The sequence below is a fragment of the Cellulomonas humilata genome (genome assembly GCF_013359775.1).
GTDB lineage: Bacteria > Actinomycetota > Actinomycetes > Actinomycetales > Cellulomonadaceae > Cellulomonas > Cellulomonas humilata.
The window spans coordinates 1-40872 of record NZ_JABMCI010000057.1 but is presented as its reverse complement, the minus strand read 5'-3'; the positions used below and the strand labels follow the sequence as shown (position 1 = coordinate 40872).

General features: G+C 69.0%; 38 protein-coding genes and 2 pseudogenes. 15 read left to right on the top strand and 25 right to left on the bottom strand.

All coding sequences use genetic code 11. From position 1 onward, the window contains the following. Both HP550_RS07160 and merA read right to left on the bottom strand, forming a co-directional pair. A partial coding sequence (locus tag HP550_RS07160; protein ID WP_175346900.1) for a heavy metal translocating P-type ATPase occupies positions 1 to 1770 on the bottom strand: 1770 nt, incomplete at its 3' end. A gap of 368 nt (positions 1771 to 2138) precedes the next feature. Next, positions 2139 to 3512: a mercury(II) reductase gene (merA, locus tag HP550_RS07155; protein WP_425484425.1), complete on the bottom strand. Its 1374-nt coding sequence runs from the start codon at positions 3510 to 3512 to the stop codon at positions 2139 to 2141. 59 nt (positions 3513 to 3571) lie between these two features. On the opposite strand from merA, the gene HP550_RS07150 reads away from it, so the two are divergent. After that, positions 3572 to 3970, top strand: coding sequence for a heavy metal-responsive transcriptional regulator (locus tag HP550_RS07150; RefSeq protein ID WP_056091086.1), 399 nt, complete (start codon positions 3572 to 3574; stop codon positions 3968 to 3970). A 578-nt stretch (positions 3971 to 4548) separates the two neighbouring features. Here the strand turns inward: HP550_RS07150 and HP550_RS07145 are convergent. Genes HP550_RS07145 through HP550_RS07135 form a run of 3 tightly spaced genes read right to left on the bottom strand, consistent with a single transcriptional unit; the run spans position 4549 to position 6492 of the window. Continuing rightward, positions 4549 to 5175 carry a peroxiredoxin family protein gene (locus HP550_RS07145; protein WP_175346898.1) on the bottom strand — a complete coding sequence of 209 codons (627 nt, stop codon included), beginning with the start codon at positions 5173 to 5175 and terminating at the stop codon, positions 4549 to 4551. Continuing rightward, positions 5172 to 6188 carry a cytochrome c biogenesis protein CcdA gene (locus tag HP550_RS07140; protein ID WP_175346897.1) on the bottom strand — a complete coding sequence of 339 codons (1017 nt, stop codon included), beginning with the start codon at positions 6186 to 6188 and terminating at the stop codon, positions 5172 to 5174. Before HP550_RS07140 ends, HP550_RS07145 begins: the two co-directional genes overlap by 4 nt. Before the next feature lies 1 nt (position 6189). Then, entirely contained in the window at positions 6190 to 6492 is a 303-nt protein-coding gene (locus HP550_RS07135; protein WP_175346896.1) for a glutaredoxin, read from the bottom strand. A gap of 145 nt (positions 6493 to 6637) precedes the next feature. Between HP550_RS07135 and HP550_RS07130 the strand changes: the two genes are divergently transcribed. Both HP550_RS07130 and HP550_RS07125 read left to right on the top strand, forming a co-directional pair. Beyond that, positions 6638 to 7363 carry a response regulator transcription factor gene (locus HP550_RS07130; protein ID WP_175346895.1) on the top strand — a complete coding sequence of 242 codons (726 nt, stop codon included), beginning with the start codon at positions 6638 to 6640 and terminating at the stop codon, positions 7361 to 7363. A gap of 41 nt (positions 7364 to 7404) precedes the next feature. Further along, positions 7405 to 8469 (top strand): sensor histidine kinase, encoded by a 1065-nt coding sequence (locus HP550_RS07125; RefSeq protein WP_246280659.1) that lies wholly within the window; start codon positions 7405 to 7407, stop codon positions 8467 to 8469. Positions 8470 to 8526: 57 nt separating this feature from the next. On the opposite strand, the gene HP550_RS07120 is transcribed toward HP550_RS07125, so the two are convergent. Both HP550_RS07120 and HP550_RS22205 read right to left on the bottom strand, forming a co-directional pair. Next, positions 8527 to 8769: a hypothetical protein gene (locus HP550_RS07120; protein WP_175346893.1), complete on the bottom strand. Its 243-nt coding sequence runs from the start codon at positions 8767 to 8769 to the stop codon at positions 8527 to 8529. A gap of 20 nt (positions 8770 to 8789) precedes the next feature. Beyond that, positions 8790 to 9170, bottom strand: coding sequence for a hypothetical protein (locus HP550_RS22205; RefSeq protein WP_246280658.1), 381 nt, complete (start codon positions 9168 to 9170; stop codon positions 8790 to 8792). Positions 9171 to 9192: 22 nt separating this feature from the next. Between HP550_RS22205 and HP550_RS07110 the strand changes: the two are divergent. After that, positions 9193 to 9586: pseudogene (locus HP550_RS07110) on the top strand (ArsR/SmtB family transcription factor). Beyond that, the gene (locus tag HP550_RS07105) at positions 9583 to 10395 is read left to right on the top strand and encodes a cytochrome c biogenesis CcdA family protein (RefSeq protein WP_175346892.1); all 813 of its coding nucleotides are present in this window, start codon (positions 9583 to 9585) and stop codon (positions 10393 to 10395) included. Before HP550_RS07110 ends, HP550_RS07105 begins: the two are co-directional and overlap by 4 nt. A gap of 71 nt (positions 10396 to 10466) precedes the next feature. On the opposite strand, the gene HP550_RS07100 is transcribed toward HP550_RS07105, so the two are convergent. Continuing rightward, a complete protein-coding gene (locus HP550_RS07100) occupies positions 10467 to 11138 on the bottom strand; it encodes a cytochrome c oxidase assembly protein (RefSeq protein WP_175346891.1) in 672 nt (223 codons plus the stop codon). 11 nt (positions 11139 to 11149) lie between these two features. Between HP550_RS07100 and HP550_RS07095 the strand changes: the two genes are divergently transcribed. Beyond that, the gene (locus HP550_RS07095; protein WP_175346890.1) at positions 11150 to 11626 is read left to right on the top strand and encodes a copper resistance CopC family protein; all 477 of its coding nucleotides are present in this window, start codon (positions 11150 to 11152) and stop codon (positions 11624 to 11626) included. 60 nt (positions 11627 to 11686) lie between these two features. Here HP550_RS07095 and HP550_RS07090 read toward each other — a convergent pair whose 3' ends face one another. From HP550_RS07090 to HP550_RS07050, 9 genes are all read right to left on the bottom strand, one after another. Beyond that, complete coding sequence (locus HP550_RS07090) at positions 11687 to 12364, bottom strand: DUF305 domain-containing protein (RefSeq protein WP_246280663.1); 678 nt, start codon at positions 12362 to 12364, stop codon at positions 11687 to 11689. A gap of 5 nt (positions 12365 to 12369) precedes the next feature. Then, complete coding sequence (locus HP550_RS07085; RefSeq protein WP_175346888.1) at positions 12370 to 13011, bottom strand: DUF3105 domain-containing protein; 642 nt, start codon at positions 13009 to 13011, stop codon at positions 12370 to 12372. Between the two features lie 62 nt (positions 13012 to 13073). Beyond that, on the bottom strand, positions 13074 to 13733 hold the full coding sequence (locus HP550_RS07080; RefSeq protein WP_175346887.1) for a TlpA family protein disulfide reductase: 660 nt from the start codon (positions 13731 to 13733) through the stop codon (positions 13074 to 13076). Between the two features lie 30 nt (positions 13734 to 13763). Continuing rightward, positions 13764 to 15314 carry a murein hydrolase activator EnvC family protein gene (locus HP550_RS07075; RefSeq protein ID WP_175346886.1) on the bottom strand — a complete coding sequence of 517 codons (1551 nt, stop codon included), beginning with the start codon at positions 15312 to 15314 and terminating at the stop codon, positions 13764 to 13766. Beyond that, complete coding sequence (locus tag HP550_RS07070) at positions 15307 to 16227, bottom strand: cation diffusion facilitator family transporter (protein ID WP_175346885.1); 921 nt, start codon at positions 16225 to 16227, stop codon at positions 15307 to 15309. Before HP550_RS07070 ends, HP550_RS07075 begins: the two co-directional genes overlap by 8 nt. Beyond that, positions 16227 to 16898, bottom strand: coding sequence for a methyltransferase family protein (locus HP550_RS07065; RefSeq protein ID WP_175346884.1), 672 nt, complete (start codon positions 16896 to 16898; stop codon positions 16227 to 16229). The genes HP550_RS07070 and HP550_RS07065 overlap by 1 nt, the downstream gene beginning before the upstream one ends. Further along, positions 16888 to 17481, bottom strand: coding sequence for a cation efflux transmembrane domain-containing protein (locus HP550_RS07060; protein WP_246280657.1), 594 nt, complete (start codon positions 17479 to 17481; stop codon positions 16888 to 16890). The genes HP550_RS07065 and HP550_RS07060 overlap by 11 nt, the downstream gene beginning before the upstream one ends. A gap of 53 nt (positions 17482 to 17534) precedes the next feature. Then, positions 17535 to 17939 carry an ArsR/SmtB family transcription factor gene (locus tag HP550_RS07055; protein WP_425484424.1) on the bottom strand — a complete coding sequence of 135 codons (405 nt, stop codon included), beginning with the start codon at positions 17937 to 17939 and terminating at the stop codon, positions 17535 to 17537. A gap of 469 nt (positions 17940 to 18408) precedes the next feature. Then, positions 18409 to 18708, bottom strand: a complete 300-nt coding sequence (locus tag HP550_RS07050; protein ID WP_175346882.1) for a thioredoxin family protein — start codon at positions 18706 to 18708, stop codon at positions 18409 to 18411. Positions 18709 to 18890: 182 nt separating this feature from the next. On the opposite strand from HP550_RS07050, the gene HP550_RS22200 reads away from it, so the two are divergent. From HP550_RS22200 to HP550_RS07035, 3 genes are all read left to right on the top strand, one after another. Then, positions 18891 to 19073 carry a TlpA disulfide reductase family protein gene (locus tag HP550_RS22200; protein WP_246280656.1) on the top strand — a complete coding sequence of 61 codons (183 nt, stop codon included), beginning with the start codon at positions 18891 to 18893 and terminating at the stop codon, positions 19071 to 19073. 256 nt (positions 19074 to 19329) lie between these two features. Then, positions 19330 to 19971 (top strand): DUF3105 domain-containing protein, encoded by a 642-nt coding sequence (locus tag HP550_RS07040; protein ID WP_175346881.1) that lies wholly within the window; start codon positions 19330 to 19332, stop codon positions 19969 to 19971. 240 nt (positions 19972 to 20211) lie between these two features. After that, complete coding sequence (locus HP550_RS07035) at positions 20212 to 20661, top strand: DUF305 domain-containing protein (RefSeq protein WP_175346880.1); 450 nt, start codon at positions 20212 to 20214, stop codon at positions 20659 to 20661. On the opposite strand, the gene lnt is transcribed toward HP550_RS07035, so the two are convergent. Together lnt and HP550_RS23200 are read right to left on the bottom strand one after the other, a co-directional pair. Beyond that, positions 20655 to 22232, bottom strand: coding sequence for an apolipoprotein N-acyltransferase (gene lnt, locus HP550_RS07030; protein ID WP_175346879.1), 1578 nt, complete (start codon positions 22230 to 22232; stop codon positions 20655 to 20657). The two genes, HP550_RS07035 and lnt, sit on opposite strands and share 7 nt — an antisense overlap. A 225-nt stretch (positions 22233 to 22457) precedes the next feature. Next, the gene (locus HP550_RS23200) at positions 22458 to 22934 is read right to left on the bottom strand and encodes a multicopper oxidase domain-containing protein (protein ID WP_425484423.1); all 477 of its coding nucleotides are present in this window, start codon (positions 22932 to 22934) and stop codon (positions 22458 to 22460) included. Positions 22935 to 23903: 969 nt separating this feature from the next. Between HP550_RS23200 and HP550_RS07020 the strand changes: the two genes are divergently transcribed. Then, positions 23904 to 24692, top strand: coding sequence for a prolipoprotein diacylglyceryl transferase (locus HP550_RS07020; protein ID WP_343048030.1), 789 nt, complete (start codon positions 23904 to 23906; stop codon positions 24690 to 24692). 86 nt (positions 24693 to 24778) lie between these two features. Here the strand turns inward: HP550_RS07020 and HP550_RS07015 are convergent, their stop codons facing one another. From HP550_RS07015 to HP550_RS07005, 3 genes are all read right to left on the bottom strand, one after another. Continuing rightward, on the bottom strand, positions 24779 to 27985 hold the full coding sequence (locus HP550_RS07015; protein WP_175346902.1) for a beta-phosphoglucomutase family hydrolase: 3207 nt from the start codon (positions 27983 to 27985) through the stop codon (positions 24779 to 24781). Positions 27986 to 28002: 17 nt separating this feature from the next. Then, positions 28003 to 28896 carry a DMT family transporter gene (locus HP550_RS07010; RefSeq protein ID WP_210767776.1) on the bottom strand — a complete coding sequence of 298 codons (894 nt, stop codon included), beginning with the start codon at positions 28894 to 28896 and terminating at the stop codon, positions 28003 to 28005. Positions 28897 to 29367: 471 nt separating this feature from the next. Then, positions 29368 to 32415 carry a heavy metal translocating P-type ATPase gene (locus tag HP550_RS07005; protein ID WP_246280654.1) on the bottom strand — a complete coding sequence of 1016 codons (3048 nt, stop codon included), beginning with the start codon at positions 32413 to 32415 and terminating at the stop codon, positions 29368 to 29370. 357 nt (positions 32416 to 32772) lie between these two features. On the opposite strand from HP550_RS07005, the gene HP550_RS07000 reads away from it, so the two are divergent. From HP550_RS07000 to HP550_RS06990, 3 genes are all read left to right on the top strand, one after another. Next, positions 32773 to 33039 (top strand): DUF2933 domain-containing protein, encoded by a 267-nt coding sequence (locus HP550_RS07000; RefSeq protein WP_210767775.1) that lies wholly within the window; start codon positions 32773 to 32775, stop codon positions 33037 to 33039. 129 nt (positions 33040 to 33168) lie between these two features. Next, entirely contained in the window at positions 33169 to 33393 is a 225-nt protein-coding gene (locus HP550_RS06995; protein WP_175346875.1) for a heavy-metal-associated domain-containing protein, read from the top strand. Between the two features lie 126 nt (positions 33394 to 33519). Further along, positions 33520 to 35862 (top strand): heavy metal translocating P-type ATPase, encoded by a 2343-nt coding sequence (locus HP550_RS06990; protein ID WP_175346874.1) that lies wholly within the window; start codon positions 33520 to 33522, stop codon positions 35860 to 35862. Positions 35863 to 35961: 99 nt separating this feature from the next. On the opposite strand, the gene HP550_RS06985 is transcribed toward HP550_RS06990, so the two are convergent. After that, positions 35962 to 36378 (bottom strand): hypothetical protein, encoded by a 417-nt coding sequence (locus tag HP550_RS06985; protein ID WP_175346873.1) that lies wholly within the window; start codon positions 36376 to 36378, stop codon positions 35962 to 35964. 275 nt (positions 36379 to 36653) lie between these two features. Here HP550_RS06985 and HP550_RS06980 point away from each other — a divergent pair, with 275 nt between their 5' ends. Together HP550_RS06980 and HP550_RS06975 are read left to right on the top strand one after the other, a co-directional pair. Continuing rightward, complete coding sequence (locus HP550_RS06980) at positions 36654 to 37319, top strand: ATP-binding cassette domain-containing protein (protein ID WP_175346872.1); 666 nt, start codon at positions 36654 to 36656, stop codon at positions 37317 to 37319. Beyond that, on the top strand, positions 37316 to 38863 hold the full coding sequence (locus tag HP550_RS06975) for an ABC transporter permease (protein ID WP_175346871.1): 1548 nt from the start codon (positions 37316 to 37318) through the stop codon (positions 38861 to 38863). Before HP550_RS06980 ends, HP550_RS06975 begins: the two co-directional genes overlap by 4 nt. Here the strand turns inward: HP550_RS06975 and HP550_RS06970 are convergent. Then, positions 38854 to 40260 carry an FAD-dependent oxidoreductase gene (locus tag HP550_RS06970; protein ID WP_175346870.1) on the bottom strand — a complete coding sequence of 469 codons (1407 nt, stop codon included), beginning with the start codon at positions 40258 to 40260 and terminating at the stop codon, positions 38854 to 38856. The genes HP550_RS06975 and HP550_RS06970 overlap by 10 nt on opposite strands. 59 nt (positions 40261 to 40319) lie before the next feature. Next, positions 40320 to 40872 (bottom strand): annotated as a pseudogene (locus HP550_RS06965) (4Fe-4S binding protein); the annotation flags it as partial.

Below are 40872 nucleotides of genomic sequence, written 5' to 3'. Positions count from 1 at the left end.
GACGAGCACGGCGGTCCTGCCCGACTGCGCGAGCGCGTCACGCGTGGCGGACAGATCGCCGAGCGGGACACCCTCGGCGGACATCAGGCGCTGGTTGCCGACGAGCACCCGGTGACCGTTCACCGTGGCGCCGGCGCCGTGACCGGGGACGTTCCGGAAGTCGTCGGCGGTGAGCACCGCGGCACCGAGGTGTACGGCATGCTCGACGACGGCGCGTGCCAGTGGGTGCTCCGACTCGCGTTCTACGGCGGCCGCCAGCGCGAGGACCTCCAGCTCGGGAAGGTGGTCGACGATCAGGTCCGTGACCTCGGGCTCGCCCTTGGTCAGGGTGCCGGTCTTGTCCATCACGACGGTGTCGATGCGTGCCGAGGTCTCCAGTGCGGTCGCGTTCTTGAACAGGACGCCGCGGCGGGCGCCCAGGCCGGTGCCGACCATGATGGCGGTCGGGGTGGCAAGGCCGAGGGCGTCGGGGCAGGTGATCACGACCACGGTGATGGCGAACAGCATCGCGGTGGGCACGCTGGCCCCGGCGAGGGTCCAGGCGAGGAAGGTAACGGTCCCGCCGACGAGGGCGACGAGCACGAGCCAGAACGCTGCGCGGTCGGCGAGCCGTTGGCCGGGCGCCTTGGAGTTCTGCGCCTCCTGGACCATGGCGACGATCTGGGCCAGGGCGGTGTCCGAGCCGACCTTGGCGGCCCGCACGCGGAGGGCCCCGGTGGTGTTGATCGACGCACCGATCACCTGCGACCCGGGAGCCTTCGGCACCGGCAGGCTCTCTCCGGTAACCATCGACTCGTCGACCTCGGACTCCCCCACCTCGACGACCGCGTCCACGGGGACCTTCGCTCCGGGCCGCACGAGGACCAGGTCTCCGACGACCACGTCAGCCGTGGGGACCTCGACCTCGGATCCGTCGCGCAGCACGACGGCTGTGTCGGGAGCGAGCTCGAGCAGTGTCCGGACGGCGTCGTTCGCGCCGCCCCGGGCTCGCATCTCGACCCAGTGGCCCAGCAGGACGAAGGTCGTCAGGACCGTGGCGGCCTCGTAGAAGACCTCACCGCCGCCGGTCAGGGTGATCCACAGGCTGTACAGCCACCCGGTGCCCACACCGACGGCGACCAGCACCATCATGTCCAGCGTCCGCGCCCGCAGCGCCCGGTAGGCGCCGTCGAAGAAGATCCACGCGGAGTAGAAGATCACCGGCAGCGAGAGCAGCAGGCTGAACACGTCGTCGCGCAGGCCGAACGGGGTGCCGGCCGAGAACCCGATGAGCTCGCGACCGATCGGCGACCACAGCAGGATCGGGATCGACAGCAGCAGCGCGACCAGGAAGCGGTTGCGCATGTCGCGGACCATGTCCGCCATCGAGCCGCCACCGTGGTGACCGCCGTGGCCCATCGCGTCCTGAGCCGACATCGGCGCGGGCGCACCGTGGCCTCCGTGGTGCTCGTGCGCGGGCCCGTCGTCGTGGGACGGCGCCGCGTGATCAGCGCTGGACGCGGGCGTCCTACTGGCCGGGTCGTCCATCGGCTCGCAGATGTGCTGCGGGACGGAGCGCCCCTCGCAGTGGTAGCCGCACTCGGTGACCCAGCCGACGAGCTGGGCCAGGGAGGTCTGGTCGGCGTCGTAGGTAACGTTCGCGGTCTGGGCCAGCGCGTTGGCCTCCACATTCAGGACGCCGGGGCGCCGGGCTAACGCGCGTTCCACGATCGGCTCGGAGGTCGCCCAGTGCAGGCCCCCCACTTCCAGGACTGTCGTCTCGACCTTCATGACCGCTCCCGCATCTCTCGTCGGCTCGCCTGCTTTTGCATACCCCTATGGGGTATCTGCTACCAGTCATAACGCGGGCGCCTGCAGTAATCGTCCCAGCGGACCGTAAAGATCTGATGAAGTCGGCGTCCGTCAGGCGACAGGTTCGTGCTCACCGCCAACCTGTTCCGCAGACGGCGGCTCCGGTCACCCTGCCAACTCGTACCGGCCCCACCCTGACGGCTTGATCTGGCCACATCTGCCCGCGTCCAGCCACGGGCTCGCGAATGCCGTGAAGATCTAGGAGACGGCGCAGCACAGATTGGGACTGCGGCGAATCGCTCGGCGGGCGCCGTCACTCCGTGCTGGTCGGTACTTGCTACTCACGTTCACGCGCAGCAGCTCGTCGGCATGTCACTGCGGAACAGCCCGGCGCAGATCCGCACCGCCTCGCTCATCGTCAGGTACGGGGCCCAGGTATCGGCGAGGTCGTCGACGGTCAGGCCGTACTTGATCGCGTAGGTCGCGGCGAGCATGACATCGCCAGCGCCGTCGAGCGCGGCGTGGACCCCGAGGACTTTGCGGGTGGTGGCGTCGATGACGAGCTTCAGGGCGCCGCGGGTGTCGCGGTTGGCCAGTGCCCTGGGGATGTCCTTGGCGTCGAGGACGCGCACGTCGCAGACGTGCCCGGCGGTCAGTGCCTGCTGCTCTGTGAGTCCCGCGGACGCGAGTTGCGGGGTTGTGAACGTGACCGCGGGCAGGCCGAGGTAGTTCACGACGGTGGGCTGGCCGAGGGCTCCGGCGGCGGCCGCGTGCCCGGTCTGGGCAGCGACGTAGACGTACTGGGGGGCACCGGTGACGTCGCCGGCGGCGAAGATTCGCGGGTTGCTCGTGCGCTGGTGCTCGTCGACGGTGACGAAACCGCGGTCGTCGGTCTGGACCCCGGCCGCGTCAAGCCCGAGGCTGGCGGTGTTCGGGCACCGGCCGGTCGCCACGAGCAGCCGCTGACCGGTCACCTCCGCGCCTCGCTCGGTCCGGACCACCACGGCGCCGCTGGCGGTCGATTCGACCTCGACCGCGCGTTCCTCCACGACGGTGATGCCGTCGTCCGCGAAGACGGCCCGCAGCACATCGGCGACCTCGGGCTCTGCATATGGGGCGAGCCGGCCGACCAGGGTGACAGCGACACCGAGGTGCGACCAGAGCTGGGCCTGCTCCAGCCCGACGTACCCGCCGCCGAGGATCACCATCGAGGATGGCAAGTCCTGCAGCTCCATCGCGGTAGTGCTCGTCAGCGGGTCGACCGCGCCCATGCCCGGCAGGTCCGGGATGCGCGCCGCCGAGCCCGTCGCCACGACGTACGCCCAGGCGAAAACCCGCTCACCGTCGACCTCCAGGGTCTGCGTGTCGACGAATTGAGCGTGTCCGTAGCAGACCGGGAAGCCGTGCGCGTCGGCCACGTCGGCGTACTTCGCCTGACGGAGCCGGTCGATCAACTCCTGCTTCTGGGTCATCAATGCTGCGAGGTCCACACCCCCGGCGTCGGTCGGGACGCTCGGGAAAGGGTTCGCCAGCGCCCGGTGCCGGTGTCCGGCGGCCGCGAGCAGGTTTTTGCTCGGGACACATCCCACGTTCAGGCACGTACCGCCCAGCGCTGTGTGCTCGACCAGCAGGACCGACTTCCCACGCGACCTGGCCTCGATCCCAGCTGCCATCGCCGCGCCCCCGCTGCCGATGACGACCAGGTCCCACGTCTCGTCGATGCTCATCGACGGACCGTAGACGTTCCACCGCACGGCAATGTCAAGCCGTAGCCTTAAGCATGCGGATCGGGGAGCTGGCGGGGCAGGCAGGTATGACGACGAAGACCCTGAGGTTCTACGAGCAAGCGCAGGTACTGCCGCGGCCGGCCCGGACGGCATCGGGATACCGCGACTACGACGAGACCGCGCTCGTCCGGCTTCGCTTCGTCCGCGCCGCGCAGGCAGCCGGGCTGAGCCTGGCCGAGATCCGGACCGTCATCACTGTCCGCGAAAGTCAAGGACCGCCGTGCGGGCACGTCACCGCACTGCTCGACCGGCACGCTGCCGCACTCGACGAGCGCATCACGGAACTCCAGGCCACCCGCGCCGAGGTCCGCCGGCTCCGCGACCGAGCCGCCACGCTGAATCCCGCGACCTGCCGCGAAGACGGCGTCTGCGACGTCATCACGACCGACTGACTGTCAGCGGAGGGACGCCCGCCGCCAGGCCCACACCGCACACCGCCGGCAGATGAACACCCCCGGCACCGACCCCAGCTCGGCCAGACGGCGCCTCTGCTGCCCGCAGCATCCACAGATCGGATGAGGTCGGGATTCGTCCCGGGCAGTCGTCACGCGCACGTCGTCGCGCCTCCTCGCTTGCCCGTGTCCACAACAGCCTGCAGTCCGTCAGGTTGCCACGGTTCATCGTCGCGGACATCACCGTGCTGGCGGCGTGAGCTGCCGGCTATGGCTGGCCGGGCCTTGATTGGCAACGATGCCCTGGAGTCTTGGCTGGTGAAGCAAGATCAATCCGTCACCGTGGGGCCCGATCCCCTGGCCTAGCCACACCGTGCACTCTCACAGTTGCTCGGCCACCTCCAGCTGGTGATCGCCGGCGCACGTGTGGGCCTCCGGTGCGGGTGCCGTGGCGTGGTCGCGCTCCGCGGACTCAGTGCGACAGCACTGGTCGGCCGTGCCGTTCTCCTTGCAGCAACCGGTCATCGTCACTTCTCCGTTGTCTCATGGGTGGGGTCTGGCCTGGGCTGGTGGGCTGCCTAGAGCCGGCTGGTGGCCTCGTCGAGCAGCTCCTTGGGCTCGAGCCACATGGAGGGGTAGTTCCCGTACCACTGCTGGACGCCGTCGGCGTCGATGAGGACGAACCCGTGGCCTGGAAGGCCCTCGTGCATGCCGGTGCCGAGGGTTCCGTAGGCCTTCGAGATCTTGCCGTCGTCCAGCAGGAACGGGGTGGCCACGCCGAGCCGGTCGCGATCGGCGTTGATCTGCTCGGCGGTGTTCATGACGATCGGCAGCACGGTGATGCCGGCCGCCGCGAAGCCGGGCTCCTTCTCGATCTCAGCCATCTGCTGCAGGCACGCATCGCACCCAGCACCCTCGTTGAAGTACAGGATCACGGGTTCACCGAGGAATGATGAGAGGGAGACCGTCTGCCCGTCCGAGGTCGGGAGGGTGAACCCAGGAGCTTGGCGCGTCTCCGCCGAGACGACCGGGCGGGAGCTGAGCAACGCCACAGTGACCAGCGTCGCGACGACCAGGAAGCCTGCGGCCCACGCGGCCAGGCCGAAGCGTCGACGGCGGCGCTTGGTTCGGGCCTCGATCTGCCTGAGCTCCTCGAGCCTCTGCTGGTGCTCGGCCTGGCGACGGCTGGCGGTTCCGGAGGTCATCGCGCTGTTCCTTGCTGTGTAGGCGTGGTGGTGGGCGTGGAGTGACAGGACGGGACTCCGGCGTCGTTCGCCGCATCGCCCAACGACGGGTGCCCGTCGACGGGCTCAGGTGGCACCTGGGACGTGGCGCCGTCGGGCGCTCGGCCGGCTCGGCGACGACGTTCGGAGAGCATCGCCACGACGAACAGGCCGGCGAGGGCCAACAGCCCGGCCCCCAGGATGGGTTCCGGGACCGGGCTGACGAACCGCTGCACCGCCAGGAAGACCTCGGTGAGCGTGCTCGCGGCCGTGTCCTGGGCCTGCGTGCCGCCGGTCATGTTCGCGTCGCCGGCCAGGGCGATGATGAACACGCCCATCACGACGAAGCCGACGGCCACCGCGATGTTCAGCGTGTTGGTCACGATGACGCGGCCGGCGATGCGGATGCGCACCAGCCTGGCGCGCAGGAGCTTGCGCTCCCCCAGCCTCGCCTTGTCCCAGATCAGCGCCATCACGAAGAGCGGGAAGACCATGCCGAACACATAGGCCAGTCCCAGCGTCAGCCCGCCGATGGCGGAGCCGGACAGCGCGGACAGGGTCATGACACCGGCGAGGACGGGAGCGCAGCAGCTGGAGGCCACGCCGGAGAAGACACCGAGCGCGAAGAAGCTGGCCGAGTCGCCGCGGCTGGTGTCCGGGGCCCGCAGGAAGCTGGGCAGCGACCACATCTTCCCCGACAGCGCGAGCACAGCCAGGGCGATCATGAGCAGCCCGCCCGCCCAGTACAGCGGGCCGTGGTATCTCGCGATCGCACCGGAGAGCAGGCTCATCCCGAGCGTGATCGGCACCAGCACCAGTGCGAGGCCCGCGGCGAAGATGAAGGTCAGCGGCAGCAGGCGCCACCGGCGGTTCTTGATCGCTCCGGCCAGGTAGCTGGGTGCCAGGAACACGATGCAGCACGGCGCGAACAGCGCGACACCGCCGGCGAAGAACGCGGCCAGGATGCTCCCCGTGGTCAAGAGCTCGGCGCCCACCTCATGCCCCCGCGGATGAGTTGTGCTGGGAGGTACGCCGCTCGAGCAGCTTGGCCAGCTTCTTGCGCGGCAGCCGCCCGGCGCTGAAGTACGCGCCGTCGACTAGCACGAGCGGGTTCATCGCGGGACGGTGGACAGCCACCAGCGACGCCCCCTCCGCGGACTCCAGCTCGACGACCCGCACCTCGAGGGGCAGCGTCCGGGACAGCTCGGTGAGCGCCTTGGCGGCGTCGTCACAGAGGTGGCACGCCTCGGCGTGGACGACGACTACCGGTACCGGTGGCGTCGATGTCTGGTCGTTCACGGAGTCTCCAACGGGTGATGGGCTGCGGTGCTGGCTCCACGGTCTCTGACTCGTGCTGTGCTGCCGTCGCGGTTTCATGAGCGTTTGATGAAGACGTCGAGCCGGGCTAGGTGGTCCCGCGAGACGGCCGACGGCTCCGTCCACAATGGGCTCCATGGCCCAGCAGATGCCGTCCCCCCGACGCGCCCTAGTGATTGACGACGAGAAGGCCTTGGCCGCGCTCGTCGCCGGCTACCTCGAACGGGACGGCTTCGAGGTGCACCTCGCCCACGACGGCCCCGAGGGCCTCACCGCTGCCCGCTCGGTCGATCCGGACGTCGTGGTGCTCGACCTGGGACTTCCCGGGATGGACGGCGTGGAGGTCTGCCGCCAGCTGCGCACGTTCTCCGACTGCTACGTGGTGATGCTCACCGCACGCAGCGAGGAGATCGACACCTTGATCGGCCTGTCGGTCGGCGCCGATGACTACATGACCAAGCCGTTCAGCCCGCGCGAGCTACAGGCACGCATCGCCGCTCTGCTCCGCAGACCGCGACGCGCCGCCGACGGCCCCACAGCAGCGAGCGAGCCGCTGCGCATCGGCGCCCTCTCGATCGACCTGCCCGGCCGCGAGGTCCTCCTGGACGGCGACCCCGTGCCGCTCACTCGGACAGAGTTCAATGTGCTGGCCGCGCTTGCCGGCAGCCCGCACATCGTCTTCAGCCGACGCGTCCTGATCGAGGCCGTGTGGGGCGACAACTGGGTCGGTGACGAGCACCTGGTCGACGTCCACGTGCTGCACGTGCGGCAGAAGCTCGGCGACACGGCCGACGCGCAGCGCTACGTCCGCACCGTCCGGGGTGTCGGCTACCGCATCGGAACCGGCGGATGAGGTCGCCTAGATGGGGGCTCGCCGGCAGGCTCCTGGCGGCCATGACCCTCGTCGTCCTGGCCGGTGGCGTCACCGCGTGGATCGTCGCTGGGGCGGTCGGACCCGTGGTCTTCCACCGGCACATGGTCGAGGCGGGCGTCGAGGCAGAACCCATGGCCGTGCTGCACGCCGAAGAGGCCTTCCAGTCAGCCAGCGCACTGGCCCTGGCCATCGCCCTCGCAGCATCCGTGGTCGCATCGCTCGCCGTGAGCGTGTTCCTGACCCGGCGCATCGCGGCCTCCCTCGGCACCCTGTCCGCGGCAGCGACCCGTATCGCGGCGGGACATCTCGACTCCCGCGTTGCCCGCCCGTCGCTCGGTGTCGAGTTCGACCAGCTCGCCGACGCCTTCAACGACATGGCGCGCCAGCTCGAGGACAGCGACGCCCTCCGGAAACGGCTGCTCGCCGACGTCGCACACGAGGTCCGCACCCCCGTCGCGGTCATCGGCGCCTACCTGGAGGGGATCGAGGACGGAGTGGCCACGATGACGCCGCAGACCGTGAGGGTGCTGCGCGACCAGGGCGCTCGACTGGCGCGCCTCGCCGCCGACCTCGCGGCAGTGACGAAGGCGGAGCAGGGGGCACGCAACCTTGTTCTCGCAAGAACCTCCGCGGACGCACTCCTGACCACGGCGTTCGACGCCGCGAGAAGCCGATACGCCACCGCCGGCGTCGAACTCACCCTTGATGTCCAGCCCGGGCTGCCTCCTCTCGCGGTCGACGCCGACCGGATGAGCCAGGTGCTGGGCAACCTGCTCGACAACGCCCTACGACACACACCCCTCGGCGGATCCGTGCGCCTCGGCGCGCACCTGACCGAGACGGGTCTCGTCCGGCTCGCGGTCGCCGACACCGGGGAGGGCATCGACCCCAGCCAGCTCAGCCTCGTGTTCGAACGCTTCTACCGGGTGGACACGGCACGCGACCGGGATCGCGGCGGTTCGGGGATCGGTCTCGCGATCGTTCGCGCGATCGTGGTCGCGCACGGCGGGACGGTCGCGGCTCACAGCGCGGGCCTGGGTCACGGATCGTCATTCGACATCGACCTGCCGCCGGCAGCTTCCTGATCGCTGCCTGACGACATCCCCGTAGGCGCAGCCCGACACGCCGAACCCGATCTGGTGTCAGCCGCGCAGACGCCCGTGCGGGTACCGCGGGCCGAAGGTCTTGTGCTCCGGTGTCCTGTTCTCGCGTGCGCCGCTCTCCCGATCCTCAGGGCCATGCTGGTGTTCCTCCGCACGCATCGTGAAGAGCATCACGATCAACATCACCGGGCAGACCAGCACGAACGCCCAGAGGAGCGCCTCCGTCACGCTCACACCGAACAGGAGGAGTCCCACCAGGGCCGCGGCCCCAGCGATGACCATGTACCTCGTGTGACCCTTCATCAGAACCCCTCTTTTCCTGCCAGCGCTGCCACGTCGAGCTCGCCTCTGAGAGACCTGTAGGTCTCCGGCGAGATCTCCCCCGACGCAAGTCGGCTCTCAAGGATCGCCCGAGGATCGCTGGCGACCTGTGCGGGGAACAGGCGGCTCACTGACCACACCGCGAGCCCGACGACGACCAACCAGAACGCGACCATCGACACCCAGCCAGCCGCACCCATCTGCGCGCACCACGGAACCATGGCGATCTCCTGCCGTTCGATCGGGCGCCGCTCGGCGCCTTGTGCCCACTCTCGCCAGCCGTCATCAAGAACCGAGCGGCAATCGATGAAGAGGTGCTGAAGATCGCAAGGGCAGCACCGCTGGGGCCTCGCATAGTTCATTGCCGGCTGTATGGTTCAGCGCATGCTGACGACTGAAGCACGACTCGGCGTCATGAATCGCTTGGGACGCGAGATGGCTGACCCAGCCGGGCACGAGTATTGACGGCGCTGCTGTCGGGGCCGGCCTATCCGGCCGATCTTGCAGATGCCCTGCACCTGACCCGTTCCAACGTGTCGAACCACCTCACGTGTCTGCGCGGATGCGGCCCCGTGGTCGTGCAGTCAAGGGGCGTCGGACTCTCTACGCGATCTCAGACCTGCACCTGGTCAGAGCCCTGACGTTGCTCGTGGACGCCGTTCTGGCGGTCGACGACGGCGACGACTGCGGTGACGCCGCGTGCGACGTGCCAGGGTGCTGTGCCGACTGCGGGCTGACACCGACGCCACGAGGGCAGGCCGGCGGGCGGAGTGAATGACGTCGCTCAGCCTTGCCGTGACGAGCATCGGTGACACCTTCGCGGCGGCCGCCTTCTCTGGACCCACACTTCTCGCGCTTCTGGTCGCCGCGGTGGCAGAAATCGCCTCCTTCGCCTCGCCATGCGTCCTTCCCCTGGTGCCTGGATATCTCGGGTTTCTTGGAGGCCTGACGGCCCAGTCGGTGCCCGGGACGTGCCTCGACGCCGACGATCGAGCTGACCAGACCGCTGGGCGCCGCCGTCTGGTGCTGGGCGTAGCGCTCTTCGTTGCAGGGTTCGCCGCCGTGTTCATCGCCTTCGGCGTCCTCGCCGGTTCGCTTGGCTCAGTGCTGCTGCGCTGGCAAGACCCCCTCGCGCGGGTGCTTGGGGGCCTCGTCATCGTGATGGGCGTCGCCTTCCTCGGTGGCGTCCCGTTCCTGCAACGTGAAGCTCGACTTCACCATCGTCCGCGGGCCACGCTCTGGGGCGCGCCAGTCCTCGGTATCACGTTCGGCCTCGGCTGGACGCCCTGCATCGGACCGACTCTGGCGGCAGTCATGGCTCTGTCACTCGAGACCGGCTCGGCCTCTCGGGGCGCGCTGCTTTCGGGTGCCTACGCGGTCGGGCTCGGCCTGCCGTTCGTGCTCGTCGCTGTCAGCGTCCACCGCAGCAGCCGCTTGCTCGCCTGGATCCGGCGGCGCCGCCTTGCTATCGCCCGCACCGGAGGCGCTGTGCTCGTCCTCGTCGGGCTCGCACTGGTCACCGGTCTTTGGGGTGAGTGGACGCAGTCGCTGCAGGGCCTCGTCGCCTCCTTCCAACCCGCTGTCTAGCCCGCGCTCTCTGCTCGCCGGACTATGGAACTCCTGCACCAAGGCCTCCAAGGAGGGTTCGTCACGGTCATCTAGGCCTGCGCTCCTGGGCGCCTGTCGAGCGACTGCAGGTAGGCGTTGTAGGCATCGAGCTCTGCGTTCCCGTGCAGGTCGACAATCCGGTCGGCCAACTGCGCGCGGCGTGCGTCGTCCCGTTGCCATCGGGCGAAGATGATCAACAGGACGACCAACGACGGCAGCTCACCGTAGGACCACGCGAGCCCACCGGCGACGCCCTGGTCGGCCACGAGATCGACGCCCCATGCGGCAGGCGGATGGGTGAAAGCGCCTATCAGGGGACGTGTTGCCATCATGACGATCACACCGAAGAAGGCGTGCAGCGGCATCTCCACGATCATGTCGGCGGCGCGGCCCGCGTGACCCTGCGCGCGTGGCAGCGGGTCTGTGGAGAGCACGGGCGCGGTGAACAGCACACCCGCTACGAGAAAGGTCACCTCGAGGGCTACGTGCCCACCCCAGCCGGCCAGGGCCCAAGCAGCGAAGTCGCTCAGGTATAGCCCGTAGAAGCTAAGCAGGAACAGCGGGATCGTGAAGCCCGGATGCAGCGCAACTCGTGCCGGTCGTGATCTCAGTCCTCGTCGTGCCGCTATCAGGACCACCCGTCCGACGCGTCCGTGGGGCGTGGCTCGCAGCAACAGCGTCCCTGGACGGCCAAGCACCAGTAGCGGGGGAATCGCCATCATGTCAGGTCACGTTGACCTTCGACGCGACCGCGATGGCGCTCGGCACGGAGCTCGTGATCACCAATCCTGCCGGGGCCGTCGTGAGCACGGAGCCGGCCCAGCTGATCGACGCGAACGTGACGCAGCCGCTGAGTGGTGATCTTCCTGCCGGGCTCTACACGGTGCAGTGGCGGGTGACCTCGGAGGACGCCCATCCCATCGAGGGCAGCTTCACGTTCACCGCTGCAAGCCCGCCGACACCGGATCCTGGCGCCGCAGAGACACCGTCCGTCGCGGAGTCGACACCGAACACTTCAGAGAGCAGCCTCGCGCCGCCTGCGCCGATCCCGGCCACAACCAGCGACCTAGCCGTGGCGGACGCGCGAAGCACAGGCGGCGCCATCAGCGCCGGCCCGCTCTTCGCGATCAGCGGAGGCCTATTACTTGTCGGGATCGTCACCGCGGTCCTTCTCTGGCGGCGGCGCCCGCCGTCGCCTCCTGCGGACTAACCCCTCGGGACTGCGGTGGCCGGGCTCGACCCTGCCGCAGGAGATGTCGCATGGCCCGGGTCAAGGACTGGGCAGCGGGCCCCCGCGCTCAGCGAGCATGTCCCGCAACACCGTCAGCTCCGCGCTCTGGGAGTCGACGATCGCCTGTGCCAACCGTCGGACATCGTCATCGGCTGCCATCGCGACCGCTGCCTGCGCCATCTCAACGCCACCCTCGTGATGCGGAATCATCAGCTGGAGGTAGAGCCGATCCGCCTCAGAGCCGGTCGCCGCACTCAGTCTGGCCAGGTCCTCGGCACCAGCCATGCCCGGCATCGGGAGGTCACCTGACGGCGTCTGTGTTGACCCGTGCTCCATACCGGCCATGTCGTCACCGCCGGTGGACATCCAGGCCATCGGGGCGCTCGACGATGTCTGCGGCAGATCCCATTGCGTCAACCAGCCATGCATCTGACCGGCTTGCTGCTGCTGGGTGAGCATGATGTCGCGTGCGAGTGTGCGAACGTCGGGATCCTCTGACGTCTCGAGTACCGACATGGACATCTGCACGGCCTGGCCGTGGTGGGTCTGCATGTCTCGGGAGAACCCGGCGTCCACCGAGTCTGCGGCGGGCGCCGCGGCGGCTGCGCCCCCGAGGCTGATGCCGATCCACAGCGCCAGGGCGGCTGCCGCGACAACGATGAGCAGGAACATCGCGACGAGCGGGCCGGGTCGGACCCGCCGGTCGTCGTCGTCCATCTCGCTCACGCGGGGGTTCCGGTTCCCCCGGTGCACGGCGCTCCGGGCTCGGGCGTCTGCTCGCCCTGCTGGTACTTCGCAAGGAACTGCTCGAGCCGCGGGTCAGCTGCCTCGTCGAGGGACAGCTGGACGCCCCAGGCGCTGGCAACGATCGGTGCGGCCTGCCCCTCGAACGGGCTGAGCAGCATGTAGGGGTTGCGCTGCGCCAGCGACTTGAGGGTTTCGACCTGGTCCTCGGGTGTGGCGTCGGTGTAGGTGATCCACACGGCGCCGTGTTCGAGGGAGTGCACGGACTCCTCGTTGACCAGGACGTCCTCGTAGACGCCGCAGTTGGTCCAGACGCCGGCGTGGTTGCCGCCGACCGGTGGGGACTGCTCGTAGGCGACCGGTTCGGCGACGTGATCACGGCCGAGGTCGGGGAACTCCTCGACCCCGTCGAGCGGCACCGCGGCTTCGACCTCAGCCTCGAGCGCGGCCCTGCGCTCACTCTCGACGGCGACCGCGGTGGTGCCGATCAGTCCGAGGAGCACGACCGCGACGGTGCCGAAGATGAGCATGCTGCGGCGGCGTTCCTTGCGCGCTTGCTCGGCTCGCACCAAGGCGAGCTTCTCTGCGCGTTCCTTCTCGGCCTGCTTCCGAGTGCTCACGTCGCTCCTCGCGTCCGGGTGTGCATCGAGTGGGTGTGCATCGAGTGGGTGTGCATTGTGCCCTACGAGCTTGTGGGCGTCGGGCCGATCTGAGCGTCGGCGATGACGTCCTCGACGATCGTGCGCAGCGTGGATCCCTCTGCTAAACCAACGATGCGGGCGGCGACCCGGCCCTGCCGATCGAGTACCACGGTCGTCGGGACCGCTTGGACCGGGACAACGGTGGCGAGCTCGGCGATGGCGGTGCCGTCGGTGTCGTCGATCGAGGGGTAGGGCACGGAGAACTCGCGTTGGAACGCCTGAGCTGTGCCCTTGGCGTCGGTGCGGTTGATGCCCAGGACGCGCACGCCCTGGTCCTCGTAGTCGTTGGCCAACGAGACCAGGTCCGGGGCTTCTTTGCGGCACGGGGGGCAGGCGGCGTACCAGGTGTTCAGCACGATGACGTCACCGAGCCAGGCCGAGGTGTCGATGGCCTGACCTTCGTAGTCGGTGCCAACCAGGGTCACGGCCTCACCGCGGTCGGTGACCGGCCAGGTCTGGGTCGTGCCGTCACCGGACAGGTAGCCCTGGTCGGCGACGTCGGCCGGCTGACCGCTGGTCTTGGTGGTCTCGGCGGCGCATCCGCCGGCCAGAGCGATCAAGAGGGCGGCCACGGCGGCCGCGCGGGTGGTGGCGCGTCGCCGGCTGGTCGCGGCTGTGGGGCGATCGGGGTGCGTGCTCATCGTGGGTCCTATCCGGGTGAGTGCTGCCGCTCAGCGGCCGAGCAGAGGCCTCGGGTTCACGGTCGACCCGTTCACGTAGACCTCGAAGTGCAGGTGGCAGGCACCGGACAGGCCGGTGTTGCCCGAGTAGCCGATGAGCTGGCCCTTGGCCACGCCCTGCCCGGCGCTGACCACTGATCGGGTCAGGTGGTTGGAGCTGCTCATCAGCGAGTTTCCCTCGACGGTGCCGTAGTCGAGCATGACCTGGTTGCCGAAGCCGTTGCGCCACTGCGACCACAGCACCGTCGCGTCACGCGGCGCGTACAGGGGGGTGTTGCACCCGGTGCGCAGATCGATTCCGGCGTGCAGGCGCACGTAGCCCAGGATCGGGTGCAACCGCATCCCGTACTCCGATGTGACGTACATCGGGTTGATCGACGTCGGGTTGCCAAACACCGCGCCGGACACCGAACCGGACGGAGCCTCGACTGGTGGCGGCTTTTGCCCGGCTGCCTCCGCGGCGGCACGCGCAGCCGCCTCAGCGGCCTCACGGGCGGCGCGTTGCTCGGCGATGATCGCGGCGAGCTCGCGCTCGATCGCGGCGCGCTGGGCGTCGATCTCGGCCTGTTCGGCCTCCGCCTGGGCCTTCAGGGCCGTGATCGTGTTCTGTCGTGCGGTCTGGTCGGCGATCAGCCGCACGATCTCGTCCTCGCGCGCCTGGGCGACGCGCCGTGCCTCGTCGGCCGTGGCGACCTTGGCTTCCGCCTCCTGCTTGAGCTCAGCCACGCGGTCGGTGACTGCGCCGAGACGCGCCTCGCTGTTGCGGTTGGTGGCCTCGACTCGGCGCAGGTCATCCAGGACGCGGGCCTGGCTGCGGAGAGCTGCGTCGACGAGTCGCGCGTTGTCCAGGAAGTCGCTGGCGTCCTCCGCATCCAGCATCACGTCCAGCGCCGAGACCCCGGGTGCGCCGCGGTAGGCCTCTCGAGCCATGGCTCCCATGGCGGCGCGCAGCTCATCGGCATCGGCACGGTCTGCAGCGATGGTCGCGGTCAGGCTGCTGCGCTGCTCGGTCGCGTCCTGCAACCGGTTGGCGACGATGATCGCCTCACGCTGCGCCGCCTCCAAGGTGGCACGTGCGGCTTCGAGCTCGGCCTGCGCGGCGGGCAGCCGGGACTGCGTGGCCTGCAGGTCGAGCACGGCTTGGCCGAGCTGGACGCTGAGGCCCTCGATCGAGGCGCGCAGCTCTTCGGCGCGACGGTCTGCCGCGCTGCTGCGGCGCTCGGCCTCGGCCCGGCGATCGTCGATCGGCTCGGCATGACCTGCCCCGCCGCCGGTGCCAGCCACCATGAGCACAGCGCAGAACAACGCAGCCACCGTCCGGCGCCGCCTCTGGCCGGTTCGGATCCGGCCAGAGGTCGTGGGGCTCGCGCCCTGAGGAGTGACGTGACGCAGCATGTCCGAAGTGGCCGGGATGGGGGACAGGGAAGATGGCGCGGCCAGCGGCAGGTTATGCAGCGTGCGCAGCGTGGGTCGCTTCGGACACGCGACCGCTTCCTGTGAACCGAGCGGCTCGCCTGAGCGCAGTGCGCGCGGTTCAGGCATGGCTGGGATGCTCGTGGCTGCGATGACTGACCGGTTCGACCTGGAACGTGGAGTGCTCGACAAGCACATCGAAGTGGGTCGCGACGCACTCCTGGAGCTGGTCCAGGATCCGGCCCGCGTGACCGTCGTTGAAGCAGCCCTCGTCGACCACCACGTGCGCGCTCAGGACGGGTAGTCCCGTCGCGATGAGGGACGCGTGCAGGTCGTGGACCTCCCGGACGTGCTCCACCTCGAGGAGGTGAGTGCGGACCGCGTCCAGGTCGAGTCCCGGTGGGGTGGCCTCCAGCAGCACCCTGATCGTCTCGCTCAGCAGCTTCAGAGCCCGCGGCACGATCAACGCCCCGATGAGCAGACCGGCCACGGCATCAGCCTGCAGCCACCCGGTCGTCGCAATCACGATGGCCGCCGCGATGACGGCCACGGAACCCAGCGCGTCATTGAGCACCTCAAGGAAGGCCGCTCGCAGGTTGAAGTTCGCGGAGCGCTTCGAGGACAGCACCAGCAGGGACGCAATGTTGCCGACCAGCCCGATCACCCCGAAGATGACCAGCTCACCGGCCGGGATCTCGGGCGGATCGAACAGACGCTGCACGCCCTCGACCAGGACGTAGATGCCCACTGCGAGGAGGACGGCCGACTGGGCCAGCGCGGCAAGGACCTCCGCCCGCCGGTAGCCCCAGGTGCGTTGCGGGGAGGCTGGACGCAGCGTCAGCGAGGCGGCGAACAGTGCCAGGAGCAGGCCGCCGGCGTCGGTGAGCATATGAGCCGTATCGACGAGCAGCGCCAGGCTGCCAGTGACGACGGCGCCGATCGCTTGAGCGACCAGGATTGACGCGGTGATGGCGAAGGCGACCGCGAGGCGCTTGCGGTGATCCTCTGCGCCGGCGGGAGCGTGGTCGTGATCGTGGCCCATCAGAGCGTGTCCTTCGAAGATTGCGAGTGGGTTGCGGTGTGCACAGTGCCGCTGGGTCGCGCCCGGCCCACGCCGGGAAAGAACCGGCCGACCCGACGGGTGTAGTCCAAGTACTCCACGCCGTGAGTGCGCGCCAGGTACGGCTCTTCGACGACCCGAACCTGCAGCTCGATCGCGGCGATCAGGCACACCAGGGCTGCGGCGCTGACAGCGGTGGGCACCAGCAGCGTCAGCCCCAGGAGCGCGGTCGCCATCGCGGTGAAGATGGGGTTTCGGACAACGGCGAACATGCTGGTCGTGACCAGGCCGGTGACTTCGGTCCGGTCGACGCCGATCCGCCACGAGGAACCCATCCCGGACTGGGCGAGCAGCACCGCGAGGAAGCCGACGATCGCCACGATCGCCCCCACCCAGCCCAGGGCGCCGCCGGCGCCCGCAGGCGCCGTGACAAGGCCGGCTACCGCGAGGGCCGGGCCTGCCGCGGCGAGCAGCAGCGCAGCGACGAACAGGATGCCCCCCCACCACTCGGCCGAGCCCCGAGTCCCGGAGACTCCCTTATAGCCGCTGTGCCCCGTGCGCCGCATGTGCAACCAGGTGCGAAGCCCGAAGGTGCACGCAACGCCCACTGCGTAGAGGCCCAGGGCGAGACGGGCGGCTGTGTCAGTCGTCATCGTCGTCGCCCTCGACCAGCTCGCCCTCCCAGGCCTCCCTGCCCTCGTGGATGGCGAAGGCGGCGATGATGAACGCGGCGACGGGGTCGAGCCAGGCGGCACCGGTGAGCTGGAAGAGCGCGACGCCGGCCAAGGTCGAGACGCTCAGCCAGACACAGATCCTGGTCTCGGCGGCATCCGCGAGGATCAGGTTGTCCCCGAGGCGGACCCCCACCGCCCGCTTCATTGCCGCCAGCACCGGCATCACGATGATCGAGGTCGCCAGCAGCACGATCACCGGAGTAGACGTCTCCGGCCTCTCCCCGCCGACCAGGCTCCGGATGCCTTCGAAGGTCACGTAGGCCGCCAGCAGGAAGAACGTCGCTGCGACTGCCTTCAGGGTCAGGCGCTCCTTGCGCTCGTCCGCCTCGCCGTGACGCAGACGGCTCGCAAGCCGGATCCCGACCAGGACCGCCGCGATGGACTCGATGCCTGAGTCGATGCCGAAGCCGACGACCGAGACCAGCCCTGCCATCAGCCCCAGGGTGATCGCGATTGCCCCCTCGGCTACGTTGTAGACGACGGTGAACTGGGCCAGCCGCAACCCGCGTCGGGTGAGCCGCTCGACCTCCAGGCCCGTGAGCTGTGCAGGCTGGCTCATGCCGGCACAGCCGTCGCGGACAAGGTGCCCGTGCCGGCCACACCGAACGTGGGGCACAAAGTGACGGCATCCCCAGTCAGATCCAGCAGCCGCTCCGCCGCGGCAAACACGTCCATCAACGCCTCGGGGTGCGTCAGGCTGAACACCGAAGCGCGCCCCTGTGCTCGCGAGCTGACCAACCCACAGTCACGCAGGCACACCAGGTGCTTCGAGACCGTCGACTGCGCCAAGCCGAGGTGCTCGACGAGGTCCACCACCCGGTGCTCACCGAGTGCCAGGTGCTGCAAGATGACCAGCCGCGACGGATCACTGAACCCGTGGAAGAGGCAAGCAGCTGCCGACAGCCCCTCCTGCGCACGCGTGGAGGGAGGGCGGCTCGCACTGGCGTTCGGCATCGTCATGTGGCGATGCTATCGCCGCTGGCCGATTCGCGATAGTACCTAGGGAGGCCAGAGGAGCTACTGCGTGCGGGAAGCTGGTGACGTGCTCCACCCCTGCTTCGGCTCACCCATTCGCGATGGCACCACGACTCTTGTGGGAGGGCTTGACAGCCCCCGCGGCCGCTTGGTGACCCTCGTGCGTGTGCGTCAGGTCAGGAATCGCTCGGCCCAACTGAGAACTGGTGCAATAACACGACGCTCGTGCCAGCCCTGCTGCACCACGAACGCGCGGGCGAGCCGGACCGTGGCCCGCCCGCGTCCAGCGATCGAAGGTCGACGACGGTCGGCGGCCTCGGTCGCTCGGCGGTTCAGGTACCTCGCACAACCCGCACAGACCGCGACCTCCGGGTGCGCGCCAAGGTGCGACAGCGCGTCCTGCGAGTAGCCGCAGCACCAGCACAGAGCGTCGAGCGGCGACTGGGCGATGCAGTCACGACAGCACCTCGACCAGCTGGTCCACGGAGGGCAACCCTTCCAGTCCGTCGCGCGTCGAGTAGAGCCGGCAGCTGAGCGCGGCCGGCGCGGTCGGGTGCCCGAAGGGGTCGACGCCGTCGAGAAGGATCGTCGGCGACCCGGTGAAGCTGAGACGCGCTGCGTCGTCCTCGGTCTCCACTCGCTCGAGGGCAATCGCGACGCCCCCGTGGCCGGTGCCGTCCAGCGCCGCCCGCAGTCGTTGCTCTGCCAGCCGCCAGTTCGGGCATCCGTCAAAGTAGCGAAGCAGCGCGTCCATCAGGCCATCGTCGCACCGACGTTCAAGAGCCTCCACTGTCGGGCAAGACCACTCCGCACATAGACCGGACTCACTGAGTGAGCCCGCTCGGTCAAAGTCCCACGGTCAGCCGCGGTCAATCTGTCTTGCATCTCGACACCGGGACGGACTATTAGGGTGAGGCCATCGACACGTTTGCCTGGTTGGGAGACGCCATAGTGCTGAACACCTGGTACGCGGCATGCCCCCCGAGCCGCAAGGAAGCACCGGACCTGGCCTCGTTGGCGAATGACTACGTGGACAAGAGAGTGCGTGTCCTGGGGATCAACCGGACCGACGCGCAGGGCACGGCACAGGCCTTCGAACGTGAGTTCTCGGTGCCCTAACCGGCGATCGAGGACACCGATCGCGCCGCGATCGCCGCCCAGCTGGCCGCCGGCGTCCCGGTCCAAGCCGTGCCGACGACCGTGGTGCTCGATCGGCAGGGCCGAGTCGCGGCACGCATCGTCGGCCTGGCAGAAGGATCGACCTTGCGCACGATCGTCGATGACGTACTTGCTGGCGTCGAAGTTACGCAGGCGCCCACAAGCTCGTAGGGCACAATGCACCCCCAATCGATCGACCCCTGACGCGAGGAGCGACGTGAGCAGTCGGAAGCAGGCGGAACAGGAGCGCGCCGCGAAACTCGCCCTTGTGCGAGCCGAGCAGCGACGCAAGGAACGACGTCGCGACATGCTGATCTTCGGAACCGTGGCGCTCGTGATCGTCGGCCTGATCGGCACCACCGCCGTCATGCTCAGCCGCGAGAGTGATCGCAAGGCCGCGATCGAGGCCGCGGCGGATCAGCCGATCGACGGTGTCGAAGAGTTCGCCGACCTCGGACGTGACCACGTCGCCGAGCCCGTCAACTACGAGCAAACTCCACCGGTCGGCGGCAACCACGCTGGCGTCTGGACCAACTGCGGCGTGTACGAGGACGCCCTGGTGAATGAGGAATCGGTGCACTCCCTCGAGCACGGTGCGGTCTGGATCACGTACACCGATGCCGCACCACAGGACCAGGTCGAGGCTCTCAGGACGCTGGCGCAGCGCAACCCCTACGTGCTCCTCAGCCCGTTCGACGGACAGTCCACGCCGATCGTCGCCAGCGCCTGGGGCGTGCAGCTGCCCCTCGATGATGCGGCAGACCCTCGCCTCGAGCAGTTCCTCGCGAAGTACCAGCAGGGCGAGCAGACGCCCGAACCGGGCGCGCCGTGCACCGGGGGGACCGGAGCTCCCGCGTGACCGAGACGCACGACGCCGCTCGGCGCGTCCGACCCGGACCGCTGGTCGCGATGTCTCTGCTCATGCTCGTCGCATAAGCCGCCCGGGCTCTGTGGATCGGCTTGAGCCTCGGTGGGGCAAGTGCCGCGACGCCAGACGCGGACTCGGTGGACGCCGGCTTCTCGCGTGACATGCAGACCCGCCATGGCCAGGCCGTTCAGATGAAGCAATGGGATCTGCCGCAGACGTCGTCGGGGCCTCATGGCCTGGATGTCCGCCAGCGGCACCGGGATGACCGGCATGGACCACGCCTCGACGCTCGCGCCGTCCGGTGATCTCCAGATGCCCGGAATGGCCAATGCCCAGGACGTGGCCCTGAGTGCAGCGACCGGGACGGAGGCTGACCTCCTCTACCTCCAGTTCATGATTTCGCATCACGAGGGCGTCGTGGAGATGGCAGAGGCCGCAGTCGCTGCGGCCACTGATGATGATGTCCGACTCCTCGCACGGGCGATCGTCGAGTCCCAGAGCGCGGAGCTGGCTGTGCTGCGCGACATGCTCGCGGAGCGGGGCGGCCCGCTGAGGGGCCTCCAACCGCGGATCGATGGATCAACGCGGGAGCAGCTTCGCGATTGGCTCGGGCGCCACATGTCCGGACCGCCTCATCACGGGCCGTCTCGCTGCTCGTCGACACCGCCACATGTTCACTGACACCGGCGGACTCCTGCATGGGTCGGTTCCTTTCGACTCGCGGCGAGCCCGGCAAAGACCAAGACGACCCCGATGACATCCACAAGAATCCCCGGCCACTCCCCCAGCCAGTCCGCCGGGGTGATCGACGTTCGTAGTGGCAGCTCTGCAACCATCTGCTCGGCTGTGAAGAGACTCGTCGAGACCAGAACATCACCGTCGGGGGCGATCAGGGCGCTGACACCTACCGTGGAGACCTGCGCAACGGCCCGCCCGTGCTCGACCGCGCGGAACCGCGACATTGCCAGCTGCTGTGTCGACTCCGGCGTCAGGCCGAAGGAAGCGTTGTTCGTTGGGATCACGATGAGCTCGCCGCCCCCGAGGACGCCCTCCCGGATCAGGTCGTCGTACGCCACCTCGAAGCAGATGGCGGTGGTGATCGGCACTTGACGCCCGAGACGCTCAATGCCCACTTCCACCAGGGCAGCGCGGGTCCCGGCCACCATGTCGGTCGTGATCCGGTCCACGACGGGAGCCACCTGCCGGAAGAGTTCCCGGTACGGGACGAACTCACCGAACGGCACCGGCCGCTGCTTCGTGTACTCCACGCCTGGGTCGGCCCCCGCCCCCGGCTTCCACAGGATGTAGTTGTTGTACCGGAGACCTGGCAGGAATCGTTGGGTGCCCAGAAGGATCGGGGCGTCAACGGCGCGTGCGGCGGCGTCGACGGTCGCAGCCACAGCCTCGTCAGTGCGGGGATCGATGTCCGAGGCGGACTCCGGCCACAGCACCAGGTCGAGCTCACTCGGGTCCACCTGCTCGAGCAGGGCGCGCGTACCATCAGCGTGGTTCGCGGCGACCTCCCGCGCCTGGGACATCGCCTCAGCCCCCTGTGACGGCACATTCCCCTGCACGGCGCCGACCCAGAGGGTGCCGGACTCCGCAACCGTGCTTAGCGGTACGAGCCCCGGCAGGAGCACGGCCGCGAGGGCGGCGCCCAGACGCAGGCCCGCCTCACCGACGCGCCGCGTCCACAGCCTCAGCACAACGACGGCCAGCACGGCGCCGGTTGCGACGACCGCGCCGCTCACCAGCGGCTCGCCACCCACCGCAGCAAGGCGCAGGAGCGGGGAGCCCGTCTGGGAGAAGGCAAGGCTCCCCCACGGGAAGCCGCCGAAGGGCCATCGGCCCCGGAGTTGCTCGACGGCAATCCACAGGACAGTCACCGCCACGACCTGCCGCCAGTCGCGCTCGCGCACCCAGGCGCCCCGCCGGACCCAGACCCACGCGGCGCCGAACACCCCGAGGTAGAACGCCTGGAACAGGGAGAGCGCCACCCACCCGATCGGCTGCCCGACCGCCTCGTTCGCCCACCACACATGCGGCAGGAAGAAGCCGAGCCCGTAGAGCAAACCCACGACGAAGCCCCACCACGCCGAGTCCCGACGCAGGGCGAGGAAGAACAGGGCGATCCCTACGAAGGCCATCGGCCACCAGGACCGACCGGGGAACGCCGCCTCGGTCAACGGTCCCGCTGCGACCGCGAGGAGCGCGGACCATGCCCGGGGTGCCTGCCCGACCGTGCGCGGCATTGGGACGGCGCGCGGCGGGGCTATTGCCCGGCCGACCGACGCAGTCGCGGACGCCGTCATGAGACGTAGCAGAGCAGGGTCATCATCATTCCCAGCTCAGCGCTGGTAGATGTTGTGCCAGTGGATCGCCCACTGCTCGGGATTCTCGGCCTGCAGGTCGACCAAAGCGTCTCCATCGGCAGCACGATGACGGTGTCGATCGTCGACTCGTAGCGAATCACCAGCTCAAGCTGGGCGCCGACGTGCGGATGGAACCAGTACGTCCCGGGTCCGAGACCGCTGGGCGTACTCGAGCGCCCCGCTGGGGGGTACCGCGTCCTGGGTGAGACCCGGCACGCCGTCCATGTCGTTGCTCACTGCCAGGGCGTGCCAGTGCACCGTCGTCTCCGCGGGGAGGCTGTTCGTGACGCGCACGCCCAGCTCGTCACCGGCGCCGAGCCGGATCCCCTTGCCTGGTATGACGCCGTCGTGCGCCCAGGTTCGCACGATCCTCCCGGCGAGGTCGACGTCTGTCGGCGCGGCGCGAAGGTCACGCCGGAGAATCCTGCCGCCGGCCCGCGGACCTCCTTCGGCCAGGATGACGGCCACGGCACCCGGACCGACGGTTTGCGGGCCACCTAGGACCCGGGTACCTGCGAACCTGCCGCCCCCGACGACCGCGACGCCCACCGCGCTCAGTTGGCGGAAGTGGCGGCGGCTCATGCCGGCGGCGGAAGTTGAAGACATCAAGAAGCACCTACTCATGTTCATCGAACGGACGGACGCGACCCCATTCATTGTCGTGGGACGTGGCGAGCGATCTTGGCGCCCGCCGATCAACCTTCGGTGAAGGTTCCCGCTGCGGAGCCTCGCGCCCGGTCCTCCGGGCCACGCCGAGGACGCAGTCCGATCCGACGAACGTCCTCCATCGTTGACCGACCTCAAGGCCGTGAAGGGGAGTTCCGCAAAGACTTGACCAACGGCGAACCGATCGTGCTCGGGTGGCCGAACAACCGGCGGTGCGTAGGTTGTCCTGTTCCCCGCGTCGCTGTGATGCACCCACCCTCCCTGCCGAACATGAGCTGCCGCCGCGCCGAGGTCTTCGCCGCCCTCAGGCGCGAGCCGTTGGTTTGACGAACGGCCCGGCCATGACCCACCAGTCCACGCCCCTCCAGGCGGTCAACTCGTCCGGTACTTCGACACCTGGCTCGGCGAGGTCAGTGGCACATTTCTCCGGACTCAGACACCTCACCGAGAGGTCCGCAGGTCAAGAACTCCCTCTGCGAAGCCACCGCTGACCGATCCTCTCAACGCCGGCGCGGCGAGCCGCGCATACCCGGTGTCGAAGTGGAGCCGCAGCGCGCGCCCGCTCAGGCCCGACCTCTGCACTGTAGGCACCCGTCCCCGTTCCAACTAGCGCCCCAGCGGCGGGCCCGAAGCGGACATCGGCGGGCCGCACGGCTGAAGTGGAGCGCACCGCCCGCAGCAGAGGACTCGATGCGCCATTGAGGGCCGGGCCCAGCGCACGTCCTCGGGCCCAACGACAGGGTGGGGGGTGACTTTCATCGAACGTTGATCACACGCCAGCCGGACCAGAGGGCATAAGGGCCCAGCGTGGTCGTCGGGCGCCCCGTCGCGTCATCGGCCGACGGCACCGCCGCCGGATTCAGGAGGGAGACTCACGTGCTACCGGTGCTGTTCTCGATCGGCAGCTTTCAAGTGCAGAGCTACGGCGTCAGCAAAGCCGTCGCCGCGATCGTCGCGATCTGGCTTCTCGGCCGGGCTTTCGCCCGCCTCGGACTCCCCAAGGATTCCGCCACCTCGCTGGTGCTGTGGGCCACCATCTGGGGATTCGTCGGCGCCAAGGCCTACTACGTCTTGGAGCACCTGTCCGATTTCAGCCTGCACCACCTGGGCGGCATGGGCTTCACCTGGTACGGCGGTCTGATCGGCGGTGTGATCTCAGCGCTCGTGGTCATCCGGCGCCATAGCCTGCCCGCGGCCGAGGTGGCCGGTGCCGCGGCAGCGCCGCTCGCCCTCGCCTACGGCATCGGTCGGATCGGCTGCTTCCTGTCCGGAGACGGCACCTACGGCACACCCACCACGCTGCCCTGGGGCGTCGCCTTCCCGGACGGCGTCGTTCCGTCGACGGTCCCGGTGCATCCGACGCAGCTGTACGAGACCCTCGCCGCCGTGCTGATCGCCGTGATCCTCTGGCGCCTCGAGCACCGCCTGGCACCGATCGGGGTCTTTGGGGCCTACCTCGTGCTCTCCGGCATGTCCCGGTTCCTTGTGGAGTTCCTGCGCATCAACACCCCGGTGCTCGGCGGGCTGACACAACCGCAGCTTTGGGCGTTGATCGGCATCGCGGTCGGTGGTGTGGCGATCGTCCGAGCCGGCCGGCGCACTACGCAGGGTCGGCCGGGCGTGATCGCGCCCGCCGGTGCGCCGCACCCGGACGGCACCTTGGTCTCGCCGTGACCCCACCGCCGGTGCGCCCGCTCGGGGCATCCCAGCGAATCGAGATCCTCGCCGGATTCGCAGCAACACGGGTGGGCGAATGACGCTCACGCGCCGTATGCGGCATCCTGAGCCGTCGCGTTCTCTCGGGGTCTCGGAGTGGTGAAGACCACGTCCTGACCGTCCACCATCGTCCTGGTCCGCCCGCCCACCCGCACTCGCACACGCTGGTTGGTTACCCGCGGGTCGGCCGCCACTGCAACAGAGTCGCGGTCCAGCCGAACCTGCAAGCGCTGCCCGCGGTGCACCAGACCGAACCGCGCCGAGACAAGCCCGTCGGGCAGACGCGGGTTAAGGACGACCATGTCACCCACCGTGCGATAGCCGGCGAAGACACGCGTGACGATGTCTAGAGTGCTAGCCATCGCACCGAGATGGATGCCCTCGCTGGTCGTCCCACCCTGGGTGTCGTCCAGGTCCGCGGCGAGGGCGTCCCGGAACGTCTGCCAGGAGCGTCGCGGGTCCACGCGTGCCAGCACCGAGGCGTGCACGACGCGACTCAGCGTGGACCCGTGCGCAGTGCGAGCCAGGTAGTACTCGACTGTCCTCGTGAGCGCATCGGGCGTGATGCCGTAGCCGAGGCTGCCGATCGTCTCGACAAGGACCTCGGGGCCCAGCAGGTAGACGAGCATGAGGACGTCCGCTTGCTTGGCAAGCTTGTACCGGTTGGTGGAGTCTTCCTCGGCTTCCAGGATGAGGTCCAGACGTCCGATGTTCCCGTACCTGGCCCGGTAGGAAGGCCAGTCCAGTTCCTTCAGCTCCGCGTAGTCGGCGAACTGGCTGATCACTCCGTCGTCGTGGAATGGCACGGCCAGTCGCCTCGCCAGGTGGTCCCAGTCATCGGCTTCTGTCGGCTGGATCCGCAGGCGTTCGTGCAGCTCGTCCCAGTCGTGGCGCTGTGTGAGCTCGAGGGCCTCGACGGCCCGGCGCAGCACCCACGCGGCAAGCACGTTGGTGTAGGCGTTGTCGCGCAGGCCGCCGCCGGGAGCATCGGGGTAGCCGTCGTGGTACTCGTCCGGGCCCATGACACCGTCGATGTGGAAGCGGTCCTCCACGGCGTCGTAGGTGGCCAAGGACGTGAAGAGTCTGGCCACCTCGATGATCAGGTCGGCACCGCGATGCACGAGCCAGGCGACGTCCCCGGTGACCTCGAAGTACCGCCAGGCGCTGTAGGCGATCGCCAGCCCCACGTGCCGCTGGCGGCTGGAGTTGTCCGGCATCCAGCGCTCGGATCTGCGATTGAACAGCATGCTGGGCGTCTCCTCACGGCCGTCGCTACCGCTCTGCCAGGGAAACATCGCTCCACGGAGACCTTCGTGCGCAGCGCCGTCGCGGGCGGCGTCCAGCCGCCGGAACCGGTAGTCCAGCAAGGAGCGCGTGAGCCAGGGCTGTCGAGCGGTCAGCACGGGTAGGACGAAGAGCTCGTCCCAGAACACGTGCCCGCGGTAGCCCTCTCCGTGCAGCCCCCGCGCGGGCACGCCCGCATCCAGCTCGGCGCTATGAGCCGACACCGACTGGAGAACGTGGAACACGTGCAGATTGAGGACGAGCTGGGTCTGCCGATCAGCGTCCAGCGCAATGCCATAGCGGCTCCAGAGCCGTGCCCAGCTGGCGATGTGGTCGGGGAGCAACCCCGCGAACCCGTCCGGTGCCCGCAGCAGCTCCTCTATGGCGGCGAGCCGGGGCGAGGCAATGGCCCGATCCTTGGTGGTGAAGATCGAGACGGTCTTGTCGATGGTGACCGGTTGACCGTCGTGCAGGGTCACTTCCAGCAGGAGGTCCCCACGGTCCCGATCGTGCTCCAGGACGGGATCCCGGTTGGGTTCGGCACCGGTGACCGTGGTGCGTGCCGCGGTGGCGATCCGCACGTGGCTCTGGGTCGTCTCAACCTCGACCAGCATGGTGGCCTCGCCGGCCTCCTGAACCGTCACCGTCCGCAAGTGCCGGTCGGCGAGCTCGCGGTACTCGGCGACGTTGTCGTTGCGTACGCCGGCGTCGATACCCGAGCGCACTCTGATAGGTCCGTCCCACCCCTCGGCTACCAGAGTCGTCTCAAGACCGCAGAGGTGCGGCCGCGCCATCGACGCGAGACGTCGCTGGGAAAGGCGTAGCCGTCTGCCGGCTTGGTCTGTCAGCACGGCGGTCCGCGTCAACACTCCCCGCCGCAGGTCCAGCTCTCTGCGCTCCGCGGTGATGGTCAGGGCACCCGCCGACCACCAGCCCTCGGTGCCGATGCCCACGTCGAAGACGAGCCAGTTGGGGGCGTTGACGAGCGACTCGTCCTCCATCTGCCTGTCGTGCACCATCGTCGTCAATCGGTTGTACACCCCGGCCAGATACGTCCCTGGGTAGTGGACACCATCGCTCGCTCGCTCGGGAGCGACGCCGCGGGTGCCGAGGTAGCCGTTGCCCAGCGCGGTCAACGCCTCGCGATGCCCCTCGTGCGCCGGGTCGAAGCCCTCGTAGACGAGAACCCACGGGTCCGCTCTCAACGACCCGAGGTCCAGCTGCGCGACGTCGGAGACGACGACGTCCGCACCGGCAGCCTCCAGCGAATCGCGCTGGCCACCGCGGTCGACCCCCACGACCATGCCGAACCCACCGCGCCGTGCCGCGGCTACGCCCGCCGCAGCGTCCTCGACCACGGCGGCGCGAGCCGGCTGTACCCGGAGCTCGTTCGCGGCCTGGAGAAACATGGCCGGATCCGGCTTGCCTGGTAGTCCAAGGTCCTGGGCTCGCTCGCCGTCCACGACGACGTCGAACACCCCGTCGAGGCCGGCCGCGGTCACGATTGCCGCAGCATTTCGGCTCGCTGTGACGAGGGCGAGCCGGACGCCACCCGCGCGAAGCCTGCCGAGCAGCTCGGAGGTGCCCGGGTAGGCCTTGACGCCCGTGCCCGCGAGCAGGCCTAGGTAGATCGAGTTCTTGCGCCCGGCCAGACCGTGCACGGTCCAGGACCCGGCAGGGTCGTCGGGCGAGCCTAGGGGGATCTCGATCCCCCGGGCAGCGAGGAAGTTGCGCACCCCGTCCTCCCGCGCGCGCCCGTCGACGTACCGGCGGTAGTCGGCGGTCGCGTCGAACGGTTGATGGGAGGCACCGCCCGGGACTCGGGCGTCGGCCAGCACATCGGCGAACAGCTGTCGCCACGCGGCGGCGTGGAGGGTGGCGGTGTCGGTGACGACGCCGTCCAGGTCGAAGATCACCGCTTCCTGGGGCGGTGTGGCACCGGCGGGTGCCGGAGTGGACGAACGCATCTTCGATGGCGGATATCTCATGGCTTCACCGGGCGTGAGGGGTGCACCGACGCGGACTCGTCGGTGTCCGGTGGCGGCGCCCATGCTTGACGCGTAGGGCGCACCGACAGGTAGAGGGCTACCAAGACGACCAGAAGGCCCGCAGCGGTCCAGCCCTGCGGCCGTTCGCCAAGGACGGCCGCCGCGAGCACGATGCCGAAGACGGGCGTCAGGAATGTCCAAGCGGTGAGGGCGTCCATACGGACGCGGCGCGCCTCGGTGAACCACGCGACAGTCGTCGCCGCAGTGCCCACGAAGGCGAGGAAGGCAAGCGACAGAGAAAAGCGCGGGGTCCAAGCTATGGCGGGGGCGCCTTCGATCGCGCCAGCGAGGCCGGCCAGAGCGACGCCGCCGATCACCAGGTGCCATCCGGTCGCGACAATGATGTCGAGACCTCCAAGTCGTCGTGCAAGAAGGGTCCCGCCGGTGACAGCGGCCGCGGCCAGCAGCGAAAGCGCCGCACCGCTACCACCGCCCCCGGGCAACGCCACTGCGAGCAGGCCAGCAAAGCCGACCACCATTGCGGTCGTGGTCCGGGCGGAGAGCGTCTCGCCGTACAGCCACCACGCGGGCAGGAGGATCAGCAGGGGCTGGGCGTTGGCGAGTACCGCGGCCGTGCCGGTGGCTAGTCCCGCGGCGCCAGCGAACATGGCCCCGAACGCAAGTGTCACGTTCACGAGACCCAGGATCGTGAGGCGCCGCCACTCCCCTGGCCCAACGGGGAACGGCCGCCGTTGTATCGCACCGAGCGCGAGCAGCCCTCCTCCGGCGACGAGCGCACGTAGGGCCGCGAACCACAGGACGGGGGCATCTCGCAGCCCCCACTGAATGGCGATGAAGCATGAGCCCAGCGCGGCGGTGATCCACAACATCCGTGCCGGACTGGGTGATCGCCGCACCCCGGATATGGGGTCCGCCGGGCCGCTGCGTCTGGCTGCCATGTGCGGGCCGATCAGCGGTCGCCGTCTGGGCCCGGCGAAGGAGGGCGCACAGACGGTGCGTCCGGGTCGAAGGGGACGACGGCCGGCTGCAACTGGGCGAGCGCCTCGACCGTGAGCAGGTCAGCTCGGCGCACCGGCGTCGTCGGCATGATCGCCGCGGAGGAGGCGAGATCCAGGCCAGCCACGGCCAGCCTGGTGGTCCTCGGGTTCGCCATGATCGATGGTCCTCTCGTGAGGTGTTGGCATCTCGTCGCGTGCTCTGGAGCACCTCGAGCGCGCGCTCGGACGCGTCCGTGACGCGCAGCCAGGCCGTACCACTTCCGGTCCGTTCGCGGCGGTCCGTCTTCGTCTCGCGTCCGTCGGGCAGGCCGCGCGCGCACGGCGGGCGGCCTCCCCGACGGGTCAGCTGGTGACGAACTCAGCCGGGTTGGCCTCGAAGCTCTTCGCGCAGTGCGAGGAGCAGAAGTAGTACGTCACTCCGTCGTGCTCGAGGCTGGCGGCTGTGGCTGGGTCGACGCTCATCCCGCACACCGGGTCGACAACCTTCTGTGTCTTGCCAAACATGGGTTCCTCCTTCTCGTGGTGGTTCTGTTCCTCTTCGTAGCGTCCGATCTCCACCACGGGTTCCGTGGAACGGACTCGGACGACTTCTGGGATCGCCTGCGGCGTGAATCGGCGAAGGCGGTTGGCGTTCGCCACCACCGAAAGCGAAGACAGTGCCATGGCCGCCGCCGCGAGCATGGGACTGAGCGTGATGCCGAAGAAGGGATACAGCGCCCCGGCGGCGATCGGGATCCCGAGCCCGTTGTAGACGAACGCGAAAGCGAGGTTCTGGCGGATGTTGCGCATCGTGGCTCGCGACAGGTCCACTGCGGTGACCAGCCCAGACAGCGCCCCGGAGATCAGGGTGATGTCCGAGGACTCGATCGCGACGTCCGTGCCCGTGCCGATGGCCGAGCCGACGTCGGCCTGTGCGAGCGCGGGGGCGTCGTTGATGCCATCACCCACCATGCCGACGATGTGCCCGTCGGCCTGCAGCCGCTTGACCTCGGCGGCCTTGTGCTCGGGCATGACTTCGGCGACGACTCGGGTGATGCCCACCTGACGCGCGATCGCGGCGGCGGTGTCCCGGTTGTCCCCCGTCATCATGACCACCTCGATGCGCCTGGCCTGCAGGGCAGCGACGGCGGCCGCCGAGCCGGGCTTGAGCGTGTCTGCCACGGCGACGACACCCGCTGCGCGCCCTTCGACGGCCACCAGCATCGGGGTCTTGCCGTCGCCGGCGAGGCGGGCCACGTCGGCCACGAGGGGTGCAGCGTCGATCCCTGCCGTGGCCAGCAGCCGAACGTTTCCGACGAGGACCTCACGTCCACCGACGTAGGCGCGCACACCCTGGCCGGTCACGGAGTCGAATGCCTCCGCGACCGCAAGGTCGAGACCTCGCTCCTTGGCGCCTGCAACGATCGCCGTGGCCAGCGGGTGCTCGGAGGAATGCTCCACGGCGGCCACCAGGGCGAGGATCTCGTCCGCGTCGAAACCCGGGCACGGCAGGACGTCCGTCAGGGCCGGGGCGCCCTTGGTGATCGTGCCGGTCTTGTCCAGCACGACGGTGTCCAGCTTGTGCGCGGTCTCCAAGGCCTCCGCCGAGCGGATCAAGATCCCATGGGTGGCGCCCTTGCCCGTGCCGACGGTGATCGACATCGGGGTGGCCAGACCGAGCGCGCAGGGGCACGCGATGATGAGCACCGAGACGGCCGCAACCAGCCCGAGGACGAACGCGGGCGGTGGGCCCACAAGTGCCCACGCGGCGAACGTCCAGATCGCGATCACCATCACCGCGGGCACGAAGTAGCCCGATACCTGATCCACCAGCCGCTGGATCGGCGCCTTGGACCCCTGCGCCTCGCGGACGAGCCGGATGATCTGCGCCAGCACAGTGTCCGCGCCGACCTTGGTCGCCACGTAGCGGAACGAGCCGGTCTGGTTGATCGTCGCTCCGACGACCATGTCGCCGATGCTCTTCGTCACGGCCATGGGCTCGCCGGTGATCATCGACTCGTCGACCGACGACCTGCCGTCGAGAACCTCGCCGTCGACAGGGAGCTTCTCACCAGGACGGACGACGACGACGTCGCCCATCCGCACGTCCTCGACGGAGACTTCCATCTCGACGTGCTCGCGCACGATCCGCGCTGTCCGCGGTTGCAGCCCGATCAAGGCCCGGATCGCCTCCCCGGTGCCCGCCTTGGCCTTGGTCTCCAGCAACCGACCCAGCAGAATCAGCGTGATGATGACCCCGACAGCCTCGTAGTACACCTCCTGGGCGATCGTCGGCAGAAGGCTCGGCAGGGTGGTCACGATGAGGCTGTAGCCGTAGGCCGCCATGGTGCCCAACGTGATCAGCGAGTTCATGTCGGCACTGCGATGGGACAGCGCCAACCAGCCGGTCTTGTGGATCGGCCACCCCGTGTAGAACATCACCGGTGTGATCAGCGCCAGCTGGGCCCAGCGGTTCATCAGCAGGTCGGGAACCCACCGCGCACCGAACAGCTCTGTCGCCATGACGGCAAAAAGAACCGGAGCGCTTGCCACCGCCCCAACGAGAACCCGCTTCTTCAGGTCGGCGATCTCCGCCGCCCGGTCCTGGGCCTCCGCATCGTCCACACCGTGGGCGCCTTCGTTCGCTCCGGAATCTCTGGCCGGCGCGCGGACGACGATGCTGCCTCCCGCCGTCCCCGTGCCGCAGGTGAACTCGTACCAGCCTCTCGAGAGCGGCGGGATCTCGACCACGGTGACTCCGTGCTCCGCGAGTGGCACATCAATGCCGAGGTCGGCGAGCGTGAACCGCTCGTGCCGGGCCGAATCGTCGGCCGGCTCGAGCCGCAGTTGGACCGCCACGCCCGGCTCGACCAGCACGACGGTTGGGTTGGCGACATCCTCGAGGAGAACGTCGGCGACCTGCAGACCGCCCTCCCGCGAGGTCGTCACCTCGCGGGCCGCCGGCCCGGCGGCCGCGGAAGCCGCGGGAGCTCGCCCCGCCGAGTCCACCGCACCACCACCGCCAGCCACGACGCGCAGACGACCACGAACCATATTCATGCCGCACGCGAACTCGTAGTCGCCAGGTACGGCCGGCATCAGGTCGACAGCGGTGGTCCGATTCGCGGGCAAGCTCGCGTTGACCTTGAAGTCTGGGAACACGACGCGTGAGGTGCAGTCACCACTCTCCTGGCGGTCGAACAGGAGCCGGACTGGCGTGCCGGCGGTGACCTCGACCAGGTCCGGGTTGTAGCCGCCCTTCACCGTCACGGTCACGACCTGCACCCCTCCCTCCAGCTGGGCCTGCTGGGTCTTTCTCGGCGCGAAGAAGAACCACGCCACTACCGCGGTGAACAGCCCGCCAAGGGCCAGGACCCCCACATCCGTCCCGTTCACAAAGCCCACCTTCATTCATCTCGTAGCCACGCATCGACGTCGCACTACTCGTCAGGTATATACCCCCCACGGGTATATGTGGAGGCCGCGGCGATGAAGATCTGACCAAGGATCGTCGGGGCGCCTCGCGGGAGCGAGTGCCGGACGACGAGCGTTGGGCCCTGCCCGGTGCCGTCGGTCTTCCGGATATCGGTGCAGTACGCCGGCACTCCAGGTTTGGCGTCCAGGCGGTTTCTTCAGCGGTTCTTGACAGGGCCTCAGCCGTACGTGGGCACTGCACGCAGGACGCTGCAAGCAGCCGGTCCTCCCGTCGAGCTGTCGCGCGATCGGGTGGACGAAGGCAGACCGTGGACCTAGGGATCGAAGGAGTCGATGACCATGAACCACAGCGGGCTCGGGCATGTGAAGTGGATGGCGCTGATCGCGGCGGGGCTGTTCGGCGTCCTCCTGCTCTTCGGAAACTCAGCCGGTGAGGCGCTGCGCTACGCCATCCTCCTCGCGTGCCCGTTGATGATGGTCGGGATGATGTTCGGCGGACACTCCGGGCATTCCGGGCACGGCAAGGGGCGAGGCGACGAGGCGAGCGCAGCTCCGCGGGCCGACAAGGACGAGCCCGTGAGCCACCACCACACCTCATAGCACGCCCTTCGCGGCTCGGTGAAGTCGGCTGCTCCGCCTCACCTGCCGGAGTCGACCGCCCGCGTGGCCATACCCCATGGGGGTATGATGAGTGTCTGTCAGCACCACACACATGAAGAGGAGCACGCCATGAGCACGACCAACTACGCGGTCACGGGGATGACCTGCGGCCACTGCGTCTCGTCGGTCACCGCCGAGATCACCAAGCTCCCCGGCGTGCAGCGCGTCGACGTCGCCCTGGTGCACGACGGCACATCCCGCGTCGTCGTCAGCAGCGACGCAGATCTCGCTCTGGACGACGTCCGCGCGGCCGTGGACGAGGCGGGATACGAGCTCGTCGGCGAATCGGCGTGAACGATGCGGGACGGCTCGCAGGATTCGGGCTCGTTCTCGCGGCGGCCCTCGGCGTCGGAGTCGGCGTCGGGGCCGCCATCGGGCCGATCGACATCAACCCGGCACCGTCCTCGGTAGACCAGCCCGATGACATGCCGGCCGACCACGAGTGACCACCAGAACGGAGGCCGGGTGACCCAGGCCATTGAGCTCGAGATCGGCGGGATGACCTGCTCGTCCTGCGCCGCACGGATCGAGAAGCGGCTCAACCGCATGCCTGGCGTCGAGGCGAGCGTCAATTACGCGACCGAGAAGGCCACGCTGACGCTGCCCGAAGGCACCACGATCGACGAGGCCGTCGCTGTCGTCGAGGCGACGGGTTACAGCGCCCGCCCTCGTGAGACCAACCGATCCGAGCCGGCTGCTGGTCCGGACGCCGAGGTCCGAGACGAGACGGCGGCCCTACGGCACCGGCTCACGCTCTCGGCCGTCCTCACCGCGCCCGTGCTGATCCTCTCGATGGTCGAGCCGCTGCAGTTCGACAACTGGCAGTGGCTGTCTCTGACCCTCGCCGCACCCGTCGTCGTCTGGGGAGCGTGGCCGTTCCACCGCGCTGCCTGGGCGAACGCCCGGCACGCGGCGGCGACCATGGACACCCTCATCAGTGTCGGCGTCCTGGCAGCCTTCGGGTGGTCCCTGTACGCGCTGTTCCTCGGGGCGGCCGGCAGGCCGGGAATGCGCATGGCGTTCGACATCGTGCCGGACCGCGGTGGCGGAGGCCACGAGATCTACCTCGAGGTCGCGGCAGCCGTCACGGTCTTCATCCTCCTCGGGCGCTACTTCGAGGCAGGCGCCAAGAAGCGCTCGGGCGCGGCACTTCGCGCGCTCATGGAGCTCGGGGCCAAGGACGTCGGAGTCGTGCGCGGCGGGACCGAGGTGCGGATAGCCGTGGCTGACCTGATCGTCGGTGACATCTTCGTCGTTCGGCCCGGGGAGAAGGTCGCGACCGACGGCATGGTCGTCGAGGGTGCGTCGGCCGTCGACGCGTCGATGCTGACCGGCGAGCCGGTTCCGGTAGAGGTCGGACCGGGTGACACCGTCGTGGGCGCCACAGTGAACGCCGGTGGCCGGCTCCTCGTCCGCGCGACTCGGGTCGGAGCCGACACCCAACTCGCCCAGATGGCTCGCCTGGTGGAGGAGGCGCAGACCGGAAAGGCGCCGGTGCAACGTCTCGCGGACAGGATCTCTGCGGTGTTCGTGCCGATCGTGATCGGCCTTGCGGTCGCCACGCTCGGGTTCTGGCTCGGGGCAGGGGCTGGGGCCGAGGCGGCGTTCACCGCCGCCGTGGCTGTGCTCATCATCGCCTGCCCCTGCGCGCTCGGCCTGGCCACGCCCACCGCTCTCATGGTGGGTACTGGCCGGGGCGCCCAGCTGGGCATCCTGATCAAGGGACCCGAGGTGCTGGAGTCCACGCGCCAGGTCGACACGGTCGTCCTGGACAAGACGGGAACCGTGACGAGCGGGCAGATGCAGCTCGTCGAGGTACGACCCGCCGGCACCTCCACGCGCGACGAGGTGCTGCGCATCGCCGGGGCGCTCGAGGACGCTTCCGAGCACCCGATCGCGCGGGCAATCACAGCTGGGGCGCGAAGCGAACTGAGCATCCTGCCTACCGTGGAACAGTTCGCGAACACCCAAGGTCTGGGCGTCTCCGGGGTCGTCGACGGGCATGCTGTCGCTGCAGGGCGGGTGTCGTGGATGGCGAAGCAGTGGGGCCTCCACCTCGACCCCGAGCTGGGAACGATTCTCGAGGCAGCTGAGTCGGCCGGGCGCACCGTTGTGGCCGTCGGATGGGACGGCGCACTTCGCGGTCTACTCATCGTGTCCGACACGCTCAAGCCGACGTCCCGTCAGGCGGTCGCCGAGCTCAAGGCGCTCGGCCTGCGACCGGTTCTGCTGACCGGTGACAACTACCGGGCGGCCAGGGCGATCGGCGCCGAGGTCGGGATCGACGAGGTCGTCGCCGAAGTTCTGCCGGAGGACAAGGTCCGCGTAGTGCGCGAGATGCAGGAGAGCGGACGGGTCGTCGCGATGGTGGGCGACGGGGTGAATGACGCCGCAGCCCTCGCTCAGTCGGACCTGGGTATCGCGATGGGCACCGGAACGGACGTCGCCATCGAGGCGAGCGACCTGACGCTCGTTCGGGGTGATCTTCGGGCGGCGGTCGACGCCGTGCGTCTGTCGCGTAGGACGCTGTCCACGATCAAGGGCAACCTCTTCTGGGCGTTCGCGTACAACGTGGCCGCGATCCCCCTCGCCATCTCCGGGTTGCTCAACCCGCTGATCGCGGGGGCGGCCATGGCGTTCTCGTCAGTCTTCGTAGTCACCAACAGCTTGCGCCTACGGAACTTCCAGGCTGTCTCGCTCGAGGAGAACCCCCGGGCCACCAGCACCGTGCCCCAGCGGGTCGCGGCGGTCCCGGTGCGCTGACGGTCACGCTCCCGCCCAGTCTGGAACGTCGCGCGCCGGCATGCGCCTGTCCGACGGGAGCATGGCCCGGCGCACCCGACTGATGCCCCTCTCTGAGACTCAGTTGTCCGAGGGCGACTCGTGGTGGCCCGCGTGCTCCGTTGGCGAGACGTTCTGCGGGGGCGAATCGACGCCGCTCAGGCGAGGGCCGACGACGAACGTCGACAGTGCGAACATCCCTGCGAACAGCGCGAGTGCCAGGGCGGGCGCCCACCAGCTCGAGAATCGCTTGTGGAGCCGGATCAGGAATGGCACGGACAACGCCAGCCCAAGCGCGCCGAATACGAGCGTGCCCCCCGCACCTGCCACCAGCGCCGTGCCCACCAGCGGACCGACGTGGTGCAGGATGTGCGGCGCCACGCCAGAGACGGCACCGAGGGCGCCGTTGAGCGCTGTCCAAAGAGTGCGCACACCGGAGGGTTGATCTGTCGCTGAAGCGCTCGGTACGACGAGCGGCTGTTCCTTCACGGAGTCCATAGCCTCAGCATTCGCGAGGCGAGCAGGTGTCTCGTGGAGGAACGATCAACGCTCCATGAAGGTTGTCGGGCGGCGGCACGTGCACACCCAAGGTCAGCCCAGCCGACGGGCGATCTCATCTCGGTGATCCCCGGTCGACGGATCCGACGAATCTGCGGTGCCGCGGATCGCACCGGACCTTGACGAGATCTTCATCGCCCCGGCCGCATCCGCTCGCTCGTCGGAGTGCTAGCGTGACTCGCATACCCCCTGGGGGTATGGAAGGAGTCACGGTCATGGACGCTTTGTCGCAGTTGACCGGATCCGGAGGTGTCGTTCTCGCCGCGCACGGCATCGACAAGGCGTACAGGCGCGGCTCGTGGCCCGCGCGGCGAGCCGTCCCCGTCCTCGCGGGCGTCAACTTCTCCATGCACAAGGGAGAAGTCGTGGGTCTCGTCGGTGAGAACGGATCGGGCAAGTCCACGCTGATGAAGATCCTCGTGGGCGCCCTCGCTCCTGACGCCGGCGAGGTCGAGCGCGCGACGCGGCTCGGCTACTGCCCGCAGGTTCCTCAGCTCTACGAGCGGCTGACGTGCGACGAGCACTTTGAGCTCTTCGGCCATGCCTACGGGATCGCCGGCCGGGTGGAACGTGAGTCACGAGCCTCGATCTACGCGGCGCTCGGCTTTGAGCGATACGCACGAGCGCGCGTGAGTCAGCTCTCTGGAGGCACGACCGCCAAGCTCAACCTGGGTCTCGCGCTGCTCGCCGACCCCGAGGTCCTCCTGCTCGACGAGCCTTACGCCGGCTTCGACTGGGATACGTACCTACGCTTCTGGGACCTCGTCGCAGATCGCAGGATCGCCGGGCGAAGCGTCCTCATCATCAGTCACTTCGTCGCCGACGAGGAGCGTTTCGACCGCATCCTGGACCTGCGCGATGGACGGGCGGTGCCACGATGATCCCTGCACTCGTCCGCGGGTTCCTTGCCGACTACGCACGCAACAGGACGAACCTGCTGGTGCTCGTCCTCGTGCCTGTGGCCTTCGTCGTCGCCGCGGCTCCTGCGCTCGCCGACGCGGCTCGGCTCTTGGGTGGGCAGGGCGGCGCGCCCGCCATCGAGGCGGTGACCGCGGGATGGGCCTCGGCCTTCATCTCCGCACTCGCCATGTACTTCCAGGTATCGGCCGGCAGGGACACCGACCGTCGCCTCGTGCTCGCCGGGCTGCCCGGTCGCCGACTCGCACAGGCACGCGTCCTGTGCGGCCTGATCATCGCGTCGCTCGCGTCCGCGGCCGCGCTGCTGGCACTCGTCGCAACCTCAGGCCTGGAGGACCCGGGCCGCGTGGTCGCGGGGACCGTGATGTTCTCAGTGATCTATCTCGGCATCGGTGCGGCGGTCGGGTCCCGGGTGCGCAACCCGGTGAACGGCACGGTGCTGATCCTGTTCATCTGGATCCTGGACGTCTTCTTCGGTCCGACGCTGAGCGGGTCGACGCAACCGATCTCCCGTGCGCTACCGACGCACTTCGTGTCCTTGTGGATGGTCGGCGTCCCGTCCGGGCACGAGGGCCGGCTAGGGGATCTCGGGTGGGCACTCGCGTGGACCGCCGCATCCGCGACGGTCGCGCTCGTGGTTATTCGGCCACCGGGCCGGGCGGCCGCGCGGCGAACGCTCGCCGCCGGCTCCCGGCCGGACCAGCTGCGCGCAGCGCTCGGCACCGGCCTGCGGGAGTGGCGTCGCAACCCGGTGCTGTGGGTGCTTCTCGCGGTCGTGCCGGCGGTGTTCGTCCTGCTCGCCGACGCGATCACACCCTCCGGCTCGACGCCAGTCGTCCTCAACGAGGGCGGCACGCTCGTGACCCGGGCGATGGACCCCGCGCACATGCACGCAGGCACGATGGCACCGATCGCCGTGGCGTCCCTGGCCACCCTGGCGGGACTGTTCCTCGCACTGGACGCCCGCTCCGGCGATCAGCGGCTGACCCTTGCCGGCATGCGTTCCAGCACTCTGGCGAGTGCTCGGCTCACGGTGGTCTCGATGGCGGCGACCCTGGCCACGGTGGCCTCGCTCGCCGTGACGGCGCTGGTCTTCGATGCGCACCAGTGGGTGCTCTACGGCATGGCGAACCTCCTGGTGGCATTGACCTACGCCTTCCTCGGAGTGATCATCGGGCCCGTTCTGGGCCGGGTGAGCGGCGTCTTCGTCGCGTTCCTGCTGCCTTTCATGGACCTGGGCATTGCTCAGAGCCCGATGCTCCGAGGTGCGCCCCCGGGGTGGGCGGAGGTCCTGCCTGGCTACGGCGGGATCCGAGTCCTGACCGACGCCGCGCTCACGTCGACATTCGACGAGGCCGGATACCTCGTGCTGGGTCTTGGCTGGCTCGCCGTACTGGCGGCGGGAGCCTGGACCGCGCTACGGCGCAGCTCGGCCGTGGTGAAACCACGGACCCGGCGCACAGCCCGCGGCTCAGCCCCCACCGCCCAAGCTCACGCTCACGGCTGACGGCGGCTGACAGCAACCATTTCCTCTCGGGGAACGACCTTGATGCGCTCGCGGCCTTGCGCCGCTCCGAGCGACTGCTCGTAGGCGTCGAGAAGCTGCCAGCCGGACCATTCGATGGGGTCGATGCCGCGTTCGATGAGCAGTGCCGTGACTGCCCGGGGGTCAGGGTGCTCGGGTCGCTGCAGGCGGTCGACGTCCGAGACGAGGTGCTTGATGGTCTCGGACGCATCGGACTTCGTGTGCCCGATGAGACCGACCGGTCCGCGCTTGATCCAGCCGGTCGCGTACACGCCCGGCAGGTGCTCGCCGTCGACGTCGACCACGCGGCCCTCGCGGTTGGGGATCACGCCGGCGACGTCGTCGAAGGGGATGTCCGCCAGCGGCGAGCCGAAGTAGCCGACCGCGCGGTAGACGGCCTGGACGGGCCAGTCGTGCAGCTCGCCGGTGCCGGACACGTTGCCGTCCCCGTTCAGGGCGGTGCGCTCGGTGCGCAGCGCGATGACCTTGCCGTCTTCGCCGAGGACCTCGACCGGCTTGTGCAGGAAGTGCAAGTGGATGCGCCGGCTCGACGTGTGCTCCTCGACCTCCAGGAGCGTCCAGTCCGTCAGGGTCTTGACCACCTGCTTGGTCTGGTTCGACGAGTGGATGGCGGCCATCGAGCCCTCGTCGAAGTCGAAGTCCTCGGGGTAGACGATGACGTCGACGTCCGGCACGTGACCGAGCTCGCGCAGCTCCAGGGGCGAGAACTTGACCTGTGCGGGGCCGCGCCGGGCGAACACGTGCACGTCCGTGACGGGCGACGCCTTCAGCTGGTCGTAGACGTTCGCGGGAATCTCTGTGGGCAGCAGGTCGTCGGCGTGCTTGGCCAGGATGCGAGCCACGTCGAGGGCGACGTTGCCCGCGCCGAGGACGGCGACGTGCTGGGCGTTCAGCGGCCACGTGCGCGGGACGTCCGGGTGCCCGTCGTACCAGGACACGAAGTCCGCGGCGCCGTAGGAGCCGTCGAGGTCGATGCCCGGCACCGGCAGGCTCGCGTCGCGGATGGACCCGGTGGAGAAGATGACGGCGTCGTAGAACCGGCGCAGGTCGTCCAGGGTCACGTCCGTGCCGTAGTCGACGTTCGCAAGCAGGCGGATGTCGCCGCGGTCGAGGATCTTGTGCAGGGCGACGATGATCTGCTTGATCCGCGGGTGGTCGGGCGCGACGCCGTAGCGCACCAGGCCGAACGGCGCGGGCAGCCGCTCGAAGAGGTCGATGCTGACGTCAAGGCCGGCCTTGGACAGGATGTCGGCGGCGTAGATGCCGGCCGGGCCGGCGCCGACGATGGCGACTCGGAGCGCCGTGGGTGTGGATGGGTCCGTGGTCGTCTCGTGTGCCGTCGAGCGGGGCGCAGGCATGGGTCGGCCTCCTGGGGTCGCGGTGAGAGGGTGATGATCGGGAAGGCGGTGCCCACTGCTCACATGCGGTGGGCCATGGGGAGCAGGAACATCCACACGTTGATCGCACCGAGCAGCGCGATGATCACGACGTAGGGCGTCAGCGTGGAGCGCCTGCGGGCGGCGGTGCGGTATCGGCGGTAGGAGATCCGCTTTGCGGTGTAGATCGAGCCGGCGATCCCGAGGGCCAGGAGCGCGAACTGCAGCACCTGGATGGTGCCCGTGCTCATCAGTGCCGGGTCACCGCTGACGCCGGCACCGAACAGGTTGGCGACCGTGTAGTAGACCGAGCCGCCCTCGGCGAGCAGGTGGAACAGGTTGTGCGCGAGGTGCGCGGCGACGTCCAGGGGGATGAGCGCGTACCCGAAGCGAGCGAAGTTCATCTTGGTGTCTTCGAGGTTGCGGCCCGCCGCGATGCGAGATGCGAGGGCGAGCAGGCCCACGGGCACCGACACGGCGACGGCGAACGCCACGGTGAAGATGACGGCGTAGCTGGTGATCCCGGTGAGCGCCTCGATCTGGGCGAGGACGCTGTTCCAGACCTCGAGCATGGTGATGTTCTGGATCAGGACG

Bases quoted from the DNA above. Each gene is read 5' to 3' on its own strand.
- HP550_RS06975 (WP_175346871.1), top strand. From the start codon at position 37,316: ATGATCCCTGCACTCGTCCGCGGGTTCCTTGCCGACTACGCACGCAAC.
- HP550_RS07005 (WP_246280654.1), bottom strand. From the start codon at position 32,415: ATGAAGGTGGGCTTTGTGAACGGGACGGATGTGGGGGTCCTGGCCCTT.
- HP550_RS06985 (WP_175346873.1), bottom strand. From the start codon at position 36,378: ATGGACTCCGTGAAGGAACAGCCGCTCGTCGTACCGAGCGCTTCAGCG.
- HP550_RS07130 (WP_175346895.1), top strand. From the start codon at position 6,638: ATGGGCTCCATGGCCCAGCAGATGCCGTCCCCCCGACGCGCCCTAGTG.
- HP550_RS07145 (WP_175346898.1), bottom strand. From the start codon at position 5,175: ATGACCTCCGGAACCGCCAGCCGTCGCCAGGCCGAGCACCAGCAGAGG.
- HP550_RS07080 (WP_175346887.1), bottom strand. From the start codon at position 13,733: ATGAGCACGCACCCCGATCGCCCCACAGCCGCGACCAGCCGGCGACGC.
- HP550_RS07055 (WP_425484424.1), bottom strand. From the start codon at position 17,939: ATGACGATGCCGAACGCCAGTGCGAGCCGCCCTCCCTCCACGCGTGCG.
- HP550_RS07120 (WP_175346893.1), bottom strand. From the start codon at position 8,769: ATGGTCATCGCTGGGGCCGCGGCCCTGGTGGGACTCCTCCTGTTCGGT.
- HP550_RS07000 (WP_210767775.1), top strand. From the start codon at position 32,773: ATGACCATGAACCACAGCGGGCTCGGGCATGTGAAGTGGATGGCGCTG.
- HP550_RS07150 (WP_056091086.1), top strand. From the start codon at position 3,572: ATGCGGATCGGGGAGCTGGCGGGGCAGGCAGGTATGACGACGAAGACC.
- HP550_RS07050 (WP_175346882.1), bottom strand. From the start codon at position 18,708: ATGGACGCGCTGCTTCGCTACTTTGACGGATGCCCGAACTGGCGGCTG.
- HP550_RS07105 (WP_175346892.1), top strand. From the start codon at position 9,583: ATGACGTCGCTCAGCCTTGCCGTGACGAGCATCGGTGACACCTTCGCG.
- HP550_RS22205 (WP_246280658.1), bottom strand. From the start codon at position 9,170: ATGAACTATGCGAGGCCCCAGCGGTGCTGCCCTTGCGATCTTCAGCAC.
- HP550_RS06990 (WP_175346874.1), top strand. From the start codon at position 33,520: ATGACATGCCGGCCGACCACGAGTGACCACCAGAACGGAGGCCGGGTG.
- HP550_RS07090 (WP_246280663.1), bottom strand. From the start codon at position 12,364: ATGGACGACGACGACCGGCGGGTCCGACCCGGCCCGCTCGTCGCGATG.
- HP550_RS23200 (WP_425484423.1), bottom strand. From the start codon at position 22,934: ATGAGCCGCCGCCACTTCCGCCAACTGAGCGCGGTGGGCGTCGCGGTC.
- HP550_RS07010 (WP_210767776.1), bottom strand. From the start codon at position 28,896: ATGTTGTGGATCACCGCCGCGCTGGGCTCATGCTTCATCGCCATTCAG.
- HP550_RS06995 (WP_175346875.1), top strand. From the start codon at position 33,169: ATGAGCACGACCAACTACGCGGTCACGGGGATGACCTGCGGCCACTGC.
- HP550_RS06980 (WP_175346872.1), top strand. From the start codon at position 36,654: ATGGACGCTTTGTCGCAGTTGACCGGATCCGGAGGTGTCGTTCTCGCC.
- HP550_RS07070 (WP_175346885.1), bottom strand. From the start codon at position 16,227: ATGGGCCACGATCACGACCACGCTCCCGCCGGCGCAGAGGATCACCGC.
- HP550_RS07015 (WP_175346902.1), bottom strand. From the start codon at position 27,985: ATGCGTTCGTCCACTCCGGCACCCGCCGGTGCCACACCGCCCCAGGAA.
- HP550_RS07100 (WP_175346891.1), bottom strand. From the start codon at position 11,138: ATGATGGCGATTCCCCCGCTACTGGTGCTTGGCCGTCCAGGGACGCTG.
- HP550_RS06970 (WP_175346870.1), bottom strand. From the start codon at position 40,260: ATGCCTGCGCCCCGCTCGACGGCACACGAGACGACCACGGACCCATCC.
- HP550_RS07125 (WP_246280659.1), top strand. From the start codon at position 7,405: ATGACCCTCGTCGTCCTGGCCGGTGGCGTCACCGCGTGGATCGTCGCT.
- lnt (WP_175346879.1), bottom strand. From the start codon at position 22,232: ATGCCGCGCACGGTCGGGCAGGCACCCCGGGCATGGTCCGCGCTCCTC.
- HP550_RS07065 (WP_175346884.1), bottom strand. From the start codon at position 16,898: ATGACGACTGACACAGCCGCCCGTCTCGCCCTGGGCCTCTACGCAGTG.
- HP550_RS07035 (WP_175346880.1), top strand. From the start codon at position 20,212: ATGGCCTGGATGTCCGCCAGCGGCACCGGGATGACCGGCATGGACCAC.
- HP550_RS07075 (WP_175346886.1), bottom strand. From the start codon at position 15,314: ATGCCTGAACCGCGCGCACTGCGCTCAGGCGAGCCGCTCGGTTCACAG.